General features: G+C 56.2%; 45 protein-coding genes, 1 tRNA gene and 1 pseudogene. 18 read left to right on the forward strand and 29 right to left on the reverse strand.

The features are described 5' to 3' along the window. Positions 1-182 precede the first annotated feature (182 nt). The 4 genes from rlmB to ispD form a co-directional block, all read right to left on the reverse strand. Positions 183-1,169 carry a 23S rRNA (guanosine(2251)-2'-O)-methyltransferase RlmB gene (gene rlmB, locus HMPREF2756_RS04335; RefSeq protein ID WP_004006592.1) on the reverse strand — a complete coding sequence of 329 codons (987 nt, stop codon included), beginning with the start codon at positions 1,167-1,169 and terminating at the stop codon, positions 183-185. A gap of 63 nt (positions 1,170-1,232) precedes the next feature. Further along, positions 1,233-2,663, reverse strand: a complete 1,431-nt coding sequence (gene cysS, locus HMPREF2756_RS04340) for a cysteine--tRNA ligase (protein WP_070618670.1) — start codon at positions 2,661-2,663, stop codon at positions 1,233-1,235. 77 nt (positions 2,664-2,740) lie between these two features. Then, positions 2,741-3,265, reverse strand: coding sequence for a 2-C-methyl-D-erythritol 2,4-cyclodiphosphate synthase (gene ispF / locus HMPREF2756_RS04345; protein WP_070618673.1), 525 nt, complete (start codon positions 3,263-3,265; stop codon positions 2,741-2,743). A gap of 34 nt (positions 3,266-3,299) precedes the next feature. After that, a complete protein-coding gene (gene ispD / locus HMPREF2756_RS04350) occupies positions 3,300-4,070 on the reverse strand; it encodes a 2-C-methyl-D-erythritol 4-phosphate cytidylyltransferase (protein ID WP_070618676.1) in 771 nt (256 codons plus the stop codon). 286 nt (positions 4,071-4,356) lie between these two features. Between ispD and HMPREF2756_RS04355 the strand changes: the two genes are divergently transcribed. Beyond that, positions 4,357-5,061 (forward strand): hypothetical protein, encoded by a 705-nt coding sequence (locus HMPREF2756_RS04355; RefSeq protein WP_070618679.1) that lies wholly within the window; start codon positions 4,357-4,359, stop codon positions 5,059-5,061. An 87-nt stretch (positions 5,062-5,148) separates the two neighbouring features. Here the strand turns inward: HMPREF2756_RS04355 and HMPREF2756_RS04360 are convergent, their stop codons facing one another. The 5 genes from HMPREF2756_RS04360 to HMPREF2756_RS04380 form a co-directional block, all read right to left on the reverse strand. After that, entirely contained in the window at positions 5,149-5,835 is a 687-nt protein-coding gene (locus HMPREF2756_RS04360; protein WP_004006589.1) for a response regulator transcription factor, read from the reverse strand. Positions 5,836-5,876: 41 nt separating this feature from the next. Beyond that, the gene (locus HMPREF2756_RS04365) at positions 5,877-7,034 is read right to left on the reverse strand and encodes a sensor histidine kinase (RefSeq protein WP_070618682.1); all 1,158 of its coding nucleotides are present in this window, start codon (positions 7,032-7,034) and stop codon (positions 5,877-5,879) included. A gap of 169 nt (positions 7,035-7,203) precedes the next feature. Further along, positions 7,204-7,941, reverse strand: a complete 738-nt coding sequence (locus HMPREF2756_RS04370) for a phosphoglyceromutase (RefSeq protein ID WP_004006587.1) — start codon at positions 7,939-7,941, stop codon at positions 7,204-7,206. Between the two features lie 195 nt (positions 7,942-8,136). Continuing rightward, positions 8,137-8,472 carry a DUF2516 family protein gene (locus tag HMPREF2756_RS04375; RefSeq protein ID WP_048779981.1) on the reverse strand — a complete coding sequence of 112 codons (336 nt, stop codon included), beginning with the start codon at positions 8,470-8,472 and terminating at the stop codon, positions 8,137-8,139. A 7-nt stretch (positions 8,473-8,479) separates the two neighbouring features. Continuing rightward, complete coding sequence (locus HMPREF2756_RS04380; protein ID WP_070618685.1) at positions 8,480-9,673, reverse strand: trans-sulfuration enzyme family protein; 1,194 nt, start codon at positions 9,671-9,673, stop codon at positions 8,480-8,482. Positions 9,674-9,805: 132 nt separating this feature from the next. Here HMPREF2756_RS04380 and tmk point away from each other — a divergent pair, with 132 nt between their 5' ends. Both tmk and HMPREF2756_RS04390 read left to right on the forward strand, forming a co-directional pair. Further along, positions 9,806-10,567, forward strand: coding sequence for a dTMP kinase (gene tmk / locus HMPREF2756_RS04385; protein ID WP_246825839.1), 762 nt, complete (start codon positions 9,806-9,808; stop codon positions 10,565-10,567). Further along, the gene (locus tag HMPREF2756_RS04390; RefSeq protein WP_070618688.1) at positions 10,564-11,703 is read left to right on the forward strand and encodes a DNA polymerase III subunit delta'; all 1,140 of its coding nucleotides are present in this window, start codon (positions 10,564-10,566) and stop codon (positions 11,701-11,703) included. The genes tmk and HMPREF2756_RS04390 overlap by 4 nt, the downstream gene beginning before the upstream one ends. A 118-nt stretch (positions 11,704-11,821) precedes the next feature. Here the strand turns inward: HMPREF2756_RS04390 and HMPREF2756_RS04395 are convergent, their stop codons facing one another. From HMPREF2756_RS04395 to manA, 6 genes are all read right to left on the reverse strand, one after another. Next, positions 11,822-13,177, reverse strand: a complete 1,356-nt coding sequence (locus HMPREF2756_RS04395; protein WP_070618691.1) for a PFL family protein — start codon at positions 13,175-13,177, stop codon at positions 11,822-11,824. Between the two features lie 17 nt (positions 13,178-13,194). Then, complete coding sequence (locus HMPREF2756_RS04400; RefSeq protein WP_070618694.1) at positions 13,195-13,464, reverse strand: ACT domain-containing protein; 270 nt, start codon at positions 13,462-13,464, stop codon at positions 13,195-13,197. A 152-nt stretch (positions 13,465-13,616) separates the two neighbouring features. Next, positions 13,617-16,076, reverse strand: a complete 2,460-nt coding sequence (locus tag HMPREF2756_RS04405; protein ID WP_070618697.1) for an RNA ligase — start codon at positions 16,074-16,076, stop codon at positions 13,617-13,619. A 170-nt stretch (positions 16,077-16,246) separates the two neighbouring features. Beyond that, positions 16,247-16,582, reverse strand: a complete 336-nt coding sequence (locus HMPREF2756_RS04410; protein ID WP_204372777.1) for a HepT-like ribonuclease domain-containing protein — start codon at positions 16,580-16,582, stop codon at positions 16,247-16,249. Continuing rightward, positions 16,582-16,872, reverse strand: coding sequence for a nucleotidyltransferase family protein (locus HMPREF2756_RS04415; protein WP_048779974.1), 291 nt, complete (start codon positions 16,870-16,872; stop codon positions 16,582-16,584). The genes HMPREF2756_RS04410 and HMPREF2756_RS04415 overlap by 1 nt, the downstream gene beginning before the upstream one ends. A gap of 82 nt (positions 16,873-16,954) precedes the next feature. Next, positions 16,955-18,136 (reverse strand): mannose-6-phosphate isomerase, class I, encoded by a 1,182-nt coding sequence (gene manA / locus HMPREF2756_RS04420; protein WP_070618700.1) that lies wholly within the window; start codon positions 18,134-18,136, stop codon positions 16,955-16,957. A gap of 150 nt (positions 18,137-18,286) precedes the next feature. Between manA and HMPREF2756_RS04425 the strand changes: the two genes are divergently transcribed. Next, a complete protein-coding gene (locus tag HMPREF2756_RS04425; protein WP_070618704.1) occupies positions 18,287-19,690 on the forward strand; it encodes a phosphomannomutase/phosphoglucomutase in 1,404 nt (467 codons plus the stop codon). A gap of 764 nt (positions 19,691-20,454) precedes the next feature. Here the strand turns inward: HMPREF2756_RS04425 and HMPREF2756_RS04430 are convergent. The 3 genes from HMPREF2756_RS04430 to HMPREF2756_RS04440 form a co-directional block, all read right to left on the reverse strand. Continuing rightward, on the reverse strand, positions 20,455-21,624 hold the full coding sequence (locus HMPREF2756_RS04430) for an FAD-binding oxidoreductase (RefSeq protein WP_070618707.1): 1,170 nt from the start codon (positions 21,622-21,624) through the stop codon (positions 20,455-20,457). Positions 21,625-22,127: 503 nt separating this feature from the next. Further along, positions 22,128-22,640: an RrF2 family transcriptional regulator gene (locus HMPREF2756_RS04435; protein ID WP_004006574.1), complete on the reverse strand. Its 513-nt coding sequence runs from the start codon at positions 22,638-22,640 to the stop codon at positions 22,128-22,130. Between the two features lie 360 nt (positions 22,641-23,000). After that, complete coding sequence (locus tag HMPREF2756_RS04440) at positions 23,001-24,851, reverse strand: phosphoenolpyruvate carboxykinase (GTP) (RefSeq protein WP_070618710.1); 1,851 nt, start codon at positions 24,849-24,851, stop codon at positions 23,001-23,003. Positions 24,852-25,332: 481 nt separating this feature from the next. Here HMPREF2756_RS04440 and HMPREF2756_RS04445 point away from each other — a divergent pair. From HMPREF2756_RS04445 to HMPREF2756_RS04465, 5 genes are all read left to right on the forward strand, one after another. Further along, positions 25,333-25,405, forward strand: a tRNA-Arg gene (locus HMPREF2756_RS04445). 506 nt (positions 25,406-25,911) lie between these two features. After that, positions 25,912-27,246 carry a hypothetical protein gene (locus HMPREF2756_RS04450; RefSeq protein ID WP_070618713.1) on the forward strand — a complete coding sequence of 445 codons (1,335 nt, stop codon included), beginning with the start codon at positions 25,912-25,914 and terminating at the stop codon, positions 27,244-27,246. A gap of 21 nt (positions 27,247-27,267) precedes the next feature. Then, entirely contained in the window at positions 27,268-28,452 is a 1,185-nt protein-coding gene (locus HMPREF2756_RS04455; RefSeq protein WP_070618716.1) for a cell wall biosynthesis glycosyltransferase, read from the forward strand. A gap of 217 nt (positions 28,453-28,669) precedes the next feature. Continuing rightward, a complete protein-coding gene (locus HMPREF2756_RS04460; protein WP_004006570.1) occupies positions 28,670-28,990 on the forward strand; it encodes a 2Fe-2S iron-sulfur cluster-binding protein in 321 nt (106 codons plus the stop codon). Position 28,991: 1 nt separating this feature from the next. Beyond that, positions 28,992-29,879, forward strand: a complete 888-nt coding sequence (locus tag HMPREF2756_RS04465; RefSeq protein WP_246825840.1) for a DUF4232 domain-containing protein — start codon at positions 28,992-28,994, stop codon at positions 29,877-29,879. A gap of 510 nt (positions 29,880-30,389) precedes the next feature. Here HMPREF2756_RS04465 and HMPREF2756_RS04470 read toward each other — a convergent pair. After that, positions 30,390-30,974 carry a malonic semialdehyde reductase gene (locus tag HMPREF2756_RS04470; protein WP_070618722.1) on the reverse strand — a complete coding sequence of 195 codons (585 nt, stop codon included), beginning with the start codon at positions 30,972-30,974 and terminating at the stop codon, positions 30,390-30,392. 190 nt (positions 30,975-31,164) lie between these two features. Between HMPREF2756_RS04470 and HMPREF2756_RS04475 the strand changes: the two genes are divergently transcribed. Then, positions 31,165-36,768, forward strand: a complete 5,604-nt coding sequence (locus HMPREF2756_RS04475) for an Lhr family helicase (RefSeq protein WP_070618725.1) — start codon at positions 31,165-31,167, stop codon at positions 36,766-36,768. Between the two features lie 97 nt (positions 36,769-36,865). On the opposite strand, the gene HMPREF2756_RS04480 is transcribed toward HMPREF2756_RS04475, so the two are convergent. After that, positions 36,866-37,492 carry a TetR/AcrR family transcriptional regulator gene (locus HMPREF2756_RS04480; RefSeq protein WP_070618728.1) on the reverse strand — a complete coding sequence of 209 codons (627 nt, stop codon included), beginning with the start codon at positions 37,490-37,492 and terminating at the stop codon, positions 36,866-36,868. Between the two features lie 367 nt (positions 37,493-37,859). Here HMPREF2756_RS04480 and HMPREF2756_RS04485 point away from each other — a divergent pair, with 367 nt between their 5' ends. From HMPREF2756_RS04485 to HMPREF2756_RS04500, 4 genes are all read left to right on the forward strand, one after another. Further along, positions 37,860-38,957 carry a pseudouridine synthase gene (locus HMPREF2756_RS04485; protein WP_070618731.1) on the forward strand — a complete coding sequence of 366 codons (1,098 nt, stop codon included), beginning with the start codon at positions 37,860-37,862 and terminating at the stop codon, positions 38,955-38,957. Positions 38,958-39,030: 73 nt separating this feature from the next. Further along, positions 39,031-40,293 (forward strand): glycoside hydrolase family 76 protein, encoded by a 1,263-nt coding sequence (locus HMPREF2756_RS04490; RefSeq protein ID WP_070618734.1) that lies wholly within the window; start codon positions 39,031-39,033, stop codon positions 40,291-40,293. Between the two features lie 184 nt (positions 40,294-40,477). Continuing rightward, positions 40,478-41,779: a tRNA guanosine(34) transglycosylase Tgt gene (gene tgt, locus HMPREF2756_RS04495; RefSeq protein WP_048754561.1), complete on the forward strand. Its 1,302-nt coding sequence runs from the start codon at positions 40,478-40,480 to the stop codon at positions 41,777-41,779. Between the two features lie 25 nt (positions 41,780-41,804). Next, positions 41,805-42,305, forward strand: a complete 501-nt coding sequence (locus tag HMPREF2756_RS04500; protein WP_070618737.1) for an SRPBCC family protein — start codon at positions 41,805-41,807, stop codon at positions 42,303-42,305. 144 nt (positions 42,306-42,449) lie between these two features. Here the strand turns inward: HMPREF2756_RS04500 and HMPREF2756_RS04505 are convergent, their stop codons facing one another. The 9 genes from HMPREF2756_RS04505 to HMPREF2756_RS11175 all read right to left on the reverse strand — a co-directional run bounded on the left by HMPREF2756_RS04505 (position 42,450) and on the right by HMPREF2756_RS11175 (position 52,323). After that, on the reverse strand, positions 42,450-43,160 hold the full coding sequence (locus tag HMPREF2756_RS04505; protein ID WP_070618740.1) for a hypothetical protein: 711 nt from the start codon (positions 43,158-43,160) through the stop codon (positions 42,450-42,452). Between the two features lie 287 nt (positions 43,161-43,447). Continuing rightward, positions 43,448-44,284 (reverse strand): hypothetical protein, encoded by an 837-nt coding sequence (locus HMPREF2756_RS04510; RefSeq protein WP_070618743.1) that lies wholly within the window; start codon positions 44,282-44,284, stop codon positions 43,448-43,450. A gap of 421 nt (positions 44,285-44,705) precedes the next feature. Further along, the gene (locus HMPREF2756_RS04515) at positions 44,706-45,161 is read right to left on the reverse strand and encodes a DUF6318 family protein (RefSeq protein WP_246825841.1); all 456 of its coding nucleotides are present in this window, start codon (positions 45,159-45,161) and stop codon (positions 44,706-44,708) included. Then, on the reverse strand, positions 45,158-46,360 hold the full coding sequence (locus HMPREF2756_RS04520) for an MFS transporter (protein WP_070618746.1): 1,203 nt from the start codon (positions 46,358-46,360) through the stop codon (positions 45,158-45,160). Before HMPREF2756_RS04520 ends, HMPREF2756_RS04515 begins: the two co-directional genes overlap by 4 nt. Before the next feature lie 259 nt (positions 46,361-46,619). Continuing rightward, entirely contained in the window at positions 46,620-47,120 is a 501-nt protein-coding gene (locus tag HMPREF2756_RS04525; RefSeq protein ID WP_070618749.1) for an acyl-CoA thioesterase, read from the reverse strand. A 495-nt stretch (positions 47,121-47,615) separates the two neighbouring features. Next, complete coding sequence (locus HMPREF2756_RS04530) at positions 47,616-49,160, reverse strand: amino acid permease (protein WP_070618752.1); 1,545 nt, start codon at positions 49,158-49,160, stop codon at positions 47,616-47,618. 177 nt (positions 49,161-49,337) lie between these two features. Continuing rightward, on the reverse strand, positions 49,338-50,792 hold the full coding sequence (locus tag HMPREF2756_RS04535; RefSeq protein ID WP_070618755.1) for an amino acid permease: 1,455 nt from the start codon (positions 50,790-50,792) through the stop codon (positions 49,338-49,340). Positions 50,793-51,158: 366 nt separating this feature from the next. Further along, positions 51,159-51,884, reverse strand: a complete 726-nt coding sequence (locus tag HMPREF2756_RS04540; RefSeq protein WP_070618757.1) for a queuosine precursor transporter — start codon at positions 51,882-51,884, stop codon at positions 51,159-51,161. Positions 51,885-52,035: 151 nt separating this feature from the next. Next, entirely contained in the window at positions 52,036-52,323 is a 288-nt protein-coding gene (locus HMPREF2756_RS11175) for a BRO-N domain-containing protein (RefSeq protein ID WP_141747820.1), read from the reverse strand. A 252-nt stretch (positions 52,324-52,575) separates the two neighbouring features. On the opposite strand from HMPREF2756_RS11175, the gene HMPREF2756_RS04545 reads away from it, so the two are divergent. The 4 genes and pseudogenes from HMPREF2756_RS04545 to HMPREF2756_RS11345 form a co-directional block, all read left to right on the forward strand. Then, positions 52,576-53,439, forward strand: coding sequence for an aldo/keto reductase (locus HMPREF2756_RS04545; RefSeq protein WP_070618760.1), 864 nt, complete (start codon positions 52,576-52,578; stop codon positions 53,437-53,439). A 7-nt stretch (positions 53,440-53,446) separates the two neighbouring features. Continuing rightward, entirely contained in the window at positions 53,447-53,866 is a 420-nt protein-coding gene (locus HMPREF2756_RS04550) for a MerR family transcriptional regulator (RefSeq protein ID WP_065425837.1), read from the forward strand. A 260-nt stretch (positions 53,867-54,126) separates the two neighbouring features. Further along, positions 54,127-54,720: a TMEM175 family protein gene (locus tag HMPREF2756_RS04560; protein WP_070618765.1), complete on the forward strand. Its 594-nt coding sequence runs from the start codon at positions 54,127-54,129 to the stop codon at positions 54,718-54,720. A gap of 361 nt (positions 54,721-55,081) precedes the next feature. Further along, positions 55,082-55,300: pseudogene (locus HMPREF2756_RS11345) on the forward strand (MFS transporter); the annotation flags it as partial.

Genomic DNA, 55,300 nt, shown 5'->3' on the forward strand with positions numbered 1-55,300 from the left:
AACTATACACACCCACACCCACCACCGCAACCCAACAGGTAAGTGTTTTAGAACACTAGCAAAACAAGCCGTCAAGCACGGTATGTATTCGGGCTCTGCCGCTGCACCCCCATTGCATCGTAAATACACGAGCGCGTGTGGAACCTGAACATCAGGTTCCACACGCACATCGAATAAGAGCGTTAGTGAGACTCGGCGCGATGGCGGGATACGTCATAGAGGGTAATGCCCACTGCCATTGCGGCGTTAAGAGATTCCATAGCCGAATCAATAGGAATCGATACGATCTGATCGCAGGTCTCCGTCACCAAACGCGAAAGGCCCTTACCCTCGGAACCAACCACCACGCACAGAGGCTCAGAAGCGAGCTGTAGATTCGGCAGATCTATGTCTCCCCCACCGTCCAGACCAATCACAAAAATACCCTGCTCTTTTGCCTGCTGCAGCACGCGCGTCAGATTCGTTGCCATCGCCACCGGAATACGGGCCGCCGCACCCGCACTCGTTTTCCACGCGCCGGCAGTCACCGCGGCAGAACGACGCTCGGGAATGATGACCCCATCGCCGCTAAATGCCGAAACGCTGCGAATAATTGCACCCAAATTTCGAGGATCGGTAATACCATCCAAAGCCACGAAAAGCGGAGGCGACTTAAGTTTGCCAGCATGCCAGCGCTCCATAACGTCCAGCACCAAATCGGTCGCATCCGGGTACTGGTAAGGCGGAATCTGCATTGCGATCCCCTGATGCACGGCACCATCCGTCAGGCGATCCAGCTCGCTGCGGGGAATCTCCAGCATGGGCAGGTTTTTCTTATTCGCCGTCGTCATAATGTCGCGCACGCGGTCATCAACCTCAATACGGCTCATCACGTATAGGTGCTTCGCTGGAATATTGGTGCGAAGCGCCTCCAGAACCGCGTTGCGGCCAGTAACAAGTTCATCGCTCACGCGCTTGCCGCCCAGACGGGTCTGGAACTTACGGTTCGTGCTGGTAGCCGCCCGGCGCTCCGCTGCGCGCTTCATCTTATACGCCTTGTGATAAACGCGGTCCTCAGCCTTCGGGGTGGGGCCCTTACCTTCCAGCGCACGCCGACCGTGGCCGCCGGTGCCCTTCGTTGCACCCTTTTTCTTCGTGGTAGCGCCGGGGCGCGAACCTGCCTTAGCCATATCTGTATCCTTTAGTTCAACGTCTGTCATGCCCGCTTTCGGGGCGAGTTTCGGGGGAATCTGTTATGCGTTGAGGCTCCATGTAGAGCCCTGCGCGCCATCCTTGACCGTAATACCTGCGGCGGCGAGCACATCGCGCATCCTATCGGCGGTCGCCCAATCCTTCTCGGCGCGGGCACTCGCGCGCTGTTCCAAAATAGTGTGAATGAGCGCATCTAATGCCTGATGTTCCGCACCGGAAGCCCCCGAACCGTCAAGATTCATGAGCGAAGTCAGCCCCAGCACATTCGCCATCGCCCACACGGCGTTTGCGTATTCGGATGCATCCGCACCGGCGGCAAGCGCGGCGTTACCGGCGCGGGTCTGCTCGTGCAGCACCGCGAGCGCGCGCGGAATATTCATATCGTCATCGAGCGCATCCGCAAAATCCTGTGGTACGCGACGCTCTTGTGGATTCGGGGCCATAAGCTCCGAGGTAGCGGCGAGGAACGCCTCCACACGCTCGATAGCTACCCGTGCCTCTTCTAATGAAGTGGGGCGGTAATCCAGCACCGAACGATAATGTGCCGAACCCAAGTAATAGCGCACCACCAAGGGGCGAGCCTGCTGCAGCATTTGCACGGGCGAAATGGTGTTGCCGATTGACTTCGACATTTTCTCGCCCTCGTAAGTGACCATACCGTTGTGCATCCAGAAGTTAGCGAAATCATCGCCCGCCGCCGTGGACTGCGCCAGTTCATTCTCGTGATGCGGAAAACGCAGATCCAGCCCGCCACCGTGGATGTCGAACCGCTTCCCTAGATATTTACCTGCCATCGCGGAGCATTCCAGATGCCAGCCGGGACGACCGCGACCCCACGGCGAATCCCACGCTGCGGTCAGCGGTTCGCCTTCCTTATACCCCTTCCACAGGGCAAAATCGCGGGGATCACGCTTGCCGCGCGGGTCTGCGTCGGCGGAGTCCTGCATATCATCCACGCTCTGGCGGGTGAGCGCGCCATAGTGTTCCCAGGAACGCACATCGAAGTAGACATCCCCAGAATCATCAAGCGCCGGGTATGCGTGCCCACGATCAATGAGACGCTGAATAAGTTCAAACATCTCAGGAATATGACCGGTCGCGCGCGGCTCATAGGTTGGCGGGTCAATACCCAACGTCGCATATGCGCGCGCAAAAACTTTCTCGTATCGATACGCGAGCGCCCACCACTGCTCGTTGCGGTGTTCCCCAGTGTAGGTGGACTGTGCAGATTCAACGGACTTCGCCAGAATTTTATCGTCAATATCCGTAACATTGCGCACGGTGGTGACTTTGAACCCGCGGTAGCGCATCCACCGCGCAAGCTGGTCGAAGACCAGGGCGGAACGGATATGCCCCACATGCGGTTCGCCCTGCACGGTGGCGCCGCAGTAGTAGATGCGTGCCTCGCCGGGGACTACCGGTTCAAAATCGCGGATGCTTGATGTTGCTGAATCATAAAAACGCATAGTCACAGTACCTAGTTTACGGGGTATAGCACCCAAGCGGTGGGTACCGCCGGGTTCTCTTTAATAATCTTCCGTCAGGGGAACTACTCCACCGAGTAAAGGAGTGCGGTGGCAACGGCTGCAACGCCTTCGCCGCGTCCGGTCAGACCCAAACCGTCGGTCGTGGTCGCGGTAACGGTCACCGAAGCCCCAGCTGCTTCACTCAGAACACGATTGGCTTCTGCGCGGCGTGGCGAAAATTTGGGGCGGTTACCGATCAGCTGCACGCTGATGTTGCCGATCTCGAAACCTGCTGCTCGCACGATTGCCGCCGCCTCCGAGAGAATACGCACTCCGGATGCGCCCGCCATATCTGGACGATCCACCCCGAAGTTACTGCCCAAGTCTCCGGTACCGGATGCGGCAAAGAGCGCATCGGCGGACGCGTGCGCAACGACATCGCCGTCGGAATGCCCGCTGAGCCCGCGTTCGCCCGGCCAGTACAGCCCCGCGATCCACAGCTCGGTGTTTTCGTCGCCAAAGGCATGCACGTCTACACCGGTTCCTACGCGGGGTATGAGGGGGGTCTGAGGGGCGGGACGGTTCTGTGCGCTGGTTATATCTGTCATGAAGGTGCCTTTCATCGCGGTTGTGTGCTTAGTTTCAGGAGCGGGCGGATTCCGGCGCAGTCGGGTAGAGTGCGCGCGCTATGCGCAAATCGAGCGGGGTTGTAATTTTGAAAGCGTCGGTATGCCCAGCCACGGTATGTACCTGTTCTCCGTATGCCTCGACCGCCATTGCATCATCAGTAATGTGCTCGGCGACTGAAGCCTCAAGCGTGCGGCTGTGCTCATGCGCGGCACGCAGAGTGTCGATCCTGAAGCCTTGCGGGGTTTGTACGGCACGCATAAGCGCACGGGAGGGCGTGCCGGTGACGGTGCCATGCGCATCCACGGTTTTAATGGTGTCGATCACGGGAACAACGGGGATAACGGCACGATGACCGGCAGTCAGCGCTTGGGCGACCGTGCAGAAAACCTGGGGAGGCGTAAACGCGCGGGCGCAATCGTGAATAAGCACCCGCTCGATGGATGGGTTTTCGGCGGCGAGCGCATCGAGGGCGGCGATGACCGATGCGGTGCGGGTGTTGCCGCCTTCCGTAACGAGAGCATCAAATTCGGCGGCATCGGTCAGTAATTGCGGGCACCGGTGCGCACAGTCAGTCGGAACCGTTACAACGATACGTTCCGCAATACCCGAGGCACGCGCGCGCTCAAGCGCCCAGTACAGCAGGGTTTTTCCGTGCACATCGACGGCAGCTTTAGGCATCTTTTCTTTGAGGCGGCTGCCGGAACCCGCGCCGAGCACGACGATGGCGGTGCGAGCTGTCGGGGAAGCATTCGTGGCTAGAGCCTCTGGATAGTTTTCAGTCACATCTAAGAGGGTACCCGATAGTGTGCTTCTGAGGTTTTGAGATGTTTGCGCAGGTTTATGACGCTGAGCGAGACTCGCAAAGTTCCACGGTGTTTTCCCGAGGACGGCATAAAACCGGCGTCATGTGCAGGTCTCATACTGACGATTTGTCATCACATTGCTAAACTAGAGTGCGAGAGTCAAATCTTGTGTCGCTTCTGTGCGCTCGAAGGACTGCGCGTGCAAGGCGGCTTTATATGCACGCACACAGAGTCGCAGGGCTCATCAGAATCTAGGAGGACGCGCCGTGAAGTTCGCCGTTTCCCACTCTCTTAAGCGCGCCGGTGCGGGTGTGGCTATTGCAGCCGCGCTCATATCAGCAACCGGCTGCGGTTATATCTATACCCAGCCGACAACCCTGCAGTATGCTGCATCCGACGGGGTTAAGGCCGATCTTAACGGCGTTGAGCTTCGCAATATCATGATGGTTTCATCCGGCAAAGGTGCGGATGGTCGTCTGCTCGGCACTATCCTGAATAAGAGCGACCACGATATTACTGTTACCTTCGCGTTCCCCAGCGGCGAGAAATCCGTCAAGGTTGCCAAGGGCCAGCAGGTACGTTTAGAAAGTAATGACTCTCAGGTGATCGTGCCGAAGATTTCGCAGACTCCCGGTGAGACCCTGGCGAATACTCAGGTTTCTTCGAACGATCAATCCACGACCCTAAATATTCCGGTCTTAGACGGAACTCTCAAGGAGTACGCTTCCTATATGCCGAATGCGGCGAGCTCGCGTGCATCCTCGCAGTCTTCTCATGCGGCAACTCCCAGCGCCAGCACGCCTGCGAAAACCCCAACGCCGAGCGCATCGGCAACTGCCGTTCCCACGAATACGGCGACCGCTGTGCCTACGGCTCCTGAACCGGCAGAGGCTCCTTCATACGACGAATCTGAGGAAGTCCCCGCGCCGGCCCCTACGGCGAGCGTACCCGTCTACGAGAACGTACAGTAACTCTGGTAAGGATTCACCTCTCAAGGTGCAGAAAAAGGCTCTTTATGTTGGATAAAGAGCCTTTTTCAGTGTGGATATGGTGAGTCTCTACGCCTCAAATTTATAGCCCAGCCCACGCACCGTAATCACATAGCGCGGTGAGGATGCCTTCGGCTCGATCTTAGAGCGCAGGCGTTTAATGTGCACATCTAATGTCTTCGTATCGCCCACATAATCCGCGCCCCAGACCCGCTCAATCAGCTGGGCGCGCGTCATCACGCGACCGGTGTTGCGAAGCAATATCTCTAAAAGTTCAAACTCTTTCAGGGGCATGGAAACTTCCTCACCGTCCACAGTGACGACGTGACGCTCCACATCCATACGCACCGGACCAGCCGCCAAGGCTTTCTGATCCTGCTCATCGCCGTGGTCTGGGCTCTGCCTCCGCAGCACCGCCCGGATGCGCGCCATCAGCTCCCGCGAAGAGTACGGCTTAGTCACATAGTCATCAGCCCCCAATTCAAGCCCGAGTACCTTGTCAATCTCGGAATCCTTAGCGGTCAGCATGATGATCGGAACCGAGGAGGATGCGCGAATTTTCTTGCACACCTCCATACCGGACATTCCGGGAAGCATCACGTCAAGGAGTACTAGGTCTGGGTCTTCTCTCTCAAAGGCAGGCACCGCATCCAGACCATTGTCGACTACAACGGGCGTAAAACCTTCGCGCCCGAGCAGGAAAGACAGCGGGTCATAGAGCGCCTCTTCATCCTCAACAAGCAGAATTTTCGTCATCGTTACCTCTGTTTTATGTCCTGTAGCTAGTGTAGCTCAGCTCACGAGTTATCGGCGGATTCCAGGATTTCAGGGGTCGAATGGTCTGCCTCGGCAAGCGGCAGACTCAGCATAAATGTGGAGCCCTCCCCCAGGGTCGAGTCCACGGTGACCATGCCGCCGTGCTGCGCCATCACGTGCTTGACGATGCTCAGGCCCAGACCGGTACCGCCGGTTTGCCGTGAACGGGCCGGGTCTACACGATAAAAACGCTCAAAAATACGTTTCTGGTCTTCCTCAGAGATTCCGGAGCCCTGATCTGTCACCGAAATCAACAGGTTCTCGTGCGAGGTTTCGACCGTGACATCAACGCGGGTATCTTCGGGAGAATACCGCACCGCGTTCTCAATGAGGTTGTGCACCGCGATCCCAAGCAGTTCGGGGTCTGCATAAACCTCACGGTCGGCGTGGGCATCCGTGTGGATGGTGATGTTCTTGGCTTCGGCGGCGAGCTTGGAACGATCAACCGCCTCCCCCACCAGGCTGTTGATTGATACTAATTTTCCGCTGCCGATCACATCGGCGGACTGCAGGCGGGAAAGTTCGATAATATCGCGGACCAGCGCGGTCAGACGCTTTGTTTCTTTGTGCAGACGACTCGTGAAATAGTCGATAGATTCCGGGTCATCGCGGGCTTCTTCAATGGCTTCTGCGAGCAGGCTAATTGCCCCTACCGGAGTTTTCAGCTCATGCGAAACGTTCGCCACGAAGTCGTTGCGTACCCGCTGCACACGCGAGATTTCGGTGCGGTCATCGGCGAGCACCAGAATATATTCGTTTCCCACAGGAGCCACGCGCAAGTCGATAACCAGGAATTCGTCCTCGCCCCGGGCTATCTCAAGTTCTTTTTCCACGAAAATACCGCGGTGCCGCACGGTGCGGATCATCTCGGCAAGCTCAATCGAAAGCACGGTGTGCCCGCGCACCAGCCCCATGGCGTAGGCGCCCGGCGAAGCCTGCACGACGCCTCCGACCTCGTCCACCACCACATAGGCACGCCCAATAACCGCGAGCACCTGCGCCGCGCCATCGCTCAAGGCGGGTTCGGCAACGGTCGTGCGATGTCGTTCACGCTCGAACCGCCTCAGAATACCCATGCTTAAAAGACCTAGAGCCAGTCCGAGAACGCCGGAGGAAAAAGCGATAAGACCTGCGTTCAACGGGCTATTCCTTCCTAAAAGTGCCTATCTGATGGGCGGTGTCGTGTGTCTTGAAGCGAAAACCTGGCCGCCGCAGTGCCGAGGTGCTCTGAAAACGATGAGAACCCACCGCCCCGGTCAGTTCAACACTACCGGAACGATGGGTTCTCCTACCATGCGCGTTAAATAATTACTTACCCTGGTTTGCGACAGCCGCGATAGCATCCTTCGCAGCTTCAGGGTCAAGGTACTCGCCCGGCTTGAGAGGCTTAAAGTTCTCGTCCAGCTCATAGTACAGCGGAATGCCGGTCGGAATGTTCAAACCAGCGATATCCTCATCGGAGATGTTCTCCAAATGCTTCACGAGCGAGCGCAGGGAGTTACCGTGCGCCGCGACCAGCACAGTCTTACCGTCGGCAAGGTCGGGCTTAATATCTGATTCCCAGTACGGAAGCATACGACCGAGAACATCCTTGAGGCACTCGGTGCGGGGTGCGTTCTCAACATCCGCATAGCGGGGATCGTTTGCCTGCGAGTAGGGGTCGCTATCGTCCAGCGGCGGAGGTGGCACATCGTAGGAACGACGCCAAGTCATGAACTTCTCGTCACCGTATTCTTCACGGATCTCAGACTTGTTCTTACCCTGCAGAGCGCCGTAGTGACGCTCGTTCAGACGCCAGGTACGCTTGACCGGAATCCAGAGGCGGTCGGCCGCATCCAGGGCAATATTTGCGGTGTTGATAGCGCGGCGCTGCAGTGAGGTGTGCACAATATCGGGAAGGATGCCGCGCTCTTTCAGTAGTTCGCCGCCGCGCTGAGCCTCAGCACGACCCTTATCAGTCAGATTCACATCGACCCAGCCGGTGAACAGGTTCTTTTCGTTCCACTCCGACTGGCCGTGACGCAGGAGTACTAGTTTATATGTCATAGCTTCTATTTTTTCATGCGGGCGGCGGTTTGTCATGCTTATGCCAGCAACACCATATCGCCATCTTGCCCTATATCTCGCGGTAGAAGACGAATCGGCGCGTAGCGCACCCTGCACGGATGCGTCACGCGCCGAAAAGGTCAAAGTCACCCTATACTCGGGCGAAAGATACGGACTGCACGCCTTGACGAGCGTCTAGTAGCGGCGGTTACCGCCCACGGCAGGCCAGACTCCCGCTAGGAAAACACTCGAAATAGTAGCGGCGACCAGCTGGAAAAGTACCATGCTGCTTGTAGCGCTGGGGTTATATGTGAAGCTCAAGGCGCTCCAAACCCCCAGCAGACCAACTGCGGCGGAGCCGCCGGTCATAGCCATCCAGAAATTCTTAGAGCGTTTGCCGTTGAACGTGTACATATTCGCGGGTGCCATGACGGACCGCACAAAGGCGAGAATACAAATCCACGCCACCACGAGGGCAAGCAACCCGTCAATAATCAGGGTGGCGTAAAACAAAAGCTGAGGAGCAGTCATATTTTCCTTACTGGATGACCTGCTCGATGGCGGTCACCAAATCCTGGTAGAGATCATCAACATTCTCAATACCGACCGATAGACGCAGCAGCGACGGCGGAATGGAGTCGGGTTCACTCCCGTGCCGACGACGGCGTTCAATCAGGGATTCTACACCACCCAGGCTCGTTGCAGGAGTCCACACGCGCAAAGCCTCTACCACACGCTGCGTTTGTTCATCACTGGCACGCAAGACCACACACAGCACCGCACCGAACCCGCCGTGCATCTGTTTCTTAGCCAGCTCATGCCCATTACTGCCCGGCAAACCGGGGTACCGTACCTCTTCCACCGCTGGATGCTCGATCAAGCGCTCAGCCAGCCTCTGCGCGTTGTGTACCGAACGCTCCACGCGAAGCGCCAGGGTTCGCAGACCGCGTAAGCCGAGCCACGCCTCCACGGGTCCGGGAATAGCCCCGTTAGTGATGCGATGGTGCAGCATTGCCTGATAGAGGTCCTCGTTCGAGGTGACCGTAACGCCCAGAAGCACATCCGAATGCCCTGCCAGGAACTTGGTCGCAGAGTGAACCACCACGTCAGCACCGAAGGAGAGAGGCTTCTGCAAAATCGGGGTGGCGAAGGTGTTATCGACAGCGGTCACCACACCCAGACGTTTCGCCGCAGCGCAAATAGTGGGCAGGTCGGCGACCTCAAGCATGGGGTTCGTGGGGCTCTCCAGCCAGGCGAGTACCTTCGGGGCTGCATAATCCACGGTTTCGGGTGTTACACCGGTGCGGGCAGCAGCATCTTCGAAGGCGGCGATCACCGAAGCGGTATCTTCCAGATCGATGCGTACGACCTCAGCAATACCGCGTTTCTGCAAATCCTTACTCATAGTGATAGAGGCCATGTAGGCATGTTTAGGAATGAGAATAACCGACCCGACCGGTACCAGATCCAGAATCGAGGCAATCGCTGCCATGCCCGAAGGGAATAAGAGACCGTGTGTGCCACCTTCCAACCCGGCGACGACCTCTTCCATAGCTTCCCAGGTGGGGTTGGCAAACCGCGCATACACTTTATCGGAGACGGTATCAACGGTACCGGCTCCACGGTAGGTTGAGGACAAAATAATCGGTGGGTTCACCGGCGCATCATGCTCATGCGCGGGACGACCACCGCTCACCACATAGGTCTCTGCTGACATCTTCTCTTCACTCATGCTTTTAAGAGTGGCACAGCGAAGGCTCACATGCACGCCGAACACCGCAGAAAGTCATGTTCTGGCTCGGCAACGCCGTGAAAACGTTCACCTTCCTTTATCACGTTCGGCAGGCACGGTACCCTTAGTAGGGTGAACGATTCCCTGCACTACACGCCACAGAGTACGCCCGCGCAGCCAGATTCAGCGCCCGATCGCCGCGGGCTTTTTATCGTCTTCGAGGGCGGTGACGGTGCGGGCAAAACTACCCAGCTTGCCCGGCTTCAAACCGCTCTAGAGGCTCAAGGCTACACCGTAATTGCTACCCGAGAACCGGGCGGAACACCCCTTGGCGAGGCTCTGCGGGACCTCGTTCTTAAACACGGTTCCAACAAAGTCGATGCCCGTGCCGAAGCGCTGATTTTTGCTGCATCCCGCGCGGCGCATGCGGCGCAGAAGATTCGTCCCGCGCTCGCTGCCGGGACGGTAGTACTCAGCGACCGTTATCTCGATTCTTCCGCAGCCTACCAGGGTATTGGACGTAATTTGGGCAAAGATACCATCACGGATTTAAGTCGTTGGGCAACCGAAGATCTGATACCGCACGCCACAATTCTGCTGGATGTTCCCCTCACCGATGAGTCCCAGCGCATGAGCGATCGCGGCACCGTAGATCGGATTGAGGCGGAAGGCCCTGATTTCAAAGCCTGCGTGCACACCGCTTTTGCTGATATTGCGCGGCAGAATGCCGACGGTGCGCATTATGTAGTGGATGGTTGTGGAAGTGTGGATGCGGTACACAAACGGGTGCTTGAGGTTGTTCGCCCGCTCTTGGAGTCCCGAGAACTAGACCGCGATAACGGTGATACCGATGAGAATCTTACCCTCGATGGTTTCGGGGAGGACGCCCGATGAGCTTGTGGGATGAGCTGATTCTACCCGCGGGCACGCTTGACCAGCTACGCCGCGATGCATCCGCCGAACGTCCCACTCATGCCTGGCTTTTTACCGGGGCGGCGGGGGCACCGCATCGGCGAGCTGCCCTTATTTTCGCGGCGGCATTGCTGTGTGAACAGCCCGATCCTGCCGATCGCGGATGCGGCACCTGCAAGGGCTGTGTGACCGTGCTGAACGGTTCGCACTCGGACTTTACCCATTTTCGCACCGAGGCGGTCAGCATTAGCATTGACGATGCCCGCGACCTTGTGATGAAAGCGCAGGATAGGCCGTCGGTCGGGCGGTGGCGCGTGATCCTTATGGAAGACACCGAACGCATGCCCGAGCGCACCTCTAACGTGCTCTTGAAAGCTATCGAGGAACCGCCGCCGCACACGATTTGGCTGCTGACGGCTCCCTCCCCCACCGATGTGCTCGTGACGATTCGGTCACGCTGCCGCCCCGTACAGCTGCCGGTTCCTGCTATCGCCGATGTTGCCGCAAAGCTCGCTGCCGACGGAATTGAGGATGCGCTGGCACGCCACGCGGCAACACTCGCGCAGGGTGATGCCGAGGTTGCCGCCCGCCTAGCTTACGACCCCGCAGCCCTGCAGCGGCGCGAAACTCTGCCGCTTCTCATCATGAACATTCGTTCTATTTCTTCGGCGTATGCGGCAGCGGACAGACTTATCACGCTCGCGGAACAGGACGCCACCGAAGCCGCCGCGGCACGCGACGAGAAGGAACGCACCGAACTATTGGCGATCCTGGGCATCACCGAAGGGGCGCGCATCTCCCCCAGCCTGCGCTCGCAGGTGCGGCGGCTGGAGGACGAGCAGAAACGACGTGCGAAGCGCATCCAATCGGATACGCTGCTGCGGTCGATGACGGAGATTCAGACGGTGCTGCGCGATGTGCTCACCCTGCAGCTAAACTCCGGGTCTGCCCTGATGAATGAGCATGCTCGGGATGCGCTCGCCGAGTTCGCCGCACGCACGAGTGCCGCGCAGACCCTGGAACATGTGCAGGCGCTTGAGGTTGTGCTCGGCAGGCTGCGTACTAATGCGAATGCACGCCTGCTCATTGAGGGGTTTATGGGCAGGTTTGTGCACTAGCTAGCCGCGTCCCGCCCCCTCATAACAAGAGCCTTGGGGTGAAAAAGCGAAGTTTCTAACGCTTTATTCACTACCAAGGCTCTTTTTAGCACCGGAAAGAACGGAGCCGCAGATGCTCCTAGTTCCTAAACCCGTGCACCGGCGAGGGTATCCTGCCGCAGCGGGCGATGAACGCCTCCGAAGATGGTGTATGCACCTGCATAATCGGGGCACGCCCCAGCAACCCGCCGAACTCGACGGTATCGCCCACGCCCAGGCCGACGGCTGGAATCACGCGCACGGCGGTAGTCTTGTGGTTCATCACGCCGATCGCAGCCTCATCGGCAATCATGGCGGCAAGCGTCGCGGCGGAGGTATCGCCCGGCACCGCAACCATATCCAGCCCGACCGAGCAGATCGCGGTCATCGCCTCCAGCTTATCGAGCGTAATATGCCCGGCGGCGGCAGAATCGATCATGCCAGCATCCTCGGATATCGGAATAAACGAGCCGGAGAGCCCGCCCACATGCGAGCAGGCCATGAGCCCGCCCTTCTTGACCGCATCGTTGAGCAGAGCAAGCGCCGCCACGGTACCGTGAGTTCCCACAGTTTCCAGACCCATTTCTTCAAGGATATGCGCTACTGAATCGCCGATCTCAGCGGTAGGCGCCAGTGAAAGATCCACAATATTGAAGTACACACCCAAGCGTTCGGCGGCTAAATGACCGACCAGCTGACCCACGCGGGTAATCTTGAAAGCGGCGCGTTTGATAGCCTCGGCGCACGCATCAAAACGCTCGCCACGCACTTGCTGTAGGGCACGCTGCACCACACCGGGGCCGGAAACGCCCACCGAAATAGTGGTGTCTGCCTCCTGTACTCCGTGGAAAGCGCCCGCCATGAAGGGGTTGTCGCTCACGGCGTTGGCGAAGACCACAAGTTTGGCGCACCCGAAGCCGTTGGTATCTGCGGTGAGGTCAGCGGTTTCACGAATGATTTCGCCCATGCGTTTAACGCCGCTCATGTTAATACCAGCGCGGGACGAACCAATATTCACCGACGAACACACGACATCGGTCTCAGCGAGCGCAGCGGGAATAGAATCCATGAGCACGTTATCTGAGGGGGTAGCACCTTTGTCGATCAGCGCGCTGAATCCGCCGATAAAGTTCACGCCCACGGCTTTTGCTGCGGCGTCGAGTGTGCGAGCATACTCAAGATATTCGCTTTCTCCGCTGGCCGCCGCTACCACGGAAATTGGGGTTACGGCAATGCGCTTATTTACGATCGGTATGCCCAGTTCAACTTCGATACCTTCACATACGCTCACCAGGTTTTTAGCGCGGGAGGTGATTTTGTCGTAGATTTTGCTGCGTGCCACATCGCCATCAGAGTCGGCGCAGTCTAGGAGCGAGATACCCATGGTGACGGTGCGGATATCGAGTTTTTCTTCCTCGATCATGCGAATGGTTTCGAGTATTTGGTCGTTCATCATAAAGGTTATCCCACGCCTTAAATATTGTGCATCGCTTTGAAGATGGTTTCCGCTTGAATACGGATTTGCACCTTTTGGGCGTGTTCGACGGCTGTCATAGACTCCTGTAGGTCGATGAGGTTCTGTTCGGTGTCGTCAAAGGAGCAGTGCATAATCATGGTGAAGTACTCGCCCATAATGGTTTGAGAAACGTCAAGCACATTCACATGGCGTTCCGTGAGCTTGGTGGTGACGGCGGCGATAATGCCTTCGTGATCGATTCCGGTTACGGTCAGAATAATTTTCACGGTGATTCCTTTACTCGTGTAAGCCCGGTATTCGCACGTTTGCTGGCACGAATGCTTGTTTAGGAATTGTAACGCACGTATAGCTATGCAGACCCGCGCAATATGCTTGAGGCGGCGCTCACGTTCTCGCGGGCGCCGCCTCAGCTTGTGGGCTAGTCCAGCCGTCCGTGCGTGTTAACGCCGTGCAGCAGGTCTTTCAGATGCGGTGCCAACCGCGGTAAATCCCATGCGCGGTGCCTGCTAATGGTGGAGACGATATAGTCGCTGAGGTTCAGCCCCAGGCGTTCGGCGTTGCGTTCCAGCTTCTCACGGTCGGCCTGGGTGCCCCTGCGCTGTTCGGATGGCTCGCGCAGGTAGTCCACCAGTGCGGGAATTGCGCGGGCGCGTTTCGTGGCGGAGTACCCGGGCGCCTTGATTTTAACCATATAGCCCGTAGAGTCGCGGATAACCCAGCCCTCAGCGTCGCTTGTACGCGCATCCTGAAGCAGGCGGGTGAAATCGGCGTCGTCTTTGAGGGGAATTTCTTCGACCGTAGAGATACGTACGGAGCCGTAGTCTTCGGTGGGGCGCGGCTGCGCGAAGGCTTTCGGGGAGAACCACAGGTCTTCAAAGCGAGCCGGTTTCACCCTGAACTGCGCGGTGTTTGCGATCATATCGAGCAGATAGAGCGTGACGTGTTCGTAGGGCACGATGTGCGGGTCGCGGAACGGATCGACCACCTCAACGGTTAGTGATGAATCCATGCGGGTGAGCACTTCAGTAAGCCGGGCGCGTTCTTCCTGGGTGAGGGCGGCGCGCAGGATGCTTTCGGCGTGGCGGCTGTAGGCAGTTACCCCACTCTTGCTGTAGACGGTGAGCATGCCGTCGAAGACCGTGATAATCGCTAGGTATCCGTTTTCTTTGGCGCGTGCAACGGCCGGGTAGGCGAGGCGTTTGCGAACGTGTGCCTCGCTTTCATGCCCGGGCTCGTCCATATTGAAGAATTTTTCGTACCCGCGCCCCACAATTTTGCCGGTTTCGGCGTGGATAAAGAGCCCGCGCGCTTTGGCGGTGGTCTTATCCCAGGCGCCTTTGTAGAAGGCTTTACGCGTGAAATTGCACGCGAGCACGCCGGCAGGTTCGGTGGCGCGCACGTTCACGTTGGGGTTGGCGCGCATCTCCTCTAGCAGGCGATGCCCGTCGTTGAGAGGTTCTGCGGCACCGTTTGCGGTATTTTTCGAGGCGCCCACCGCTCTACTCCCAGAGGCGTAAGGGTCGGGGACGAGGGAGCTCGATGGAATTTTCACGATTTCGCGCTTCCACACGGCTTTTTCGGGTGCACCGGATGCGCTATCCTCGCAGCTGAACACCACGGCACTCAGCTCGCCACCGGTAAATTCGACGCTGCTTTCTAACGGAATGAGATTACTATATCCTTCCGAACCGAGTGCCGCCGGGCGGTGACCGTAAATTTGGGTGATACCGGCGGCCCGACTGAGGTCGTTGAGCGTGTCTTCGTAGCCTGCGTACTGGGTTTTACCCGCCCGCGCCTGCGAGTACGGATTAGAACCCAAATAGAACGTTTCATCTGCATACAGCCCCGTGAGGTACCCCTCCCCTACGCTTTCCAGCGTGCGATGGGAATCCGCGAAGAGCTGCGGTGCAACCCCGGCGTGGGTCACGAAATAACGCTCCTGCCCAAGAGTAAAGGGCATCATATTCACGGCAGTGTTGAGCATGGCGATCACTCGGCTGTTGTACACGCCGTGGGCAGCAAGCGCATCCTGGGTTTCGCGGGCGTCACGGTAGCGGCGCACGCCCCTAATAGTGTGCATGATGGAGCGTTCGTGGTTGCCCATCACCAGGTGCACGTTGGGCAGGGTGCCAAGGGCGGGTTCAAGGATGTCAAAGACTTTTTCGGGGTTCTGTCCGCGATCGAAGAGGTCACCCGCGAATATCCAGCAGATGTTTTCATCGCTCAGTCCGGTTTCGGGTGAGAGAGTGTCAATAAGTTTTTCGAGTTCACCACCCATGCCCTGAATATCGCCGACCACGACTACTTTATGGTAGTTATCGAGCACGCGCACCTGGGTGAAGAGTTCGGTAAAAACCTGGTCGGGGGCGATGTACCCGGCGACCACATCCCGGTAGTTTTTGAGGATGCTGCGCCAGTTCTCGCGCAGCTCGCGGTGGTTGTTGTAGGCGGTCTCGATAACCTCTTCGGGTACGCGCTTGGTATATTCGCGGGTTCTGTTGCGCGTATACAGCTCGTCGAGGGTGAGTTCGCCCTGAAAATCGACAAGGTATGCGGTGTAGCAGTATTTGCGCGCAAATTCGAGGAAGGTTTTCATGTTGCGCAGCAGCACGTTCATATTGTCGATAAATACGGTGTTGCCGTGCCGCATATTCTCTTCCACACAGTCGTTCACCCGGCGGATAGCCTTCGATTCGGCGCTGGTGTTTTGTGATAGGGCTAGTGCGGGCTGATTATCGAGTGTGTAGGTGATATATCCGCATTTGCGGCGCTCGGCATCCCAAGAATGCGTGAGGTCTGCAAGTTCGGGATGCGCGGCGATCCAGGTGCTCTTACCTGCACCCGCCGCACCGGCTAAGAGGAAGATTTTACGTGCCATCGGTGCTGTCTTTCGTCGTCGGAGGTTGTGGTTGGGTAATTTATGTCAGGGTTTTGTCGGATATTCCATTCCGGCATCTCTGAAATATTTATATGTTACATCTGAAGGTGCACCGAGGCACGAAAGAATATATCTAAAAATTATATTCTTAATATTTTAGTTCCATGAACCTAAAACTCTTGTTCCAGCAGAGAAGGTAACCATTTTTTTACAGTATCCCACACGATATCGAGGTTTATATCAAAGTACCCATGAGCCAACCGGTTCCTCATATTTCGCATGCTGCGCCACGGAACCTCAGGAGTCGTACGGGCGTAGTCTTCGTAATTATCCATGATTTTTGTTGCAGCTTCGCCGATAATAATAAGATTTAGGATAACTGCCTGTTGAGTCTTTTTGTCTTTTAAAAACTCTTGATGAGTCATATTTTCCGTAAAAGAATATGCATCACCGGCTGCCTGTTGTATGTGCTCTATGTAATCAGAAAGACGATTTTTGCTCATCATTACACCGGCTGAGCCTCAGCAAGTACGCGTTCACGGAATTTATGGGGCAAATCTTGGGGAGTGAGAACTTCTACTCGGGTTCCAAGTGCCTGCACCAAATCTGCTTCCAGATCTCCGAGATCTAGAAGAGTAGCTCCAGGCAGAGCATCCACGAGGACATCAAGATCGCTCTCCTCATGGTCGGTACCATGTAGAACAGAGCCAAAAACACGGGGATTTACCGTAGGATATTTTTTCACAATCTCGCGTATAGCATGCCGATGTGTTTCAAAAGCTAACGAAGGCCGCATAGCACTACTCCTTTCTTAAGATATAAGTCTTACAGTAAACACTCACAAACTTGCTCTCAATATTCCCCACACAATAAACACGCTACACATACCGGGCGATATACAGTTCGCCCTCCCCCGTGATGGTAACGGAAGTAGAATCCCCAGCATGCAGCACCGACTCGATGCCGCACAGCGTTATGTTCTGTTCGCCCGTAGAAATCGTGACCGAGCCATCCACCACCAGCGCGGCAGAAGTGCCTTCAAAGGTGTATTCAACTGCTTCGTCAGCGAGCACCCGTATATGCTGCACGCTCATGCGTTCATCCCACATGGCGTATTGTTCCACGCCCAAGCCGTTCGCCTCCGGGCGCTGTAGTACCGGCGCATCCTGATGCTCGCCGAGCACCTTAATAAGTTCTTCCGCATCAATATGCTTTGGGGTAAGACCTGCGCGCAGCACATTATCTGAGGGATTCATGAGCTCAATCGCCGTGCCAGAAACATATGCATGCACCCGGCCATCCGGGGTAAAAGCAGAGTCCCCCGGCGCAAGATTCATCAGGTTCATCACAAACGCGACGAGTAGCCCCTGATCACCCGGATACTTCTGCGCCACCAGGTTCACCAGGTCGGCGGCATCCGACACCGTTACAGAGACACCATCCTGTGTCATCAGCTTTTGCGCCGCATTTATCAAACCCGCTATGGCGCGTTCAGCAGCATCCTGCGGAAGACGAATGATCTCGGTCAGCAGTTGCTTCGGGCTTAGCTGCACGCGAGAGCTTAGCCAATCGGCGCCAAAAGCTTCAGCCAGCTCCCGCAGCTCGCCCTGCGGGCGCACGCCCGTCAGTACCTTCATGGGGGTTAAGGCGATTACGTTCTCAGGTTTAGAGTACCGGTCTTTATAGTTACGATGCGGTGCATCAGCCGGGATCCCGCGCGCCTGCTCATCCTCGAATCCGGCGACGGCCTGCTGCGGTGTAGGGTGAACCTGAATCGACAGCGGAGCATCAATAGCCAAAATCTTAAACAGGAACGGGAACCAGTCGCTCGCGCGGTCAGGGCGCAAAAAACGGTCCGGATGCGCCGCCACCAGCTCGTTCAACGGCGACACAGATCCATCGACCGTGGCCTCAGACGGAGCCGCAGGATGCGCCCCCACCCAAACCTCAGCCTCCGGCTTTTCCGTGGGTACGGGCACACCGCGCATGCGACCCAGAACTTCGTGCGAACCCCACGCATAATTCTGAATCTTATTTTTCAGCGGAAAAATTTCGCCCATGTTGCCTTGGCCTTTCTAGGAACTTTTACACGCAACATCACCAAAACTACGGTATACGTGATATAAAACCCATAAAATTCAGGGAATTCTCTGGATACTCCCACCAATTATAGAGGTACATTTCGAAGATATACCCGCTAAAATAAATGAGTGACTACTATTAACCTCAAAGACTCATTTAAGGCGTACGACGTTCGCGGTATCGTCGGCGAAACTATTACCCACGAAACTGTGCGTGCAACCGGCGCCGCTTTTGTTGATGTGCTCGGTCTGGCTGGTCAGACCGTTTTGGTGGGCGGTGACATGCGCCCCTCCTCCCCCGAATTCATGGATGCATTCGCTGAAGGTGCCACCGCACGCGGCGCAAACGTCCAAAAAATCGGTCTCATTTCAACCGATGTGCTCTACTTTGCATGCGGTATTGAGAATGCGGCAGGCGTTACTTTCACCGCAAGCCACAACCCCGCCGAATACAACGGCATGAAAATGGCTAAGGCCGGGGCGGTTCCTGTATCCTCCGAAACCGGTCTTTTCGATATTCGTGATCTTGCTCAGAAGTACCTTGACGAAGGCTCTATTCCTACCGTTGAGAATCCCGGCGTCGTCACCGAAAAGGACGTTCTCAAAGCCTACGCCGAGTACTTGCGTAAGCTCGTAGACCTCTCCAATATTCGCCCCCTCAAGGTTGTTGTGGATGCGGGTAACGGCATGGGCGGTAAGACCACACCCGCCGTCTTGGGGGATGCTCTTCTGCCCACGCTTCCACTTGAGATCGTGCCTCTCTACTTTGAGCTTGACGGCACATTCCCGAACCACCCGGCTAACCCGCTTGAACCCGCCAACCTTGTCGATCTGCAGAAGGCGGTTGTTGAGCACGGCGCAGACATCGGTCTTGCCTTCGACGGCGATGCCGACCGTTGCTTCGTGATTGATGAGAAGGGCAACGCGGTCACCCCTTCCGCCATTACCGCGCTCGTGGCAGAGCGTGAAATCGCGCGCGCTAAGGCGGAAGGCAACGAACAGCCGGTTATTATCTATAACCTCATCACGTCCAAGGCCGTACCCGAGCTCGTCGAAAAGCTCGGTGGACGCGCCGTGAAAACCCGTGTGGGTCACTCCTTCATCAAGGCAGTCATGGCTGAAGAATCCGGTATTTTCGGCGGTGAGCACTCCGCGCACTACTATTTCAAGGACTTCTTCAACGCAGACACCGGTATGCTCGCCGCGATGCACGTGCTCGCGGCCCTCGGCGGCGGTAACCAGGCGCTCTCCGATATCAGCGCCAGCTACTCCCCCTATGTCGCATCCGGCGAGATCAACTCCGAGATTGAGGACAAGGCAGCCGCGGTAGACCGTGTACGCGCGCACTACGCTGGCGCGCCTGTCAAGGTCGAAGACTCCGACGGTACCACCTTCACCAACACCGAAGAAGGCTGGTGGGCAAATCTGCGGCCTTCCAATACTGAGCCGTTCCTGCGTCTGAACCTTGAAGCACCGGATATCCCCACGATGGAGCGCGTGCGCGACGAGATTCTGGCTCTGGTGCGCCAGTAGTTCTTTGAGCTCACATTATTTTGGGCGGATGCCGATTGTTATCGGTATCCGCCCTTCTTCTATGCATTATTGATGCTGGGTTATACGATCGCCTTACAGCCCTGGCACGAGCGCATTTGAGCCGCTTCGCCCCGGTAGGCGTGCCGGGCGTGAACGCCAGCGCGAGGGCTTTGTAGTTTTAACAGGGATATACCCACTGATATTTAGGTATAATGTTAGATAGCGGGCACCCCTAAACCGCGAAGCTAGGGGAACCCGCTGAAACGTCACATCGGCTTAGCCGATGACGTCGATTAGGTCAGCAATCGCTTTGACGAGTTGCGCGAGGGCTTTGATAATTCGCGCAGCCGCCAAAGCGATTTTGCTTTTACCTTTTTTCGGCATTCCGTCTCACCCCCTTTCGGAACTACGACCCTCCACGGCTGATTAGGTCAGAAGTGTTCCGTGGGGTGTAGCCGCGACGGGGGCTTCTTTAGTTTACCTTTGGCTATTAAAAATACTTAAATAAGGATATTGGGGGCTCAAAGCCCCCAATATCCTTACCTCTCCCTACGAGTATGGGATATTCGATGCAACGTCAGATGGGTCTCCTGAGCGGCTTCATCTCCAAGAGCCTTCTTCAGGATGCAGATGCGCAATAAAAGAGGAACGAGGCGCCCCTAGCGCCGAGAGACGGAGTTGCGCAGAGGCATCTTGAAGAAGGCGACTATCAGCTCACCCAGCCGCCTCTAAATACCCCAGCACAGGCTACGCCAAAGTAGCCTTTACGAGCGCAGCATCCACTGATCCGGTCCAAAGATCTCATAATTGATATTCTGCGCCGGTACATCTGCATCCACGAGAGCGGAACGCACGCCCTTCATGAACGGCAGCGGACCGCACAGGTATACGTTTGCCTCCGCAGGTACGCCCAGCTTTGCGATGTCCACACGGCCACGGTAATCGCCAGTTTCTTCGTCTTCTATGAACGAGATGAGCTTACCGTGAGGAAGTTTTTCGATCAGCTCGGTCATTTCCTCACGCAGCGGCCATGTATCAAGGCGACGGTCAGCGTGAACCACGGTTACCTGACGCTGAGAACCGGACTCAATCAGCTCATTGAGGAAGCTAATCATAGGGGTTACGCCGATACCCGCTGAGAAAAGGTAGAGGGGTGCATCCGCAGAGCCGAAGCCCTCCAGGGTGAGGTCACCGTAAGGGTTGGAAATCTCGACGACATCGCCAATCTTGAGCCCGTGAATGATCGAAGTCATTTCGCCGTTCGGATCGAGCTTCACTCCGATACGACGCTGGTTTTTATCGGACGGAAGCAGGGTGTATTGGCGGGGCTGGCGCAGACCATCACGTGCCTTCGTAATAATGGAAATGTACTGGCCTGCTTTCGCCTCAGTCATAGGGGTGTTATCGGCAGGTTCAAAGGTCAGCACGACCACGTTATCGCCGGTTTCTTGGCGATCAACAACTTTGAAGGGCGCGTGGGTAACATTATTTGCCTGGGATGCATAGAGTCCCTTTTCGATCTTGATCAGGGCGTTCGCCATGAGCCAGTACACTTCGCTCCAGGCATCCACGACCTCTTCAGTTGCTGCTTCGCCCAGGTCTGCGGCAATCGCCTCAAAAAGATACTTGTAGACGGTCGGGTATTCATTCTCTTGAAGCCCTAAGGACGCGTGCTTATGCGCCACACGGGAAAGCACCTCGTCAGGGTAGGAATCGGGGTGCTCCATAATGTAGGAAGCGAAGACCGCGATGGACCCAGCAAGCGCCTTCGGTTGGGTGCCTTCGAGCTGAGACGACCGAGAGAAGAGCCCGTCCATCAGGTCGGGACGGGCGGCGAACATACGCTCGTAGAAGTCTGGTGTAATGTGCCCGATACGCTCTGCGACAATCGGCAGGGTTGCCTCGATAACCGGGCGTGATTTTTCGGAAAGCATGAGGGATGTGCGCCTTTCTTTCTTAGATTTTAGTGATATTTTGCTTGTAAACCTTTTTAGGTTATCACCTTTTATTGTTTGCTAAGATAGTGTTTTCTTGCGGCGTGAAATATTTAGAATGCCTTTGTATCAGATAGTGTGTTTTGCATAGTAGTGTTTATATGATTATTTTCACCGCGATATACCGTGATGTGAATAAAAATAATTTTGTACCTTGACGCTAGGTTTCACGCAGGGTGAACAGCAGTGTTGTTCTACAACGTATAAACTTGCATACCAGTCACCTGCCCCTCTTACGGAGGCGGACTCAGGTCACATACCTGCCCTCTTAAACGGACACCGGGCACATACGGTCAATGTATATTCTTACGGTGCCAACCCTTGACAGAGGCAAGCTATCAAAAGAGAAAACTCCACGCTTTCACGGTTTATCCGCTACTTTCTCTCGCATAGTGTATCTACTCTCTGAGCAACAAACATTTGTCACCCTGAGACTTTAATCTTTAATGCGATGCTACTGCAGGCCGGGGAGGTACGGGCGGCAGCTCTCGTTCCGTAGGCTCGTGCACGAGCGGCCCCAACCCCAGTTCCACAAAAACGGGCCCAGCAGGCCGCGCTCCGGCGGGAAGTTCAGAGATAACAACATCATCAACAGAAGCATAGAAAGCTTCACGAGCGCGGGCTAAAACCGTTCGCAGACGACAAAAACTATCTAGGGGACAGTTGCCGTTTTCATCTTCGCATTCAATCATAGGAATATCACCCTCGGTACTACGAAGTACCTGCCCCACGGTCGCTTTGCGCCCCGTCTCCGACAGCAGGACGCCACCGGATCGCCCACGGGTAGATTCAAGCAACCCTTGATTGACGAGGAACGCCACAGATTTTGCGACGTGATTATAAGGGGTTCCGACTCCCTCCGAGATCCTCTGAGTCGAGAGTTTTTCCCCTTCCTGCAAGGAAGAAAGAAGCATCATAATACGTAGTGATACGTCTGAAAAAGCCGTCAGGCGCATGCTTCGTATCTCCTTTCAACAGTTTATTGAGGGCTAAATAATATAGGGCTTGTCCGTTCTACCGGAAAATTCTAGTCTTCGTACCACCCGCACGAAAATTAGGTATGGCTTTACTGCACACAAAATGCGGAGTCTGTGTAGCAATATTTTAAGGCATTGGTGGATATTTACACCTTTTCTGCATAAAGTGTGCACCATCCCACACGCCTGAGTATGCTATATCATACTGTACGCGCTGCACACCCAATCGGTGGGATGCGCTTTACAACAATGTAAGAGCAGGCTTTCACAAACGGTGGGGTGGGATACGCATTGTCAGCGCATCCCACCCCACCGTGATGTCATATTGTCGAATGTTCCTTAGTCTTCAAGAGACTTTGCCAAGGCGTCACGCTCAGCTTTGACCTCTGCGGGGAGCTTATCGCCGAACTTCGCTAACCATTCGTCAATGCCGGGCAGCTCGGCCACCCATTCATCCTTTGAAACGGCGAGTGCTGCGTTAAGTTCTTCATCGCTGATGCTCAGACCGGTTAGGTCGAGATCTTCCTTCGTGGGTACGGTGCCCAGGAAAGTCTGCGTGCCGCCGCCCTTGCCGTCGAGGCGGTCGAAGATCCACTTGACCACGCGGGAGTTTTCACCAAAGCCGGGCCATGCGAAGCCACCGTCGGGGGTGCGGCGGAACCAGTTCACGTAGTAGACCTTCGGCATGTTCTCGGCACCGTGCTTCTTGCCCAGGTCGATCCAGTGCTGGAAGTAGTCGCCCGCGTTGTACCCGATGAAGGGAAGCATTGCCATGGGGTCACGTCGAACCACGCCGACGGCACCCTTTGCGGCTGCTGTGGTCTCAGAGGAAAGGGTGACCGCACGGAATACGCCCTGCTCCCAGCTGTCTGACTCGGAGACCAACGGCACGGTAGTCTTGCGGCGACCGCCCAGCACGATGGCGCTCAGCGGCACGCCCTCGGGATCGTAGTACTCGGGGGCGAGCATATCCACCTGGGATGCGGGGGTGCAGAAACGCGAGTTGGGGTGCGCTGCGGGACGCCCCGATTCAGGAGTCCAGTCCTTGCCGGTCCAGTCGGTCAGGTGCGCGGGTGCCTCGTCGGTCTTACCTTCCCACCATACGGAGCCGTCATCAGTGAGCGCCACGTTGGTGAAGATAGTATTGCCCTTAGAGATTGCCTTCATGGCGTTGGGGTTAGTGGAGTAACCGGTGCCGGGCGCCACGCCGAAAAGACCCGCCTCAGGGTTAACGACGCGAGCCTGGTGGTTCTCGTCAAATTCGATCCACGCGATATCGTCGCCGACCATTTCGGCCTTCCACCCATCAATGGTGGGATCCATCATCGCAAAGTTGGTTTTACCGCAGGCAGAGGGGAATGCGGCGGAGATGTAGCGGGTAATGCCCTCAGGGTTGGTGACCTTGAGGATGAGCATGTGCTCAGCCATCCAGCCCTCATCATGACCGATAACCGAGGCGATACGCAGTGCATAGCATTTCTTGCCCAGCAGCGCGTTGCCGCCATAGCCCGACCCGAAGGACCAGATTTCGCGGGTCTCGGGGAACTGCACAATGTATTTCTCGGGGTTGCAGGGCCAGGGCACATCTGCCTGCCCGGGCTCAAGCGGGGCGCCTACGGAGTGAAGCGCCTTCACGAAGAAGCTCTGGGTTTCGTCCAGTTTCGCGAGCACATCCTTGCCGATAGTTGCCATAATGCGCATTGAGCACACCACATAGGCGGAGTCGGTAATTTCGACCGCCATCTTGGGGTTCTTTGCTTTCAAAGAGCCCATGACGAAAGGAATGACGTACATGGTGCGCCCGCGCATCGAACCTTTGAAAAGGCCGGTGAGAGTCTGCTTCATCTCCACGGGGTCACGCCAGTTGTTGGTGGGGCCAGCACCTTCTTCGGTCTGTGAGCAGATAAAGGTGCGCTCTTCCACACGTGCCACGTCGTCGGGGTCAGAGAACGCTGCATACGAGTTGGGGAACTCATGGTCGCTTAGCCGTACGAAGGTACCTGCATCGACCAGTTCTTGGGCGAGTCGGTTGTATTCCTCTTCGGAACCATCAACCCAGTAGATACGGTCGGGCTCGGTGAGTGCTGCAACATCGCGCACCCAGGCTAAGAGCTCGGGGTGGGTTGTGGGAGCGTTCTGCAGGCTCTTTTCAAGTTCTGCAGAAAGAGTACCGGTTGAGATGTCAGTCATTGACCTATTTCCCCTTTGAGTCTTGAGAATTGCCGGGCACCTCACTGGCACGGCAGGCAGTGTGTTGTGAGGATGTTTTAAACTAACGAGGGCGTGTAGCTTCCTTAAATACACGCCCGTGGAATTTTCCACATCCTCGTGTTCATCTAGAATAGCGCATTTAGCTGATGAGTCGAGTATTTTATATTTGACCCACTGCAGCGCTCTTGTCCTTAAGTTGGTTTGCCTGTGGATGCGGCGCAGCTTCACCGAATAATCCCGAGCTTTCCCACGAATTCCAAAATTTTTTGAAAAATTTTCTCACCCCGCAAAAACATTGAAATTACGCGGTTTTTATGCCGTTTTTAAGAACTTTGTGAGTAATAGTTGAGGGTTTTTGTTAGAACTAACACTCTTTTTCGACTTGCGCACTATCAAGGGTGCCCGTATAGTATTGTTTGTTGCTGCGACGGGTGGTTATAAGCCCGGTCGCGAGGAGCATGCGCCTGTAGCTCAACGGATAGAGCGTCTGACTACGGATCAGAAGGTTGGGGGTTCGAATCCCTTCAGGCGTACGAACGAAGCCTTTCCTTTCAAGGAAGGGCTTTTTTGCTGTCTATCAAAGCCTGCAGATGTGGCAGTTTGAAAGTCCTCGGCGAGTAATCGCCGGGGATTTCGCCGTTTCTATACCCTAAAACAACTATTGAATAGCGTATAATTGATGAGTATAGAGAACCACGATCCGATCCTTCTGAGTCATAACATGCAGGCATTCACATCTACAAGCAGCTTCGCCTCAGGCGCTATACCCATGCCTTCAGAAGCAGTGACTATTGGGGGTTTCAGCGCAAAATCAGCCTATGAAATTTCGGCTATCCATATGATCAGTACAACCAGACGCATCGCGTAAATACTTAGCCTGCCCCTCAGTTTCCGGTGTGCCACAAGCTCTAACACCGCTTTTATCTGCTAGGGGATTAAAAACACCGTCGTCCCAAGACAGGCTTCAAAAATACCGGTAATCTGGATACACCCCAATTTTCCAGGGAAAGTATTTCAACAGCGAAGGAGCGTCAACATCATGGTTCAGCTCATGATACCGCAATCCCTAGTGGGTTCCCTCATAGATATTGCTCAGCTAAAAGATATTACATACTATCCGGCAAATCACCGATGCGCTCACTGGGCAGTCTATAACGAAGATCAGACCGAGCTTCTGTGTCCTTGTGCACCCACCGAATCTGCATCCGTCGAGAAGCTGTTCAGTGCTGCATCCGAGATACTGTATAAGAATTTTCGACACCGTATTGAAAACGCCGACGATATTGTTTCTTTCTCAACTCAAGAGCACGAAGATGTTAGTGCAGCTCAGGCAGACGAGGTTGTCACCGGTTCTCTGCCGCTAGTTCCCGAAACCACGATTAGCGCCGCGGTGGATGCTCCCGCCGACATGATGGAGGCACCTACGAGTGATGATAGCGCAGATACGACCCAGACTGGCCCTATACCCGTTCCTACGGTGCCCACTCCCCTAAAGCAGGCCCAGCCGGTACCTTCCCATGAACAGCCGCAAGTTCCCACGCCCGGCATCGCCGGAATGCCTTCTCCCGCGATGTTCAAGAAGAAGAGCACGCTCACCTATACTCCTCCGCGCATTGAAGAATACCTGCAGCAACTGCGCACAAACCAAGCAGCACAGTCCTCGGCAGAGAATACAACCCCACAACCCGAGACAGCTTCTTCGCAAGCACCAAAGCCAGCGGCTTCACAGAGTTCGGCATCCGGTGCGCATCATCCCGAACAGGTATACGGACACACGCAGAAGACCGCACAACCCTCTTTGAATGACCCCATCACCAAGGCCGAACGCACCGCCAACTATCGTGTAGATCCGGGACGGTTAGACACCTTCAAAAAAGACAATATCGATCTGGTGACTATCCGCGAAGTTATCACACTGGGCCGCGCCGAACGCATTAACGGTTGGATTATTCGGTTCCGCCACAACGATTACCGAGTCGATGTCAATACCGCGTCTATGACCGTTATCACTGCCCTTGACGAGTTTGATGATTTTGATGGACGAAGCGGCACAGAATACAGCCCCGAAGCCGCTCGCGAGCTTCTTGGCGTCCCCGATATTACCGCCTGCGATTTCACCTCCGGTGCGCAGAATTATCTTAAAATCCATGGCGGCGAAGCCTTCGATGCGATGGTCTCCGCCATCAGTTCCCCCGAAAAGGTACGGGTAAACCTCGATTGGACGCGCGAATATCACGGAAGCGGTATACAGGTTACGATATCGCCCGATAACCGCATCGTCATGAGTATTCGACAATCCGTCACAGATACCGATGCCAACGGTGCTGAAGATACACCAGAAAATTCTCTAGAATCAAACGCCACAGCCTCATAGGGGTTAGGAGGAAAGCACCTTATGAACAAGAAAATAGACATTCCCGTCGAGCTTTATGCCCGTCTGCAGGAGCTCTCCCACCTAGCGCGATACGAATACACCGAGCAGGAGGGCAGCTGGACTATACAGAACCCCAAGGGTGAAAGTCTGCTGGATGCGCGGCGCAAAATCTCCCCGGAGGCTGCGGAGCTTTATTTCACCATCATGCCGCTTCTTGCCTCAGAATTTATTGCCCAAAACGAGGCGCTGGTGACCGCCTATCGCAACGCACCCAAGCCTGCGGCGGTCAAGCCCACAATTAAACCCTCAGGTCAGCAGCTTATTCCCCTGCTTGAGGTTCCGCACGAGAACCAACGCATTGCCGAACAGATTGAGAATGATTTCTATGGCGATGTTCCGCCGGGCGACCGCATCTACCCGGTACTGCCGGGTGTCATCGATCATATGATGCGCAACAACCTGGGGTACGCACTCGTCCTTGAGCTCATTACGGCCCCGGACAGCGAACGCCGCGACGAATCTGCCGAGGAAAACCGTTTCGGACGTGAGGTTCAGCATTATTCAAACCGGCGCCTCGGGTACACCGCCGTTCTGAACGCGAATACCTCCGAGGTTATCTCGGTACATCCTTTTGATGGCTCTACGCTCAGCGCCCCCAGCGGACACTATGAGCTCACCCCTGATGCCGAGAAACAGCTGAGCGCCCTGGGACTCACAGCAGAACTTGTGGAGCGCATCCTCGAAGAGGCGAATGATCGCCGCCCAATTCCGGGTACAAACCGTACCGTATACTCCCTGCACGGCTATTCGGTAGAGTTCTCAAACACCAACCATAAGATTGTCAGCGTGCGCAAGGGTGTGGTGAAAACACGCAACCCCTTCGAATCGCAGCCCAGGATGCGCGGCACCAAGTCGCAGCGCGGCGTTAAGATTCCGCACGATATTCACGCTTTTAAGAATCTTCTGGAAAGTCACGGTTTTACGATTACGATGGGTGGCAAGCACTACGATATTCGTCACGAAAAATTGGCACCGGGTATGAAAGCTACCACATCTGTGACCCCCTCCGACAGCCAACGTTGGCATCTGAATTCGGCTCGTCAGATCCGTGAGATTTTTGGTGTGGACCTGCGATACGCAAATCCCAAAGATACCTGTCGCGGTATCGTGCATGCCCTGGAAACAGAGGAAGATTTCGAGGAATAACCTCCAGAACAAGGGTACTCTCATTCACCATTTTCGACTCGTTCACTAGGGTGCACGGGTCACAGATACGCTGTGTACAGCACCACTGCATCATATGGTTAACCTTGGTACTCTTCTCGCGGGTACACCTCTGTCATACCCCCGTCGCAAAGTTTTACGGGGTAAGCTCTGAGTTTACAATAGAGGTGCATCTACACAATGTGAGGAGGAAACGCGCGTGAGCGTGAAGATCAATGTAACCGGAGAAGACGGTGACAGCCGAGAGATCGAATGGGAGGATCACCAGACTCTATTAGAAGCTGTACAGGCGAACGGGTTTCCCGTGCTCGCAACATGCGGTGGCAACGCATCTTGTGCCACGTGCCATACCTTTATTGATCCAGAACACTACGCGGCTTCAGGCGATCGTACCGACGCTGAGGAGGATCTCCTCGACATGGTAGACGACGTAGCTAACGAATACTCGCGCCTCTGCTGCCAGGTGGAATATGCACCCGGCATGGATGGCGCCTCTATACAATTGCAGGCGGCGATGTAATATGACGAGTTCGGCTAAGATACTCTACTCCGCAACCGCACTTCTTTGCGCCCTTACGCTGGCAGGTTGCGGCGTTTCCGATGCCGATCATTCTGCGCAGACTGACGCTTCACCGAGCGCATCCGCCAGCGTTGCTCAGGGTAAAATTACCCGTGCTTCCGACCCGGCGCATTCTGTGTCCCCCGGTTCTATCAGTACTGCGGGCGGGGATAGTTCTCAAAGCCCTGAGGATAACCCCACAGATAATAACGACTCTCGCTCAAACGATGAACGTTCCGAAGATGGAGCTAAACCCAAGAAAAAAGACTCCAATTCTAAGGACTCTCACAATAAAAAGAGTTCATCCGGCGAGGAAAGCAAAGATGCGGATGGCTCTTCATCGAATAACGATGGAGATAATGGCACCGAAGAATCCTCCAGCCCAGAAGCTAAACAGCCAGGGCGTTCAGCAACCGGTTCTTCAGGTTCACTCCTAGCGTCAGCCTGCCAGATCACCGATCTCTCGGTTTCTGTTTCCGAAGATAAGGGCACACCCGGTGCCCGGAAATTCATTCTGACGTTCACGAACGTTTCTGAGGAGCCCTGTGTGCTCAAGGGTAACCCGACGGTTGTCTACGCAGATTCTAATTTCAGTCAGATTGGCTCACCGGCACGCCCGGCGGCAGGTTCGACGAACCCCACCGGCACGCTTCTGCACACAGGTGAATCTACAAACGCCCCAGTGACCTCGGTCAACGCTGGTCCGCTGGGTAAGAACTGTTCACCGACGATGGCACACGGATTCTTAGTTCAGGTTCCCGGTGACGGCAACTGGACTACGATCTCTGCTTCCTCTGAGGCGTGCACCGGCAAGGCTCAGCAGCTGTCCGTGGGACAGTTCGGTTCGTAACCAATCAGCACACGAATAAATCGTTTCGAGAAGAAGCGATAACAGCAAGAGGCGGTTCCTTATACAGGAACCGCCTCTTCAGCATCTACACAATGCTTTATTTATACACGAGGTTTACCTAAGTTTTCCACCTCATCACCCTGATACGGAAATATTTCTTACCTATCTATGACATAGACCACCCGCTGAAAGGAGAACGTCTATAACGTCGGGTTCTCTTGCGCGATGATTCTATTACCCCCCCCCCGCAAGGCTACCGTGCTGTTCATCTCATCATGCACCGGTTCGCACCATAAAGCTACCCCCAGAATTCACGCCGCAGCAGTTCCCCATTCCCTCAGAGCCCAGCAAAAACCGGTGGCTGCCGCATCATCAGATACGGCAGCCACCGGTACATCACATATACGCAGGTCTCCGAACACATGTACACAGCTACCGGATTCCTGCGGTTTACTCTCGCTGGGGACCGAAGGCGCACCTCGGCGGCTCAGCGAGCGCGAAACACAGCTTTTAGATGCTGCGGGTTACGTCATCAAACTCAAAACGGGTACCGCGCGGATACTCGGGATCCACACCATAACCCAGGTTTACGACGAGGAAGGGCTGCTGGTCGGTACCTTCAAAGAATTCAGCGGCGATACCATCGAAATCCGCGCCAGTCATGGGGCCCGCATCCAGGCCAAGAGCGCGCACGGCGGTCAGGAAGTAGCCAGCCTGAAGTGCAGAGCTCAGCGCGCCCGCGGGAATACGTGCCTCTTCAGCCTCGTAGTAGGATTCAAAGGCAGCGGCCTGGGGTGCGAATTCCCCAAAGCGTTTCTGCCAGTTTTTATCGAAGGCCAGCACAGCGGTTACAGGAGCCTTGAGGGTCTTCTCCTTATTTCCGTCCATCATGTGCTTGACAAGGCGCTCGCGAGCTTCGGGGGTCTTCACCCAGGTAATGCGCAGGGGCTGGCTGTTGAAGGCAGTAGGTCCCAGGTAGGCGATCTCCTGGATCTTCTTTAGCTGTTCGTCGGTGACGGGCTGATCGGTGAATGCGCTCACAGTGCGAGGTTCGCGAAAGAGAGCGGTGATCTGGTCTTCGGTCAAGCGGGTCATACCTGTGTCCTTTCAGTGAAATAAATTACTTTACGTGTAAAATTTTATGATGTACGTAATGTACATATTCAATTATTATGGCCCCATCACACGGAAAAGTCTTGTATTCGCGCACAATTGCCCCTGTAATATGTGCCACGCTCAAAAAACTTTCAAGGAGAATCCGGAACATATACGGGATAATAGGACCATGCCCGACGCTCTAGAACCTTTCTCTCCCGCCACTCAGCAATGGTTCCGCAACGCTTTTGGCACCCCGACCGCCGCGCAGGAAGGCGCCTGGGAGAGTATCAGCAAGGGCGAAAACGCGCTTATTATCGCCCCCACGGGCTCCGGCAAAACCCTTGCCGCTTTCCTGTGGGCACTCGATGCGCTCTACCGCGACAAAAGCACAGAACCGGACCAGCGCGAGCTCACGACATCGACTCAGGCACGGAAAAACGGGGACGCTCGAAAAACACAAAAGACCAAGAAACAGCGTGCGGGCGGTACGCGCATCCTGTATGTTTCGCCCCTGAAAGCTCTCGGGGCGGATGTGGAGCGCAACCTGCGCGCGCCGCTTGCGGGGATTGCGCATACGGCGAAGGAATCCGGGCGAACCCCACCCGATATTACCGTGGGTATTCGGAGCGGTGACACCCCGGCGCGTGAGAGGCGGCAGCTTATCAGCAACCCGCCCGATATTCTGCTGACCACCCCCGAATCGCTCTACCTTATGCTGACCTCTGCGGCACGTTCGACACTCACCGGCGTGACAACTGTAATTGTGGACGAGGTGCACGCCCTGGCGGGAACTAAGCGCGGGGCGCATCTGGCAGTGTCCCTGGAGAGGCTCGATCAGCTGGTGGAGCGGCCGGTGCAGCGCATCGGGCTGTCGGCAACCGTGAACCCGCCCGAAACCGTCGCCACATTTTTAGGCGGGGTTCACCCGGTGACAATCGTGGCGCGGCAGGTGCCCAAACGTTGGGATCTGCGGCTCTCGGTACCCGTGCCGGATATGGCGGCGCTCGGCGGGGCAAACGATTACGGGCAGGGCAGCTATGCACCCGGGGAGCAGCGGGCACCGCGCGGACAGAATTCGCCCGGTCCAGCCCCGAACACCCCAGAGCTGCAGGTTCAGGCAGCCGATAATGCGCCATCCTATACTCTTGCAGATGCTATCGGCACCTTCCCCGGCGAAGAAGGATTATCTCTTGAACTGCCGAACAGCTCTACCAAACAAGACGGTACTGCGAGCGCGGCAGCAAGTGCAGGGGCACGGAAGCCGGGCGGTGAGGGCGAGCGCGCATCCGGGTATCGTGCCTCGATTTGGCCTTATGTTCAGGAACGCGTCGTGGACGATATCGAGAATAATCGTTCTACAATCGTGTTCGTGAACTCGCGTGGGCTCGCCGAAAAACTTACCGCGGCTCTCAACGATATTCATGTGCGACGCGAGCTCTCACGGCGCGAGCTTGCGGGTGAGCCTCTGCCTGATATTTGTGAGGAACCGGACATTGCGCCGCTGGCGCGGGCGCATCACGGTTCGGTGGCGAAGGATCAGCGCACGCTCATCGAAGACTCCCTCAAGAATGGTTCGCTGCGGTGTGTGGTCGCCACAAGTTCCCTAGAACTCGGCATCGATATGGGGCATGTGGATGCGGTTATTCAGGTGGCGTCTCCGCCGTCGGTGGCTTCCGGTCTGCAGCGGGTGGGTCGTGCCGGGCACCGCGTGGGCGAGGTTTCGCGCGGGCTTTTTTATCCGAAGCATCGCGGGGATTTGTTGGGCTCTGCCGTGGCTCTGTCCGGTATGCTCGCCGGGTCTTTAGAACCGCTTACCGTTCCCGCAAACCCGCTGGATGTGCTTGCCCAGCAGACCGTCGCCGCCTGTGCCCTGGGACCTATCGGGGTGGATGCCTGGTACGAGGCGCTGTGCCGCACCGCCCCTTTCGCAAACCTTTCGCGCGCGCTCTTTGACAGTACTTTAGAAATGCTGGCGGGCAGGTACCCTTCCGATGAGTTTGCGGAGCTTCGCCCGCGCATTATTTGGGATCGCACCGCCACCGCTGATGCGCCAAGCGGCACAATTGAGGGGCGGCCCGGTGCGCAGCGGCTTGCAGTGACTTCGGGCGGGACGATTCCCGATCGTGGGCTTTTTCCTGTCTACCTGGCCGGTTCTGAGGATTCCAAGGCGCCTAAACGGGTGGGCGAGCTGGACGAGGAGATGGTCTATGAATCGCGGGCGGGCGATGTTATCGCCTTGGGTGCGAGCAGTTGGCGCATCGAGGACATTTCGCACGATGCGGTGCGCGTGAGCCCCGCACCCGGCGAGCCTTCACGCCTGCCGTTTTGGCATGGTGAGCGGGTGGGCCGCCCTGTGGCGTTGGGCCGTCGTCTGGGACAGTTTACCCGCGAGTTAGCGAAGTCTGCGGGTGCTGACTCCGGAAGCGAAGACGCCTCAGCGACGGTTGCGATACGCGCCGAGCTGACCCGGTTAGGGCTGGATTCCTGGGCGAGCGATAATTTGCTTGCCTATATTCGGGAGCAGCGCGAGGCTACCGGCGTGGTCCCCACCGATACGCGGTTTGTGGTGGAGCGTTGCCGCGATGAACTGGGAGATTGGCGCGTTATTTTGCATTCGCCGTACGGATATCCGGTGCATGCACCTTGGGCTGTGGCGGTGGGCGCCCGCGTGCAGGAACGGTACGGTATTGATGCCAGCGCGCTTGCGGCAGATGATGGTATTGTGCTGCGTATTCCTGCGGTGGAAGATACCCCGCCGGGTGCTGAGCTTTTTCTCTTCGAGCCCGATGAGTTAGAGGAGATCGTCAAGGATCGTGTGGGCGAATCGGCGCTTTTTGCGTCTCGTTTTCGAGAGAGCGCCGCGCGTGCTCTGCTCCTGCCGCGCCGCGATCCGGGCAGGCGCACTCCCCTATGGCAGCAGCGCCAGCGTTCGGCGCAGCTGTTGGATGTTGCGCGCAAATACCCCGATTTCCCGATTCTGCTGGAAACCGCCCGTGAATGCTTGCAGGATGTATATGATGTTCCTGCGCTTCTTCAGCTGCATCGGGATATTGCCGCGCGGCGCATCAGCCTGTCGCAGGTGCAGACCGAGGGGCCTTCGCCTTTTGCCCGCACCATGCTTTTCGAGTACGTGGCGGAGCATATTTACGATACGGATGCGCCCGCCGCCGAACGCCGCGCTGCCGCCTTGGCACTGGATCCGGCGCTTTTGGCGGAGCTGCTGGGTACCGCTCAGCTGCGCGATCTGCTGGATCCGCAGGTGATTCTTGAGGTTCAGGAGCGTCTTCAGCGCACCGGGGCGAAGTATCGGGCACGCGGGGTTGAGGGTGTGGCGGATCTTCTGCGCCAGCTCGGTCCGCTCACGGCAAATGAGCTGGCGCTGCGGCTGCGCGGGAATGAGGGGTCCGGGGCTGAGGCCGCGCCCAAGATCTCTCGAAGCACCCCAAAAGGCAGTAAAAATCAATCTAAAAAGGTTGATGTTTCACATGAAACAGGGTATTCAGCCGAAAATACCGACGGGGGTCTGCCGGAAGAAGACCTTGAAACTACCCCGCACGCCACCGCCGAAGAGGCACGCGAGCTGGCGGAAGAGCTGGTCGCATCCCGCAGGGCATTCGTTATCAATCCGCGCTCAAATATAGCGGGTAGCACGGAACCGATCTATGCCGCCGTGGAAGACGCCGCCCGGCTGCGCGACGGGCTAGGGCTGCCGCTTCCGGTCGGAATTGCTCAGGCATACCTCACGCCGGTCGCCGCGCCGCTCGAAGACCTAATCTCGCGGTATGCGCGCACGCACATCCCCTTTACCGCAGCCGAGGCGAGCGCCCATTTCAGCCGCATCACGCCGACGGGTTCGGGTGCTATTCTGCCGGTTTTACGCGCTTTAGAGACGCAGAATCGACTGTTCTCGGGTGAGTACCTGCCCGAGGAACTGCGTGTATCTCGCGCGGAGGCAGCCGATACGATACCGGTCTCCCCCGAGCCCACGGCAAGCCTGGAATGGGTGGATGCCGAGGTGCTTCGTCTGCTTCGTGCCCGGTCGCTGGCGGCGCTGCGCCGCGAGATCGAGCCGGTACCGCAGCGTGCCTATGGCGCGTTCCTGCCCGCCTGGCAGGGAGTGCGCACGCAGACGGTCAAGGTTTCGCGCAGGCTCGCAGAAACCACCGAGTACGGTGCCTATTACGAACCCGAACGCACGGTTCAGGTTCTCACCGAGAGCAAAGGTTCATCCGCCGAGGCATTAGAGGGTCGCGAAGGGTTACTGACGGTCATCGATCAGCTGGCCGGGGTGCGTGTGCCCGCCTCTGCTTTGGAGACCCTCGTCTTGCCAGCTCGGGTGCGTGATTATTCGCCGCAGCTCTTAGATAGTCTGTTGGCCAGCGGAGAGGTGCTTTGGCGCGGTGAGGGCGAAATCTCCGGCAATGACGGCTGGGTGAGCCTGCATCTTACCGAATCCGCCGAGCTGACCCTGCCCGATTCTTCCCGTACGCAGGCCTTGGATGAGCTGGGTCCGGTGGAGCACGCCGTCTTTGAGGCGCTTTCCGGCGGCGGGCTGTTCTTTATGCCGCTTCGTGAGCGCGTGAACGACATCTTGGCTTCTCGCGCCGCCTCGGGCGAGGTTGTGCATTTTCCGGAAGCTTCGGAGGTATCCGCCGCGCTGTGGCGCCTGGTGTGGGCGGGGCTAGTCACGAACGATACTTTCGCCCCGGTACGTGCCATGCTGGCGGGCGGATCGAGTGCGCATCCGGTGCGACCCGCCGCTCCCCTGGCACGCCCGGTGCGCAGGCGCGGTGCCGCACGACTGTCGGCGGCGCGTACTTCTGCGGGTGCTTATCCGCGCAGGTATAGCGGCTTGGGCGGCACTCGTGCCAGCTCTTCTGATCCGCAGGTTTCGGCCCGGGATTCCGGGCGTTTCAGCCATATTAGCCTTCCCCAGAGCCGCCCTCATACTGGGGGCACCGAGTCTTCGCAAGAGGCGGATGCGACCGTTACCGCCTATGCGCGTGCGGAACTTCTCTTAGACAGGTACGGTGTGCTCACGCGCGGCGCGCTCGCTTCTGAGGATGTGCCCGGCGGCTTTGCGGCCCTGTACCGCGTCTATGCGGCTGCCGAGGAACGTGCCCTGGTGCGGCGCGGATACTTCATTGAGGGGCTGGGTGCGGCTCAGTTTGCCTCCCCGGCAACGGTGGATGCGGTGCGCTCCTACACTAATATTGGCACCGACACCCCGCAGAATACCGGAGTAAAGCGAACAAAAACCGAGGAAGTATTCGGTTTATTTGAGGGTGTTCTGTTGGCGGCTACAGATCCGGCGAATCCTTATGGTGCGGCGCTCACGTGGCCTTCCGTCCCCAGTTTGCTCCCGGCCTCTTCTACACCCGGCGGTACGGAAGAGGCTGCGCGCGAAAGCGCAGAGACCGCTCGGTCCGTGCGGCATCGTCCGGGGCGTAAGGCGGGTGCCTGCCTCATCCTGCTCGATGGTGAAGCGGTCCTCTATCTGGAACGCGGCGGCAAAACCCTGCTGTCTTTCACGGCTGATCCGCTCAAACTTGAGGCTGCGGCCCCGCTGCTGGCGCGCATCGTGCAGGCGGGTATTGCTGAGAAAATCGTGGTGGAAAAACTCAACGATTGTGATATTCTAGCGACCCCGGAACCGCCGACTCATCGGGGAGCCTCCAAGGCCGATTCTAACCGGCTGACCGAGCATCCGGTGGTGGCGTTACGGCGCGCACTGCTTGCACAGGGCTTTTACACGACCCCGCGCGGTCTGCGGATGCGCCGCTCCCCCTAAAATGCCGAAGTCTTTAAGTGCAGAAAGCCCCTGCATCAAGGAGAACCGAAATATTTTCGGTAACTCCCGATGTGGGGTCTCGTTGGGAAGCTCTAGCTTAGTACCCGCCGGTCATGGTGTCTGCCACGCCAACGCATATGTCGATAGCTTCATCGACGCGCATGGCTCGTGCACCCGCCGGAGTGTTACCGCGCGGGCTGCCCTGCACCACATGCCGGGCGAAGTAATCGACTAGATGCAGCCATCCGCCTAAAATCATGCGGGTGCGGTCGTTAACGGGTATTTCGGTGCGTTCGAGCATCCATTCCAAGTATTCGTCAGGAGTACTGGGAGCATCGCTTTCACTGCCGCCTTCAGCAACATGGGCGAAGTAGGAGCGCAGCTCAACACGAAGAGCCTCCACCGGGTTAGGGTGGTGCTCGCTGAGCGCTTCAAGGACAGCCCGTGCTTCGCGCCGGGTTACCGCCGCCGCCAAAGACTCTTTGCCGGGGAAGTAATGGTACAGCAGTGCCCGAGTAATACTGGCCTCACGAGCGATGCTGCTCATGCAGGCTGCCACAACACCGTACTGCGCAAAATGAGCCGCCGCGACCTGCAGGATTTGTTCTTCCCGTTGCGCCGGAGTTAGACGCTGACCGCTCTGCCGCGTCTTTTTAGCTGCTTTTTCAGAGGCTTTTTGTACGGGTTCGGTGTGCTTAGCTTCGTTGCGTGCGTTGTGTTCCATATATCCCTCTAATCGTTCGATTTCTCGAACCTCTTTTTTTAATAGTACCGCGCTAGCCCTAAGCCGCTACCTATAAAACTTAATATGAAGTTTAATGCTTATACGCTTATTTTGCCGCTTTATTAAGCCATTCCATGCTTCATGGTAGTGAAACAAATTTTATGATTTTATTTATTTATTAGACACTTGCGCGAGAAATATTTCGCATGAACTTCACACTGTTCACCTACCACCCAAAACATGAGAGGGGCGTGCCATGACGACCGAAGTATATACTGTCCTCAAGGCGCGGTCCTTATACTTTCACGCAGGAAGCTAGAGGTTTCCTCCGAAGAGGCCAATTCACAAAGCACGCTACAATCAACCTATGCCGCGACGAGTCAATCGCCACCTCTTCACACCACCCCTGCCCCAGCGCGCGGGCATAGACCCCGTATCGCTAACCCTGCCCGCGCATCCAGTACTGGATGAGACGACCCAGGGACCGGATGCGCACCCCAGCACGGTGGCTCAGTACCTCATCAGTCGATTCTCGCCCGAAGACCCCGCAACAATCCTCGACTGTTTCGCCCGGCACGAGGTGCGCACCGATGACGGCGCTATCCTCACCGACCAAACCCCATATCTACCCGGCCTGAGAATCTGGTACTACCGACCACTTCCCGAAGAACCGCCGCTGCCGGATGACCTTCCGGTTCTCTATGAAGACGAGCATCTGCTCGCCGTAGATAAGCCGCACTATCTGCCCGTCACCCCGCGCGGCGCCTATGTCGCACAGACTGCGCTCACCAAACTGCGGGTACGCGAGAATAATCCTCTGCTCACGCCCGTTCACCGGCTGGACCGCCCCACCGCGGGGATCTTACTCTTCGCCAAAACCCGAGAGGCGCGCGGCCCCTTCCAAACGATGTTTCAGAACCGGCAGGTCACCAAAACCTACCTTGCTATCGCCCCGGCGCCGAGCGAAGACCTGCGTGAGAACATGCTGGGCGAAGGCGTGCAGGTGTGCAGCCGCATCGATAAGGATCGGAATATTCTACAGGTGCGGCAGTACTCGGCCCGCGAATGCGAGCGCGCAGGACTTACCATGAACGCGGAAACTCTGGTGCGCATCCGAGAAATCTATCAAGCACCGCAAAGTGTTCCAATAAAATCTGGCGCACAAAACCCGTATCTGCCCTATCCGGCGCCCGGCGAAGAACTCGCCCTCTACGAGCTCACTCCGCACACCGGCAAAATGCACCAGCTGCGGGCGCACCTGAACCTGCTCGGAACCCCCATCTTCGGCGACGTTCTCTACCCGCAGGTTCTGCCAACAGCACCAAATGATGCGTCTGTGCCGCTGCAGCTTCTAGCGCATCGTCTTGACTATGTACACCCCTTCACGGGCAAACCGCTCACCCTGTACAGCGCACGCACGCTTTCTCTCGGACCGCGAAATGTGGCACGACCCAAGCACCAATAATGCGATAATGTGGTAGCACCTCGCCTCTCGTGGCAGTATCGTAGGTAGCTTTCATAAGCAAGGAAGAAAGAACGTGACCTCCAACCACCCTTCTGAATCAGTCCCCAGCACCGAGCATGCGCAACGCGCCTCGCGTGCCGCCGACTCTATCCTTAGTCGATACACCCGCCGCGTTTTTGGCGTACCCGGAACCCTGCTCGGGGCAGTGCAGATGCCCGAATCGCGTGGCCTAGGAGCACAGTTTGCCGAATGGCATTACTGGTGGCAGGCGCACTTACTCGACTGCATTATAGATGCGGGCGAACGTGCCGTCCGTGAAGGCGACACCGAACAAGCCCAGAACATGCTCGCCACCGCCAGGAGCGTGGTACGCGGCATCCATACCCGCAACCTGGGATTTGCAAACGACTTCTACGACGATATGGCATGGTTGGCGCTCGCCGTGGGGCGGCTCAATAGGCTTAGTAAAACAATCACCGGCGCCTCGGACGTTACGGCGCAGGATGCCGGATCGGTACTCTTTGAAAGGCTTAACACCGGCCTTCATTCCTGCGGCGGCATGAGCTGGTCCAAAGGCAAACGAGACTTCTGCAATACCCCGGCAACCGCTCCCGCGGCCCTTGCTTTTGCGCGCATCGGGCAGATAAAAACCGCGCAGAATCTTATGTCCTGGCTCAATGACGTTCTTTGGGACGGCGACCGTCTGCTCTACTTCGATGGCGCTAACCTGCGCCCGCAGGATGTGATGGTTGATGACGTCACTGGCCGCCGCGATGTTCCCTTTGACGTAGAACGCAATATCTACACCTACAATCAGGGCACAACCTTAGCGGTGCTTCTGACGCTTGCGGAATCCTCGGAGATTTCAGACGACCGTCGTGAAGAATACCTGCTGCGCGCCGAACGCCTGATCGTCGGAATCGTCAAAAACCTCAGCGAAGATTTCGAGTTCTCAGACGGTTCACACCACCTCGTACTTCACTCCGGTGACAACGGCGACGGTGCGCTCTTCACCGGTATTCTGGTGCGCTACCTAGCGCAAGCGGCAATGTCCACTATGCTCAGCCCGGAGGCACGATCCCTGGCGAGCGCTCTTGTATACGGCAGCGCCCGCGCGGTGTGGGAGGGGCGCCGCGAATTCGACCCCACCCTGCCGCTAAATGAACCGGGTATTGACCCGAACGAAATTCGTGACCGGGCGATCGCCATTTTCTCGCCGAAGTTCACCGTATCCGCGCGCGATGCGCTCGCCGCAGGTAAGCCCGTGGAACTATCCGGTCAGCTTCAGGCGTGGATGACTCTGGAAGCCGCCGCCCGCCTGAGCGCGGAAGACTAAGTCTTTTCCGGTATTGGTGGGGTGCGCCGCTTATCGGGCCCGTCCCGTCATACCTCTACATACGAGGTGAGACGGCGCGGGTCTGCAGATGCTCTGACGTACCGCGCCTGTATAATAGCCGTGCGCATCCTCCCCGGAGTAAGCACATTTCCCCTAGTCGTACCCGTATATTTCAAAGGCACAGATGAACAACGAGTTCCCCCACCCCGACTTCGGTTTTACCGTCACGAGCCGCCTTGCCGAGACCGCATCCCCGTCTGCCGAGCGTGTTGAGGCTAACGGCGGGCAGTTTTTGGGGCGCACAGGTGTGATCCGCACCCCGCACGGCGATATTGAGACTCCCGCCTTTACGCCCGTGGGTACGAAGGCGACCGTCAAGGCGGTGCTTCCCGAAGCGATGAAGGAGCTCGGGGCGCAGGCGCTTTTGGCGAACGCCTACCACCTGTATCTGCAGCCCGGCCCCGAGATTCTAGATGCCGCTGGCGGGCTGGGGCGGTTTATGAACTGGGACGGGCCAACCTTCACCGACTCCGGCGGGTTCCAGGTGATGAGCCTGGGTTCGGGGTTCAAAAAGGTGATTGACATGGGAACCGTTGCCGATGCGAAGGGCGCTGACGGGCGCCCGATTGGAGACGACGATGTGGCTCACGGCAAAGAGCGCCTGGCGCATATTGATGATGACGGCGTGAATTTTAAATCCCATATCAACGGGTCTATTCACCGTTTCACCCCCGAAGTTTCAATGCAGGTGCAGCATCAGATCGGGGCAGATATCATGTTTGCCTTCGACGAGCTGACTACTCTGTACAATTCCCGCGGATACCAGGAAGAGGCGCTGGAACGCACCCGTCTGTGGGCGCTGCGCTGCATTGCCGAGCATGAACGGCTCACGGATGAGCGCACGGGCAAACCCTACCAAGCACTTTTTGGGGTGATTCAGGGCGCGCAGTATGAGGATTTACGCCGCAAAGCCTGCCGCGATTTAGGTGATATGCCGTTCGATGGGTTCGGTATCGGGGGTGCCCTCGAAAAGGAGAACCTGGGTACCATTGTGCGCTGGTGCGCCGAAGAGCTCCCGGAGGCTAAGCCCCGCCATCTGCTGGGTATTTCGGAACCGGACGATATTTTTGTGGGACTGGAAAACGGCGTGGATACCTTCGACTGTGTCTCGCCCACCCGCGTGGCGCGTAACGCGGCGCTCTACTCCCCCACCGGGCGTTTTAACGTGACGAATGCCCGGTTCAAAGCAGATTTCTCGCCCATCTATGAGGGGTGTGACTGCTATACGTGCGCACACTATACGCGCGCCTATCTGCGGCACCTGTTCAAGGCGGATGAGCGGCTGGCGGCAACCCTCGCTTCCATTCACAATGAGCGGTTTATTGTGCGCATGGTCGATGATGCGCGCGCCGCGATTGCAGACGGCACCTACTTTGAGTACCGTGACGAATTCCTCGGTAACTATTACTCTGGTAAGAAGCCCTAATTCAACAACCGTCACGGAGTGTACGATGAGCATCACTAAGGTTTCCGACGAAGAACTTCTCATCTTCGACCATGAGATTGCCGCCCCCGTCGAGCGGGTTTTCGGGGCGTTTCTGAACCCGAATCTGCTGCATCGCTGGTATGGTCCGACGGGGTGGCGTACCCGTGCCGAAGATATTGTGCTGGAACCTTATGTCGGCGGCATGCAGCGGCTATCGATGATTAACGAGCTTGATGCCTCGGTATCATGCGTCCTGCAGAGTCGGTTTCTCGCTATTGATCCGCTCAAGGAGCTCGAATATGCCGAACAGCTTCCGGACCATTTAGGGAACCCCGGAGGCGTGGTTGTCTATCAGCGATTCCGCTTTTTCCCCGAGACGGTTATTACCCCCGATGGCGTGGGCGAAGGTACGCGCATCACCGTGGAGATCGGCCCCATGCCAGTCTCGGTACACGAGGAGGTACGCGCCAGCTGGCGGTCTACCTTCGCGCGGCTGGATGCTCTGCTGAAAGAGGATGCGGCATAGGCTCAAGCAGCCTTGAGACTTTTGCCGCTGGGAAAGCACCGTAACTAGGTCAAGCGACCTCGCATAATACGGGTGGGGAGCGGACAGTTCTGTTATAAGAAACTGTCCGCTCCCCACCCGTGTTTTATGAACATTGGCGAAGCGTTAATCTTCGGACTGATATTCCGGGTTCTCCGGGTCGAGTTCGTTATAGGCACGCATGGCAGCCTCAGGGTCGTCCAGACGCGCCGTGATCTTGATATTATGCCCTTCCACAACGCATTCGGGTGCACCGCGATCGGGGGTATAGTCCAAGAACGGACGCCAGTAGCAGGTGGCATCCTGAATGCGCATAACCCAGTGCTGGGTCTGGTTATCGGGGGTGGGGGTACTGTTGATGTACTGGGTCATGATCGACATGGCGTAATCGCAATCTACCACGCCATCAACCACACGTAACTGTGCGTTGCTGCCCCTCAGGTGACCCTGCTGGCTAATGGATCCGCAAGTCTCCCCTGCACGGCGTACATTCGTGGGATTACCCGCGTTTGGGTCAGCCGATGCGGTGGTGACCGTACCCGTCTTGACCGCTCCCGGGGAGGTCCACACCTGGGCGGAATTCGAGGGGTTCGGTGCGCTGCTTGAGCTTGCGGAAGGCTGCATGGTGGAGTCATCATTGACCACCGGAGTGCGCTCAGGCATAACAGGTTTCGCGCTCACGCTCGGGGTTGCCGATGCGCTGCGGCTCGCAGAGCTGTTTTGATGCGGGGAGGAGGCGCTGGCAGTGTTCTGCACGTTCGTATCGCCGCCGCCCGAGCAGGCGGTCAGCGCCAGCAGGCAGGCGGCACCAAGAGTCACGAAAGAACGAGTTTTCATAGAGATCTCCTCAACAGTGGGGACATAGTTTCATTGTACAACCGTGCAGGAATTCTCAAGATCTTCATGAAGGTTGCACCACTTCCCTGCGGCGACCCTGCTATGCCTCGCTTGCCGTTCCATCCTTCGGCCTCATGCCTTCTTGCATCAGCATCATGATTTATTCCACGTAAAAAGGCTCTTGATGCGAATAAAGCGTTGAAAATCCCGCTCCATTCGTATCAAGAGCCTTTTAATGGCGTACCCCGAACAATTATCCAGAAAGGTTCGGAGAGTTATTCCTCTGACTATGACAACAGCTGATCGAGGATACCCGGAAGGTCATAATCTGTATGAGCGTTATTAAAGGTCGTCTCTTTCTTGTCGATTTTCATGGGCTGGGTGTTAAACCCTTCTCGTGTATACCAGTCGTGACCGGCTGTAGCCGTGTTGAGAGCGTCCCACCATTCCGGTGTAGTAGCGCCTAGAGTATCTTTCTCGTTCACCCACCAGAACATAGGCTGCGTTTTAATGTTCTGCGGCGCCTGAGTCTCCATGCGCCCATTCTTTCCACCGCCACCGCCAACCATGATGGAACCACCGCCGGAACGCCAGGTTCCCTGCTGATCGGCATCAAGCTCATAGGTGATAAATTCGGCGCCGCCAGAGTATCCCATAAGCCACACTTGCGACTCATCTATATCTGAATCGGCGATAAACTCCTGGGCAAAACTGCGGAAGTAGTCGCCATTCCCATCAGCGTTTTCCCACCAAGTGGCGTAATCATTTGCTTTATTTGGGTCGAATTCATCGGGCGTATCCACAGAGACAAAGACCTTGTTGTGTTTCTGAGCTGCATTCGCCATACCTTGCATGGTGTCACCTTTAGGGTTGTAGAAGAAAGAGCTATCTACGTCGTCCCGGTTATAGTCACCATCGAAGTAAAACACCACGCCCACGGGCTGTGACCAGTCGATATTATCGGCGTAAACGTGGTACTGCGAACTCACATTTTGGGGTGAGGTATAGGTCAGATTAGTTCCCGATTGCACCTCTGCCTGGGCGGGGGCTGCCATGACCGAGCCAATCAGGGCGGGAACTGCGAGCGCAGTTAGGGCTGCAGTACGCATCTTTTTCGTAGACATAAGTACTCCTCAATTTTTATAACGATAGTTTTTCATAGTGTGTGATTAATATGATGCTTTCCGTCTTTTGATACAGAGTGCATACGAGGAACACTATCATTAAAGTTTTTATAGTGATATGAAATATAATTAGTATTATTTTCTTTCACGAGCTGTAAACATGGTTCTCTAAGTGCTTTCTGAATATTCTAGCGTTCGCACTAAGCCATATACTATTCTCAAAATTTACATACCCTGCTATCCTTTTAAACTTTGAGAAAACTATAAAATATTATTCATATATACTAAAAAGGTTCTTAGTGTGAACAATGCGGAATATCTAGTGTTGTGTTCACACCAAGAACCTTTTTCTGCGGTCTCAAACCAGAGAAAAGCTACTGCGTGAGACAGCATTTTTCATTTTTCTCAAATAAATAACAGGCTATTTATCAAAGGGGTTTCCAACAACATCGGTAGCGATACCTTCAAAGAACCCTTCCATCTGCCAGGCACCATCAAGATACCTCGCCTTAAGGGTCCCAGTGGAGTAGACAGTCTGCCCCCAACCATCAGTATTCTCAGGAATTTCATGCACTTCTCCGTTACGCACGTAGAAGTCTCCATGAAACATTTGTAATTGATAAGGCCAAGAATATTCTTCACCCTTTTTCTCGGGGCGATCGGATTCTAACCTATACACGAAGTTACCTGACTCCTCCCAATACTTACCCTCACGCGTTTCTTCCAAAAGAGCAATACTTTTAAAAAGCTTCTGATCGCCCTCAGTCATTCCAGACTGCTTAATATACGTATCGTCACCCGTTTTCATGGCATAACTTATTCCAGCCGATGCATATGCCCAGCTATAGTACAGCCCAAGTTCAGAGTTCTCACTCATTTCTTGATGCCTTTTAAGATGTGCCCCGTGCGGTTACGCGCCAGCGCATACAGCAGCAGATTCACCACCGCCGCACCGGTTGCCGTCGCGCCGCCGATCATGACAATAGTGCGCGCATCCCCCAGTATTCCCGGCGTACCGAGTAGGTCACCCACAAGCACCATCGAGCTGAACAACGAGCCGATAAGAGCCCAGCACTGCCCCTGACGATGCTCGGGTACCTGCATATACACCATGTCACGAATACCCATGTTGTGGATCGAGTTGAAGAACCCGCCTACCAGAAACCCAGCTCCTACAATCCAAGGATTCGCCACCAGTCCTTCCAGCAGAATCACGGCGCCGATAAAGAATCCACCCCACAAAATCGCGTTCACCAGCTGCGGTTTGTACCATCCGCGCCCATAGAAAATACTGGCGATGAGCGCCCCGACAGCCCACATTGCCAATACGAGCGAATACTCGAAGGCGGTGTTCGTGATGGATTGCAGGTAGAACAACCCGGCGATGCCTTCCATCGTGGTGGAAGCAACCACGACCGCCATCACAGGTAAGAAAATCACGAGGGCGCGAGCGCTGGAAATAGCCGAGAATCCTAGGAAAATATCTTTCAAACTATCGCGTTTAATCGCATCGGAAAGTTCATGACCGCGCCGTGCTGGCACGTTAAACCAGGCGATGACTGCCGCGACCAGCAAGAGCGCCGAAGAGCCTACTATAGTGGCGGTCATGTTCCAGGTGGCGAAGAAGGCACCCACAGGCGGGGCTACGATCGAGCAGAACGAGCCGATTCCCACAATAGCGGCGGATGCGCTCGACGGGGTCATACCCGGCGCCTTCGGCAGTAGTTTGAATTCGGCGGCGTTGGTGAGATTTCCGGCGGCCCCGTTGAGCACGCTCATGGCAACGATAGTGACCGGATGCGGGAAAAACGCGATGACCGCTACGCAGAGCGAGGATACGGACAGGGAGCCAGACCAGCAGGCCCGACCCGAAAAACGATCGGCAACCCAGCCCATAAAAGGACCGAAGAGTATGCCGGTGAAGAACCCGCCGACGGCCATGACGGTGAGCCACCAGGGCTCGGCAATGCGCGAGATATAAACAATGAGGATCAACCCGAAGGATGCGTCCGCGAATCCATCGATCAGGGTGATGAGCAGAAGGGGAGTTTTGAAGTATTGAGTTAGTTTTTTCATGCTTTCGTTTCGGTTCAGAGGGATAGTGGCCTATGCCTCTGCGCCGCCGAATATCATCTGCTGCATGATACACACCTCCTCACGTGGTATTTTGCCTTGCACCCTTGCGGATAAACCGCCGGGCATGTTTTCTGCATCACATTGTATACAATAGGGCGACCAGACTACCGGACTTCACTCACCCCTAACCGCACATACCACGAGCAGATAGCGCTCGGTTATCTTTTCGTCAAAATACTATCTGCTCGCGGTCAAAGTACTACGGCATATACTGTGTCAAAAGCTCCCGCTGCTCGGGGGTGAGGCGCGCGAGGCGGGCGGCAGGTGCATCCCAAAAAGCCAGCACGGTAAAGGCACGCACGCATTCGGCATGATCCACCGGGGAATAGATACTATAGCCCACTCGCACCGAGGCGGCGCTCACCTTTTCGATACGCACATTTACCTCCAGCGGCTCGCCCGTATAGGGAAGCTGACCCAGATAACGCACCCCGTGTTCGGCGATAAGGGCCTGCACTCCATCGGGCATGGTTTCAAAAAGCGGGATGGGCGGCGCGGGTAAATTCTGCGGTTTCTGCCCCGAAGACGGTGGCGGTCCGAAGACGGCAATGCGTGCCTCTTCGAGAAGGCTCAGTATTGCAACGTTATTGACGTGTCCGTAGGCATCCATATCACCCCAGCGCGGCGACACCTGCACGGTCAGACCGAATTCGCCAGTTATCGAAGTTGCTGGGTTTGCAGTGGATTGATGTGCGTTCATACTCTTAACTCTACCTTGTGCATTTTTATGCATAAATACGTATATGGGTAAAGTTTTACAGTCGTACTTCCCCTAACTTGCACTACTGTTGGGCCTATACAGCGCACTGTAAGAAATTCTCGCTAGATCGTCATCTGCTGATACCAAAACATCTTAAATAGCCTTAAAAATGATGTTCCCCGGAAGCATCACCGCCTCCGGGGAACACCCAACACACAGACATTTGAACGCATACAAGATCATACGGTTCACCAATAACTATAGACCCTCTTGTAAGCCTATGATGCATTATTGCGGGTTTGTTACAGAAAAACTTTTTGTGAATTTCGCGGTCTTTCGAGAATACCCACAAAACCTTCAAGTGCTACATGATAGATAAAATCATCATTACTTGAAGTTCCCCCTGCAAATTATTATGGTGATGGCTACGGCAGAGCACTCATCACCCCGCACTTCAGCGACGAAACCCAGCATGCGCCGCATCAGCAAAGCGCTCTAGCGACCGAATTCGGAGGTTGTCTTCAACGCCTCCTCTTCCTCCTCTAAGGCCGTGGCGTGTTTGTTGGAAGCTTGCTGTGCCTCGGCAAACGCATCCTCATCAACCGTGAGTGTGTGTTTCACACGCGCAAAGTACACAATCGTCAGAACCAGGAAGTACCCCACGCCCACAATCGCGGGAATGAGCGAACCGCGCACCATAAACAGGGCAACCCACACGGCGAAAAGCACCATGATGCCCACGCCCGCTGTAACGCGCCCACCCCACAGGCGGAATGCCGAGCTTTTGCCCTCAACCCGCCGGTACACAATGTACGCGAGCAGAATCAGCACCCACACGGTGAGCGCACACACCATAATCAGGAAGATCATGGAGAGGAATGCTTCTTGCGGGCTAAATAGCGCCAGCAGAATAGCGATAACAACGCCGCTGGTGGAAACCCATACGGCACGCGAAGGCACCCCGGAGGCGTTCACCGCTGCCAGCGCGCGAGGCGCCATACGGTCGGTCGCCAGCGAGTGCATCAGGCGGGCACCGGCATACAGGTTAGCGTTGGCCGAGGACAGTGCCGCAATAAGCACCACAAAGTTCACGAAATGCGCCGCGCCCGTAATGCCCAACTGATCGAAAACCAGAACGAACGGGGAGGTTTCGACCTTCTCGCCCAGCTCGCCCGCCGAACGCCACGGAATAATCGACACCACAATAAACAGCGCCAGCACATAGAACGTTGCCAAACGAATCATCATAGCCTTCGCACTGGAACGCACAGATCGGGCAGGATCCTTGGCTTCTGCGGCGGAGATAGAAATCATCTCAATACCGCCGAATGAGAACATCACGACCGCCAGTGAAAGCCAGACCGAGCCGAACCCGTGGGGCATGAACCCGCCATCATTGACAAGATTAGCGGTGCCGACCGCCGCATGTGAGGGCAGTCCGAAGAATACCAGGCACAGACCCACTAGAATAAAGGCGATCACCGAAATAACTTTGATGGACGAGAGGAAAAATTCGAGCGCCCCAAAGGATTTCACGCTCGTGATATTCAGGATAATAATTGCGACACCGAATACTGCGATGCCCGCCCACAGGGGCAGCTGCGGCCACCAGTAATTCAGGTAGGTGGCCACAGAGACCAGTTCCACGCCGGTGATGACCACGGTTGCGGTCCAATAGGCTAAGCGTGTGAGAAACCCGGCATAGGGACCAAGGTACCTGGTGGCGATAGCGCCGAAACCGCCTCGCACCGGATAACGCACCGCCATCTCGCCAGTGGCCGCGCCTATGACGGAGGCGAGCGCCGAGCCGATAGCATACGCAAGAATAACGGCTGGTCCGGCCATAGCGATTGCCCGCCCGGACCCCAGGAATAGGCCGGTGCCAAGCGCCGAGCCCATAACGATCATGGTCATCTGTCCGTGCGAGAGGGAACGCTTGAGTTCGGCGCGGGCGGATTTATTGCGTGGTGCTCCGCTAGCTGGATGCGCAGCGCCGCTTCTATGCCTCTTAGCAGGTTGAGGGGTGTGGCCGTCGGTCATGTTTAAGCCTTCTTCGGGTTCTGAGTGCCTGGACTGTGATGTTGTGAAAATGTCAAAGAATGAGTGTGTTTCTAGGGTAGTACATCGCCCGTATTAACCGCGAGCAGATAGTATTTTGACGAGAAGATAGCGCTATCTTCTCGTCAAAATACTATCTGCTCGTGGTATAGCAACAGGCTATGCGTCTTCCTTCTGTTGTTCGGCAAGCGCGTCAAGATCGGCACGCGGGAAACCGCCGCGTTTTTTCGCCAACACCACGTAGAAAACGGAGATAATGGCGAAGAACACCACGCCCACCTGCACGGATACTACGGCGCTCGAATCGGGAAGCATGAAAAGAGCGACCAGTGTGGCAAGCACCCCGGCAAGCCCCACACCCGCCGTAATGCGCCCACCCCAGACAGTGAATCCTGAGGAGTTCCCCTGGTGCTTCTTGTATGCCTGATAGGTCAGCAGAATCATAATCCACACCACCAGGACGCATAGAGTGACCAGGGCCATCAGCAGCTCGAAAATATTACTGATTTCTGCCACCGCCATGACAGATGCGATCACCACACCCAGGAAAGAGAGCATAAGCGCGGTGACGGGCACGCCGTTATGGTTCGTGGTGCCCGCAAACGTGGGTGCCATTTTATCGCCCGCAAGCGCGTGGAGCAGGCGGGTTGCCGCATACAGCGAGGCGTTCGCGCCCGAAAGCGCGGCGATCAGAATCACGAAGTTGGTAATATCTGCCGCATAAGGAATGCCCAGTTCAGAGAACACCATCACGAAGGGCGATTGGCTGAGGTCTTTGCCGGTCTGCGCCGCCTGCTGCCAGGGCATCAGGCACAGAATAATCAACATTGAGAGCACGTAGAAACTGGAGAGCCGCCAGATCATGGCCTTGACACTGGTACGCACCGAACGCGCCGGGTTCTGCGCCTCTGCGGCGGAGATGGAAAGCATCTCAACACCGCCGAAAGAGAACATCACAATTGCCATCGAAACCCAGACGGCGCCGAGTCCGTTAGGAAGCAGCCCACCGTCGTTCACGAGGTTTGCGGTGCCCACCGCAGTGTGTCCGGGCAGGCCAACGAACACAAGAAGCAGCCCCAGCACAATGAAGACGATAACCGCAATTACTTTAATGGAAGAGAGGAAAAATTCGAGGGCGCCGAAGGATTTAACGCTCACCAGGTTCAGGACGAGAATCAGGATGCCGGAGGCTGCCACCGTCACCCACAGCGGAATTGCGGGGAACCAATACGAGAAATATTTGCCAACCGCCACGAGTTCGGCGCCGGTCAGCGGCACGGTAGTTGCCCAATACGCCCAACGGCCAATATACCCGGCGTAGGGGCTGAGGTATCTGGTTGCGATAGTGCCGAACCCGCCGGGAACGGGGTGGCGAACCGCCATTTCGCCCGCGCATGCCGCGATAATAGCGGCGATCATGGAGCCAACAGCGTAGGCGATGATAGCACCGGGTCCCGCAATTTTGATGGCGGAACCAGAGCCCAGAAAGAGGCCGGTCCCCAGGGCGAGACCCATCGCAATCATAGTCATTTGACCGTGCGAGAGGGAACGTTTCAGTTCGCCGTTTTCTGCCGGTGCCGTCTTAGGTGCTGAGGCGTCCTGTGCTTTACTCATCAGGTGGTGCTTTCCATTTTTTCGTTCATCGGTTGGGCGCCTGCCCTCGTATGTCGCGTCGAAACCGAGCGCGGCTCGGTACCCGGTCTACAGCAAATGTGGCAAAGGCGTATCGAATAACTATCCCGCGTCGAGCATCATCTATGCAACTTTTTGCATGGGTTTGTGCGTGGCGAAACAGATTTTCCCTATGATTCTCAGAGTTTGGTTATTTTTGGGTGTTCCACGATGTAATGCAAATTTGTGCATAAGATGCGCCACCCACCGCACAAGGACACAGCGCCACAAATATTAATGGCGAGAAGCAGACAACCCATCCGCTTCTCGCCACATCATCAATTTTTCACGGCGATGTGGGGTATTAACCTAACCGTCGTACTCGATCTCGTGCCGTTTGAACCAGCCAATCACCGGGTAACTGATAGGCATGAGCACAATCTCAACCAGGCACTTATACACATACCCGACCAAGGTGTAGCTGATGAATTGATCCACGCTGGTAATCCCCAGAATAGGCGAAGCAATCGCGCAGAAAATAATGGTATCCGCCAGCTCGCCCACAAGGGTTGAGGCGATCATACGCGCCCACATAAACCGCCCGGAGGTGGCCTTCTTCATGGCAACCATCACCCATGCGTTCAGAAGCTGACCTGTCAAATACCCCAGCAGCGACCCGGCAAAAATCTGCCATACGGGACCGAGAATAATGGCGAACGCCTCTTGATTCTCATAGTAGCTGGCGGGCGGCAGGGCAACAGTCAGCAGGAAGCATCCGGCAGCGAACGCCGCCGCCACAAACGAGGCGATAATAGCCCGGCGAGCGCGCTTAAACCCGTACACCTCAGAGAGCACATCGCCGAGTACATAGGCCAGCGGGTACAGGAAGAAACCACCATCACTGGGGATAAAGTTGCCGTTCGTGAACGGCGGAAGCTCAAATGGGAGCGGCCCGAATTCGATACCTTTCGTAGCCGCAATATTCGAAATAATCAGAATCACGCAGGATGCGCCCAGCAGCAGATCAAAATAGCTGCGGCGCTTCGCCCACGGCGGGGTAGTAATATCCTGCGGTGCCTTAGCGGGTGTAGACATAGTTCTCCCTGAAAGGTTTGATGTGAATGTTGTTTTGAGATTATGCTCGTCTGCCACCCGAGCACTCACTATCTTACCCAGTAACTCCGTTTGAGTGAGAACCTAAAAGGCTCCTGAGGTGATAAAACGTAGTTTCGCCGCTTTATTCGCATCACGACGTCTTTCCCGGAGCATGGATACGAGAGTTATCGTTTGTGTTGCTGTAGCCCAGTGCGGTGGCGGCATCCTTTGCGCAGATGTAGATGGTCTCGCCGTCGACGATGGTGCGCAGGTTGCCGAAGACCGGGTGGGTGAACAGGGTCAGATCGGTGCTCATGTCGAGCCGCCTTCCTGAGAGGCGTCCAGGCGATGCACCGTGCAGCGCACTCGTCCTCTCAGGTGCTAGGCGGCGAGAGATATCGGTTGATAACCCCTCAGTGTGAGACTCTGTGGTGCTCATGGCGTATGTGCCTTTCTGAGCGGCCTGGGGTGGTAGCCTGGTGCTGCCATTGTTGGACCCCGAGAGGTGCTCACTGCACTGCCGACGAGGCAAGAAGTGTTAACCCCTTGAGTGTTCCGCTCACCCATGCGTCCTTGGGGCAGGGCGAAACCGGACACGGGGCGGAGCAGACTCTCGCTGGATTTGCTTGGGAGCCGCTCCCAAGTTGTTAGATGATTATGTTCCATTCATTGACTGAAGAAGGAGAGTGTCATGCTTGACGCGTTGACCATGTCTGACGGTCGTTCCATCCCCGCTCAGGGTTTCGGAGTTTTCCAGATTCCAGCCGAGCAGACTGCTGACGCGGTGGCTCAGGCTATTGAAGTCGGCTACCGCCATATCGATACCGCACAGGCTTACTTCAACGAGGCGGCCGTAGGTGAGGGTATCCGTCGCAGCGGGATCGACCGCAGCGAACTGTTCGTCACCACGAAGGTCTGGTTGGACAACTATGGTGAGGATGCCACCTATGCCAGTGTGAAGGCTTCTCTGGAGAAGCTGGGGCTTGAATATGTGGATTTGATGCTGTTGCATCAGCCGTTCAATGATGTTTACGGTTCCTGGCAGGCCCTGGAGCAAGCCCAGGCGGATGGGCTGATTCACTCCATCGGGGTCGCTAACTTCACTCCAGCTCGCCTGCACGATCTGGGTTCGTTCAACGCCGTCTATCCGGTGGTTAACCAGATTGAGATTAACCCCTTCCATCAGCAGGTGGAGCGGGTTGCTGAGCTGCAAAAGCTCGGAGTTACCGTTGAAGCGTGGGCGCCCTTTGGTGAAGGCCGCTCAGGCTTGTTCGACAATCCAGTGTTGGCTGGTATTGGCCAGCAGTACGGTAAGTCAGTGGCGCAAGTGGTGTTGCGCTGGCTGTATCAGCGTGGGATTGTGGCACTGGCCAAGTCAGTACACCCGGAGCGGATGCAGCAGAACTTCGCGATTGATGATTTCGCTCTGACTGAGGCGGATATGGCCGCTATCGCAGGTTTGGACGCCGGGGCGTCATTGTTCTTTGATCACGAGGCAACCGGCACGGTGGATTTCTTCACCGATCTGATTGCTCAGCGACGTAACAACAGCTAAGGCACTCATGAGCAGGTTGTATTCAACGAAGGAGGCAGCTGAGGTCAGTGGTGTCGCGGTTGAAACCGTGCGCTACTACTGCAAAATCGGTCTAGTCCCCCGAGTAGTGCGAGATGAGAACAACTACCGTGTCTTTGACGACCACGACATCGCCTGGCTCAAGGGCCTGCACTGCCTGCGCGAATGCGGCATGGGTATCGAGCAAATGCGCCATTACATGGAACTTTGTCTCCAGGGAGAAGAGAGCATCCCGGAGCGCGAAGTCATGCTGATTGCGCAACGCCAGGTTGTTGAGGACAAAATCGCACTACTTAAGGAGATGCTGGGGTTTATTGATTCGAAGATGGAGTTCTATGCCGGAGTGCGTTCCGGCGAGATTGAATACCAATCGAATCTGTTGACCCCAGTGTCATCTGAGACTGCCTGATTAGCGGCTCTTCCGAGTTGAGTGTGGGTGACCGGGTGTTGAGCGGGGGTTGCGGATAGAGGTCGAGGTCCTTATAAAAGTAAAATGTCTGGAAGAAGGTGTCACACAGGCACAGATGGCGCAGATGGTTGGCACCTCCGCACCGTATATTAGTAGGCCGATAAACAAGAAAGAGGGCATCATCAATAAGGTCTTTGTTGATATGCTCGATAAGCTGCGCTACGACTTGTCTATGTGAAGAAGAAAGGGGCTCCTGAAAAATGAGCAAAGAAAGACTCACCGCATTTACGGATGCGATATTGGCGATCATCATGACAATATTGGTGCTGGAACTTGAGAAACCGGCGACAGCTGACTGGGCATCGTTTTGGGCACTCAGGGCGCATTTCTTCTCCTATGCGATTTCCTTCTTCTGGCTTGGCGCTATGTGGGTAAATCTGCATAACCATTGGCACAGGATCGAGAAGATAGACAACAAGGTGATCTGGTGGAGCATCATCATGCTGTTTTTCGCCTCTTTCTTCCCGTATGTGACAGACTTTGTGAGCGACCACTTCACAAGCCTTTTTGCACAGATGCTTTACAGCGCGGTGGTGATTTGTGTTTCACTATCCAACATGGCGCTTGCGCGAGCGGCCGCAAGGGCTAATGGCTCGACGAGCGCGTTGGACTATAGTAACCGGAAAATCGTTGCGGCTGACCTGAGCATTAAGGCAATTGGCATTGTTCTGGCGATCTTTGTTTATCCGCCGATTAACATGTTTGCAGTTATTCTGGCAGGATGTGAGGTGACCTTCCTACCACATATTGTGAATCGAAAAAACAAAAAACGAGGTGAGATCGATGCCGTATGATCCACATCTGGATTTATTCCTCTAGGCGAACGGAATACCCGGATACCTGTGCGGCTTTACCTCTTGACCAGACCGATGGGCGGGGATGGAGAATTGAAGTGGTGATATAGCAAAGAGAGCCGAAGCGTCTCATCGGCGTGTCGACTCTCATGCAAATTCCGATTTTGTGGTATCGAAAGCAGAAAAGCATGACTTTTTCGGTCATACAGTTTTCACCCACGATATTTTCGGCTGAACCGATGACATCATTGCCATTGTCTCAAGGCATGCCGAGGTCGCCCTCCTCCCCGAACGCGCGTAGGTCGAGTACCACCCTCGCGAGGCCTCAGCTCAGAACGACCACGTTCTTGCCGGGCACCGCGTGGGAGTCGAGCGCGCGGTGCGCGTCAGGCGCCTGCTCCTAACTGGACTTGCGAGCACTGCCGCGGGGCTCGGCTTGATCGCCTGGGGCATGCACGGCACCCTCCCAATTCTCCTACTTGGCATGGTCCTCACTGGACTTGGGCAGGGTGCATCCTTTGGCCCAATCACCTCCGTGGGGATCTGGCAAAGCAGCCCCAGCGAGGCGGGAGCTGCTTCC

The organism is Rothia sp. HMSC067H10 (assembly GCF_001810635.1).
GTDB lineage: Bacteria > Actinomycetota > Actinomycetes > Actinomycetales > Micrococcaceae > Rothia > Rothia dentocariosa.

What these genes read in the sequence shown, in the direction of transcription:
- HMPREF2756_RS04515 (WP_246825841.1), bottom strand. Translation starts at nt 45,161, where the DNA reads ATGAGTGAGAACTCTGAACTTGGGCTGTACTATAGCTGGGCATATGCA.
- HMPREF2756_RS04520 (WP_070618746.1), bottom strand. Translation starts at nt 46,360, where the DNA reads ATGAAAAAACTAACTCAATACTTCAAAACTCCCCTTCTGCTCATCACC.
- HMPREF2756_RS04530 (WP_070618752.1), bottom strand. Translation starts at nt 49,160, where the DNA reads ATGACCGACGGCCACACCCCTCAACCTGCTAAGAGGCATAGAAGCGGC.
- HMPREF2756_RS04375 (WP_048779981.1), bottom strand. Translation starts at nt 8,472, where the DNA reads ATGACTGCTCCTCAGCTTTTGTTTTACGCCACCCTGATTATTGACGGG.
- HMPREF2756_RS04480 (WP_070618728.1), bottom strand. Translation starts at nt 37,492, where the DNA reads ATGGAACACAACGCACGCAACGAAGCTAAGCACACCGAACCCGTACAA.
- HMPREF2756_RS04550 (WP_065425837.1), top strand. Translation starts at nt 53,447, where the DNA reads ATGAGCAGGTTGTATTCAACGAAGGAGGCAGCTGAGGTCAGTGGTGTC.
- HMPREF2756_RS04505 (WP_070618740.1), bottom strand. Translation starts at nt 43,160, where the DNA reads ATGAAAACTCGTTCTTTCGTGACTCTTGGTGCCGCCTGCCTGCTGGCG.
- tgt (WP_048754561.1), top strand. Translation starts at nt 40,478, where the DNA reads ATGAACAACGAGTTCCCCCACCCCGACTTCGGTTTTACCGTCACGAGC.
- HMPREF2756_RS04485 (WP_070618731.1), top strand. Translation starts at nt 37,860, where the DNA reads ATGCCGCGACGAGTCAATCGCCACCTCTTCACACCACCCCTGCCCCAG.
- HMPREF2756_RS04410 (WP_204372777.1), bottom strand. Translation starts at nt 16,582, where the DNA reads ATGATGAGCAAAAATCGTCTTTCTGATTACATAGAGCACATACAACAG.
- HMPREF2756_RS04510 (WP_070618743.1), bottom strand. Translation starts at nt 44,284, where the DNA reads ATGTCTACGAAAAAGATGCGTACTGCAGCCCTAACTGCGCTCGCAGTT.
- HMPREF2756_RS04545 (WP_070618760.1), top strand. Translation starts at nt 52,576, where the DNA reads ATGCTTGACGCGTTGACCATGTCTGACGGTCGTTCCATCCCCGCTCAG.
- HMPREF2756_RS04535 (WP_070618755.1), bottom strand. Translation starts at nt 50,792, where the DNA reads ATGAGTAAAGCACAGGACGCCTCAGCACCTAAGACGGCACCGGCAGAA.
- HMPREF2756_RS04470 (WP_070618722.1), bottom strand. Translation starts at nt 30,974, where the DNA reads ATGACCCGCTTGACCGAAGACCAGATCACCGCTCTCTTTCGCGAACCT.
- HMPREF2756_RS04360 (WP_004006589.1), bottom strand. Translation starts at nt 5,835, where the DNA reads ATGACGAAAATTCTGCTTGTTGAGGATGAAGAGGCGCTCTATGACCCG.
- HMPREF2756_RS04525 (WP_070618749.1), bottom strand. Translation starts at nt 47,120, where the DNA reads ATGAACGCACATCAATCCACTGCAAACCCAGCAACTTCGATAACTGGC.
- HMPREF2756_RS04390 (WP_070618688.1), top strand. Translation starts at nt 10,564, where the DNA reads ATGAGCTTGTGGGATGAGCTGATTCTACCCGCGGGCACGCTTGACCAG.
- HMPREF2756_RS04435 (WP_004006574.1), bottom strand. Translation starts at nt 22,640, where the DNA reads ATGCGCCTGACGGCTTTTTCAGACGTATCACTACGTATTATGATGCTT.
- HMPREF2756_RS04450 (WP_070618713.1), top strand. Translation starts at nt 25,912, where the DNA reads ATGGTTCAGCTCATGATACCGCAATCCCTAGTGGGTTCCCTCATAGAT.
- HMPREF2756_RS04560 (WP_070618765.1), top strand. Translation starts at nt 54,127, where the DNA reads ATGAGCAAAGAAAGACTCACCGCATTTACGGATGCGATATTGGCGATC.
- HMPREF2756_RS04500 (WP_070618737.1), top strand. Translation starts at nt 41,805, where the DNA reads ATGAGCATCACTAAGGTTTCCGACGAAGAACTTCTCATCTTCGACCAT.
- manA (WP_070618700.1), bottom strand. Translation starts at nt 18,136, where the DNA reads ATGGGCGAAATTTTTCCGCTGAAAAATAAGATTCAGAATTATGCGTGG.
- HMPREF2756_RS04540 (WP_070618757.1), bottom strand. Translation starts at nt 51,884, where the DNA reads ATGTCTACACCCGCTAAGGCACCGCAGGATATTACTACCCCGCCGTGG.
- HMPREF2756_RS04465 (WP_246825840.1), top strand. Translation starts at nt 28,992, where the DNA reads ATGACGAGTTCGGCTAAGATACTCTACTCCGCAACCGCACTTCTTTGC.
- HMPREF2756_RS11175 (WP_141747820.1), bottom strand. Translation starts at nt 52,323, where the DNA reads ATGAGCACCACAGAGTCTCACACTGAGGGGTTATCAACCGATATCTCT.
- HMPREF2756_RS04370 (WP_004006587.1), bottom strand. Translation starts at nt 7,941, where the DNA reads ATGACATATAAACTAGTACTCCTGCGTCACGGCCAGTCGGAGTGGAAC.
- rlmB (WP_004006592.1), bottom strand. Translation starts at nt 1,169, where the DNA reads ATGGCTAAGGCAGGTTCGCGCCCCGGCGCTACCACGAAGAAAAAGGGT.
- HMPREF2756_RS04380 (WP_070618685.1), bottom strand. Translation starts at nt 9,673, where the DNA reads ATGAGTGAAGAGAAGATGTCAGCAGAGACCTATGTGGTGAGCGGTGGT.
- HMPREF2756_RS04475 (WP_070618725.1), top strand. Translation starts at nt 31,165, where the DNA reads ATGCCCGACGCTCTAGAACCTTTCTCTCCCGCCACTCAGCAATGGTTC.
- HMPREF2756_RS04395 (WP_070618691.1), bottom strand. Translation starts at nt 13,177, where the DNA reads ATGATGAACGACCAAATACTCGAAACCATTCGCATGATCGAGGAAGAA.
- HMPREF2756_RS04405 (WP_070618697.1), bottom strand. Translation starts at nt 16,076, where the DNA reads ATGGCACGTAAAATCTTCCTCTTAGCCGGTGCGGCGGGTGCAGGTAAG.
- HMPREF2756_RS04440 (WP_070618710.1), bottom strand. Translation starts at nt 24,851, where the DNA reads ATGACTGACATCTCAACCGGTACTCTTTCTGCAGAACTTGAAAAGAGC.
- ispF (WP_070618673.1), bottom strand. Translation starts at nt 3,265, where the DNA reads ATGACAGATATAACCAGCGCACAGAACCGTCCCGCCCCTCAGACCCCC.
- HMPREF2756_RS04430 (WP_070618707.1), bottom strand. Translation starts at nt 21,624, where the DNA reads ATGCTTTCCGAAAAATCACGCCCGGTTATCGAGGCAACCCTGCCGATT.
- HMPREF2756_RS04455 (WP_070618716.1), top strand. Translation starts at nt 27,268, where the DNA reads ATGAACAAGAAAATAGACATTCCCGTCGAGCTTTATGCCCGTCTGCAG.
- HMPREF2756_RS04415 (WP_048779974.1), bottom strand. Translation starts at nt 16,872, where the DNA reads ATGCGGCCTTCGTTAGCTTTTGAAACACATCGGCATGCTATACGCGAG.